The sequence below is a fragment of the Methanococcoides alaskense genome, assembly GCF_027594145.1.
Taxonomy (GTDB): Archaea; Halobacteriota; Methanosarcinia; order Methanosarcinales; family Methanosarcinaceae; genus Methanococcoides; species Methanococcoides alaskense.
This window is the reverse complement of record NZ_JAQFFK010000001.1, coordinates 115,344-173,014: the sequence shown is the minus strand read 5'-3', so window position 1 is coordinate 173,014 and position 57,671 is coordinate 115,344. Positions and strand designations below refer to the sequence as shown.

The window sequence follows — 57,671 nt, the reverse complement described above, 5'->3', positions numbered from 1 at the left end:
GCCGTGACCCAGATGACGCTTCTGGAGCGCGAGTAGAGGTAATTCGCTTACGCTCAATACCTCAATAATAGAACAACAAAAAAACAATTGAACTCAGAGATCACAAAACAAAGCTCTTAATTGCAAAATTCAAAAGAATAGAAGTGTAGTGGGCCCGATGAGAGCCGTGACCCAGATAACGCTTCTGGAGCGCGAGTCGAGGTAATTCGCTTACGCTCAATACCTCAATAATAGAACAACAAAAAAACAATTGAACTCAGAAATCACAAAACAAAGATCTTAATTGCAAAATTCAAAAGAATAGAAGTGTAGTGGGCCCGATGAGATTCGAACTCATGGCCTCACGGTTATCAGCCGTGCGCTCCACCTAGCTAAGCTACGGGCCCAATGCGTATCTTGCACGATGCTGTTCATCGTACGAGCTACACAATACTCATTCTACTACATTAAGATTTCCCCTTAGGCTCGCCTCTCCTCGAAAAAATACATAGAGATGCAGAATAGAGCTACAATTGAAAGCGATAAGTTTATCATAAATCATTGTAATTATGTCACTAATTATCCAATTGTGGGCCGGTAGATCAGGGGAAGATCGCTACCTTGGCATGGTAGAGGCCTCGGGTTCAATTCCCGACCGGTCCACCAACTTCAATTTTTAAAGAACAAACACGCAATCAGCTATTTTGCCTGCGGTTCAACGTGTACATCTGTACCTTTTTCATCTTTGCAAGGTTGACCATTCGATCCATTTCAGCTTTTTCCAGAGGACGGGCTTCCAGATAGCCACTATCGATCGCCTCATTGAAGATCTCATACCCGATCGACGTCCTTGCGAGCACTGTAGTCCAGCCGACCGGAGTTCCCACGCCACCAAATGAAATATCAGTGTTCTCAGCAGCCATATCGGTACAGAACTTACACGAACTGCAACGGTATTGGTCCAATTCTGAAAGATCGTAGCTTTTCATACCTTCAGAAGTACCAAACTCAAAGAGCCCTTTTCTGATCTTCATTGAATGGATATCAGCAAGGTCCAGCCCTTTTGACTCAACGAATTCTTTAATTCCATCGTGCTCAAAACTATCCATACAGAACAGACCAAACTTAAGCACCCTTGCCCTTAAGAAAAGATGAAGAAAACCATATGAACTTGTCTGCATCTTGTGTACCGCGTCTATATTACAGCTTGGGCCAACAAATCCAATGCTCCCCATCTCCTGCTTTATGGCGCTCATCAAAGGCTCCAAGGTCATGCTATGGGTATAGATGCTCCCCGCAGACTCAAGCACTTCAGCAGAGGTCCTGACTATCACAGGCTCAGCCTTCCAGGGCTCATCCTCGGACCTTTTCGTAACGATGGCACAATCCAGCAATCCCTCATCAAGTGCGTATGCCAGCATTGAAGTTACAACGCCGCCATCCTGCCCTTTCAATCCGGGAATAGTGGATCTTGCAGCATAGCCATACCTTATCTTTCCAATGAGGTCCTCCTCCTTGGTGATGGTCCGAGGACATTGATTATAGCAAACCCCACATGCAGTGCATTTACCCACAAGTTTTGGCTTGTTGTCTACAAAAGTAACACATTCACAGGAAGCAACGCATGCACCACACAAAGTGCAGATCCCAGTCTTGATTATCTCCTTGTTCAGTCTGCCAAAGGATATCTTCTCCTGGTCTCCGATAGTGCGCTTGAGGCGTATAACACTTTTTTCAAGCCTGTCGAACTTGCTTTTGCACTTGCCAGAACAGAAATAGTATGTTTTGCCACCATATTCAGTGACATATTCACTATCTTTAGATACTTGGGACTTACAGATGGGATCTATTAGCATTGTTATCATTCCAAACGAATGTGAATAATAGCACTAACAAATCATTCATATTAAAGCTAACTTTAATGAATGTTAATTTTAATTGTTTATAATGATGGAAAATAAAAGGACTAAAAAACCAAGTATTGAGAATCGATAACTAAAACAAAAAAAGAAAGGGACACTTCGACAACATTATCGAAGTGCTACTAAATTGATATTAGACCCCTCGTCTCCTGAAACCGATAAATATGACAGAAACGGCCAATATGACCAATACGCTGCCTAAAATATCAGCACCGGAGAAGGATGTAGACGACGAGGATGAATCACTTGTTGTGGATTCTTTTGTCATTTCATACCCTTCAACGTAGTTGTCTGGTGTGTTTTGCTGAGAAGACTCTGTTGCCTGTTCGGTGGTAGTTCCATACCCTCCATCAACACTGCTTGTGCTAGTGGTATTGACAATCGAAGCAGATGCAGTAGTTCCGCTACTGCTGCTGCGAGTACTGGAAGCTGATGATGAAGTTTCCCTCTGTGTGGCTTCCTGCATCAGTTTGTTGTACTCGTCTATGGTCTCCTGTGAAACAACACCTGGTATGGACATCACGCCCTGTATATAACTATCAAGCAACGGATTACCACAGGTATGGTGACAGCATGTTACACCGTTCTCGACCACAGATTCTGCGTACTCCTTCACCAAGTTCTGAAGTGTCTCATCCGAGGCATCCCAGTAGTCTTTCCTTGCGGTTTCAAGCATGCGAGCAGTCATGGACTGATATTGATATGGGTTGTCATTGAAGAATTCCTCCATACCAAGATCGTACTTGTCGTCGACGTAGATGTCGTATATCTCATTCCAGTCAGAATCCTTCACCAATCCAGGGGTCGTCGCATCCCAGCCCCACATATGCTCGGTGAACTTCATGAACTCCCTAGCACCAGCGTAATCGTATTCCATCATACCCTCTATCCATTTAGGATTGAAATATCTTGCACGCAACTCCGTCCTGAATGCCTCGTTCAGGGTAATGATCTGGGGATTGTCCACATTTTTCAGATCTGCAATATACATCTCCGGATTATCTCCTGTCAATGACCTCACCGCAAGCCCAAGTCCACCAAGGTACTGGTAGAAATCATCGTTATCGATGAGCCCATACAAGTTCGTCGTATCACTGTGTATGGCAGCGTCAACATCCATTAAGTTCATCCTGAAAACGTCTTCATAGTTCTCACCCCATATATCCTGCCCATAGATGTTGGACATGCGTGACATGTAAAGATCTGCAAGTTCATCATCACTGTCCCATGTCTCACTCGCGGTCACCGCTCCCGGAAGCCCTGTACCGTATGAACCCGGTGATTCAGTGAAGATCCTGGACTGTGAGAGCGCCTGTGCTGTAGTGTTGTTGTATCCACTGGCCAGAAGAGCATCTTCCATTATCAGGGAATTGTATCTGACATAGTTCGTTTCATTGGACTCATTGAGTGCTGCCACTGTTCGAACCGCCTTATCGATCAGCTCAAGCTGATACGGGAACGTGTCCCTGTACAGTCCTGAAGGTGTGATGACCACATCTATCCTTGGGTTGGTGTCATTCCTTGGAAGGACTTCAAAGCCTGTTATCCGACCATAACTCCTTGTTGGATTTACTCCAAGAAGCGAATATATCTGAGCTTCCATGAGTCCACGATGACGCATCGTTTCCGTAGACCAGAGAACATAAGCTACCTTGTTTGGATAGGTGTTGTTATGTGTATCATGGTACTGCTGCACCAGCTGGTTTGCAAGGATCGCGCCCATAGTTGTTGTTTCCACATCAGGGAACTTCCTCTGGTCGAAACTGTAGAAGTTCCTGCCTGTTGGCAAAGCATCCGGATTTCGTATAGGATCATTTCCAGACCCAGGTTCAATATATCCTCCATTGAGAGCATACAACGTCTGAGTGATCTCACGGGAGGTATTCCCCAGAGCACTGGAATAATTCAGTGCCAGATTCAGATCTGACGTGATGTTCGCGTCGGTGAGGTTCAGCACATTTAACTGAGCAGTTGAAACGTTCGTGCCATTGAGCAATGTAGCATTCAAAAGCTCGGTTGCATAAGATTCAGCAGTATCAGTCCAATCCTCCTCATCTCCTACATGGGGAATTACATCAACGATATGATCAATGAAAGCGCTGCGAAGCATTGATTTGACCATGGTGACGAGTTTTTCGTCCTGTGGTGCAACACCAAATGTGTGAAGTCCAAGGGGCATGAGCGTACCTTGTAGTTGATGAAGATAATCGTGGAGAGTGTCCGAAGCGAAGTTCGCAAAATCGACCTCTGGCATTGCCCTTAGTTCACCAGCCGTCACATTCAGATCATTTTCCATCGAGAGATTTTCGTAAAGTTGGATAGTACTGTTTCGATAAAGTGCCATCATTGCAGTATCATTGGAACTTGCTGAATCCTCATAACTATGCATCGTATCATGCATAGTAGCCAGTTCACCATATAATTCTGCATCCGTTATTGGAGGGATCATGTGATCTATGATCACTGCATTGCCTCGACGTTTAGCCTGAGTACCTTCCCCTACATTATCCATGATGTATGGATATACTACAGGTGTATCAGCCACCATGATGGATGGATAGTCATACTTCCACAGTCCAACCTCTTTCCCGGGCAACCATTCTTGAGTACCATGAGTACCGAAGTGGATCATAGCATCAGCATCATAGACATTGTTGATCCAGAAGTATGTCGCGAGATACTGATGAGTAGGAGGTAATGATTTATCGTGGTACATTACCGATTCATCTGACAGGTCGCCTCTGGTCGGCTGTGGTATGAAGTTGATATTACCAAGCTGTACGGTAGGGATCACAAACTTATTCTCGTACACCATAATGTTGCCTGGTGCTTCGCCCCATCGTGCTTCGATCTCATCCTGTACGGACTGCGGCAGGGTGTTGTACCATGCGAGATATTCGTCCACTGGAACCAGCGTGACATTACCTGAGTTGACGACCTTCTCAAGTTCACCTGGTGCCCATGAACCAACGTTCCTGCTCTCGATGAATCTATCGATGAACTCACTGCCATTTGGAATAGTGCCATTTCCTACATCATAACCTGCTGTTCGCATCTGCTCAAGCAGTAATGTAAAACTGGATCCAACATCAAGGTAACTGGCACCTATGTTGTTCTTGCCACCCTCATGATTATAGTAAATAATAGTCACTTTCTTGTTAGCATTGCTAACATGACCAAGTTCTGCCCAGGAGATCGCACGGTCACACATCCAGTCTAACTGTTGCATCTGGGGTTCATAGTATTTCTGCTGAGAGATTGGATCTGTAACCCTACCAGCAACCCATATGAAATCAATCAACCCATCGATCTCAGGTTGAGTGACATGGGAAGGAATTGAACTTGGGTCCATACCATGTAAACTTTCATTGAACTGGTCTGGACCTTGGTAATAATCAAGCACACCCTTTATTACAGGAACACCATACCCCTCGAGATACTCAACACCTTTTTCCTGGTCTCCGTAATTGAGACTGAAGCCCTTTAATGAGATGATGGAATCTACCAGTACAGTTCCATTCTGTGTGAAATAGTCAACATCATTGGTGCATACTTTGTATGTTGAGAAAATAACATTATATCCTTTTGATTCCAGATTGTTGATTATTGCATCATCGGTGGTATGAAGAAGGGTTGTTTTCTCGATATTGTAACTTGCGATCACTCCAATAGTTGGTGCAGATGCATTGTACCCATTGCTCACATACCACTCAAGATATTCGGTACTGTTCTCGAATACCCTAGGGAATGCACCAGGGTGATAAATACCATGGTCAGGGATCGATGGTGCGGCTGGAGCCGAGTATTCAACGTACACATCCTCGAGGGTCGCTCCGATACAGCGGACCCAGTTCTCCATATTCGTGTATCCACTGTTATAGAGGTAATCCTTCATTGCGCTATGTGGCGCATTCTCCATATCGATGGTTCCTATTCCATAGACATCGCTCATACCAAAAAGTCCGATCTGTGAGCCACTGGCTTTTGCAGCGAGAAGCTCGTCCTTGAACTCGGGAAGTTCGTTGGCACCTATCATGTAGAGCATGATAACGTCCTGGTCAGAAACATCGCTGAGGTTAGCAGCTTCAGTACCACTCATCACAGTAACATTGAAATTGTCTGTGATCACACTTCTCTCTGACAGGACCTGAGAAAGATAATACCTGCTGGTATCAGAGTTGATAATATAGGTGATCTTTTGTTTGGACTGCAGAATAACAGGTTCTGGAATGGTCTCGTTCGCCCATGCATTGCAGAACTCCTGCCCCATGAACTTGAGCATGGATTCCATGTTGGTGTCACCGCCCTGTATCCAGTACCGTTCGACATCAGTGTAGTCATTTGTATACAGGTCAACGTTTGGCAAGGTGATATTGGATGAAAGGTTATATCCTATCACGCTACAGCCATTGTCTTTGGCGATGGTCAGGTTAGATGTTAAGTTCGCCTGCCAGTCGTTAACAGCACCCTCTGACTGTGATTCGAGGAATATGACCGAATAATTCGAGAAATTGAATCCTGCCGGAACGGTTTCAGTACTGTTGAAGATCGTTACGGTCAGGTTGGATGTGATGTTGGGGTGCGAAGACATAGTTATTAGCGAAGCTTCATTCACATCCGTGCCCAGCACAAACATTACATTCGTTTGGTTCTCATCTGCCGATACCACTGGAGAAAGAGCCAGTAAAATCAAAACACTTAATAGTAATAATTGATGTTTTATATTTTGCATATTATCCACCCGATAATGTGCCTGAAACATCCCGGAAATTTGCTTGGCGGCTTATCGGGATGTTTCAAACTACTAATTTTACCACATTCAATTCACTTCTTAATTCAAATTTTTTCTAATAATGTTCAAATTCGATTTCACATCATAAAGAGCCAATAAAGACCAAAAATGGATCATGAGCCGGTCTCATTACCTGAATCCGGAACATAGACGACCCTTCCATCACCCAGCTGATAAGCAGTACCAAGAGCCTCACCGGTACCACCGCCGATCTGATCGGTCATATTCAGTACTTCTATATTCTGACCTTCCTTGACAATGATCTTCATATCGGGCTGACCCGGATTTTTAACAATGGTTATATCTGCCGTAGGACTTAGAAGCTCAGGAAGCTGGAAAGACATGACAAGAGCTATCATAAGTGCTACTGAGAACACCATGGCAATATCGAATAGATTCGCAACCCCTGTCAGAGGGTTCTGGTCATCTTCCTCATAGAGGATGCCGGGCCTATGATAGCGTTTTCTCCTCATTGGTCACTCCCCATGGAATCCATAAGATAATCTATATCTGCCATATCCTGCCAGTACCACCGCTTTCTGATAAGTGTCAGGACATACCCTACGACACCTGCGAACAGTCCGAGAACTGTTGTTGCAAAAGCGATCATCAGGTTGTTAGCAAGCTGTAGGATATCACCCTGTGCAAGACCAATGAGCGCAGGACCCAGTGGAATTAGGGTGCCCATCAGACCGAGCATTGGAGCAACCGTGGATAGTATCTTGGTCTGCTCCAGACGCTTTGTCATCCTTACCTCATACTCTTCTGAAAGCCAGTCAATAGAGGAGATAGAGTTCTGTTTCAGATATTCACCAGCATCTTTTGCAAATGAGGTTACCAATTGGTTCTGGTCAAGACTGTGCAGTTTTTCTGCCGCATTGTCAAGCGAAGAGGCTTTCACGCTTTCCTGCACACTTCGACCAACTTTTTCAAGTTCCCGTACATTGCGGTGACGTTTTGCATATTCCGAAATGAACTCACCGATCAATCCAAGAGATGCTGCGACTGCTAACAGCAGCAGTATGACCACTGGATATAACAACGCAGCTGATGCAGTGTACATCAGCTGGAACAAAAATGAATCAATAGCCATTTTCAATTACTCCGTATATTATTAAGAACAAATCCCCCGGCAATGAAGACCGCGAATACCACAAAGGGAAGAATATCCATAGGTGGTGCAGTATATTGAGGTATGTTCATCTGTTTAGTTTTGATGTAAGCAGGAACAATAATGGCACCCATTAGATAGTAGATACCAAGTATCATCATGATGTTACCGAGAGTTTCAGGGGTCTTGCCAAGTTTCTTGCAAAGCAGTGATGTTGACACGACAGAAATGAAAAAAACGACACCCACAAGCAACCCTATCAGAGTGCCACTCCTATCGATGTATGATGCCAGCAGCATACAGGATATGAACAATGCTGTCAGGCAAACAGGACAGGGGAGCGAGATAACAAGGAATGTCCGATGGGAAACATCACACCCGCAATTCCATTGTTTCTGCGTATAGATGCCTGCCCCGATCAGTAACAATGCAACCAGGACGTGGAGAGACATACCCATGCTCGTAATAACATCAAGGTTCGACTGGTCCACATATCCTATCAGACTACCCAGAACGATGGACAAAATAAGATAACTGGAAGCCAATAGAAGAATGCTTTTCAGACTACGGTTAGAGAAACCACAACCAATCCCGGTTTTTACACCAAAGAGCAAGATAGCCATTAGGATACCTACGACTGTGAGAATTACCATGTTCATTTAGTACCACCCATTAGGCATGGCGAGCTAAATGCTGAAATGTATTCATTTATGACCACATATATCACCTTTTTTGCTTATAGTTAATATCTAAATTTTGAAGTTATATGCATAATTTAATGCAACCCATCTGAATTGTAACAAGTAAATTTGTTATGACATATAAGGACGTGTATTTAGATTATATATGTAACTATAACTGTGTATATAACACTGCCAAAATAATACACATGTAATCTAATTTGGTAACGATTGCGCAATCGAATTAGAAGTTTTTTAAAAAAAAGAAAAGAGAAAGAATTAAAGAAAGCTATCTGAGAAAAATATCCAGTTACAGCGCTCTTAGAAAGCTCATTCGAAGAATGGCCTTAGGTCATTGATACCCAATGAAACATTGAACTCTTTCAACCTGAAGAACTTCTTTGCCCTCATATCATCAGCCTCAAGTCGAAGATCACTTTCAACAAAACCGGCTTTTTCAAGACGTTTCAAGTGAAGATAGAGAACCTGACGCGAAACGCCCAGTTCTTTGGCAAGCTCATAGATATACCATTCACGCTCAGAAAGCATACACAATAGCTTAAGGCGCAATGGATGGGAAATAGCCTCCCCTATTGACACCACCTGCTGCATTGTCCGTTCCATAATTTGACCGGGTACTGTTTTAGATCTCTTCCAGTTTATCCCTGATCTCCTCTACGGTCTTCTTGATGTCAGCAACATCCTTTTCCATGCTCACAAGCCTTTCATTGCTGTTCTGTGAGCCCACTAACCCTGAGCGGCTAAGGAAAACGATAGCTGCACCTACAACCACAAGTATGAGGATGATCTCCAGAAGGAAACCGAAAACATAGGAATTATTGAAAGTATCGTAATAGTGCATCATGATGATCAGTAAAATGTAACTGTTTTTATATTAGCGTTTACTCCAGCTTCTTCAAGATCTTGCCCAGAGTTTCACGATTGCTCTCAACCTGCTGTTCGATCTTCGAGAGACGGAGATCTTCGTTGTTATTTACACCATCATTATGCATACCATTTCCATTGTTGCAGAACGATGCGGACCCATTCCTGAAGAGAGACATCACGAACCAAATAATAATTGCAAACAGAATTAACATGAATATCATACCAAAACCTCCTATGCCACCATATCCCCCATAAATACCATATCCCATCATATTTCTCAGCTCCATTTTAAAGTACAGATATCGGTAAAGACAAAATGATATCAGCAGGTTTCCTGCCAAAGGTGGTTGTGGTGGTACTGATCAATAAAGGACAGGAAACCCACATAATTCGATTATATAGAAAAATTATTAGTAACGGTACATTCCACCGTTACCCATTCCATACCCTTGCCCATAGCCATTCATCATGCCATAGCCAGGTCCGTAACCATTCATCATACCCTGCCCATAACCATGCATCCTGCCATATCCCCTTGGAGCATAAGTGTAAGACTGGTCGGTAAGATCGACAACATCTCCGGTGAATGTATCGATATAGCTCAGGGCAATAATGCCTTCATCATCGACATACTGTACGACCCACCATCTGCCCATTGCATAGATATTCTCTTCTTTCACATCAGGATATATGTCGGCCTTTGCAATATTCAGTGCATTATCCACACCAGTTACCACTACCTCAGGGTAATCGACGGTCTGACTCTCGCCATAGTAAGTTGCTCCATACCCACCTCCGTAACCAGGACATCCGCCATATCCATAAGCAGCCTGGGCTTCACCTGCTGTGGCAAGCATTCCAGCGCCTACAACAAATAGAGCGCCTATCAAAAGCATTGTTGTTGTTTTACTCATATTTTTCACCTTCATAATATGTATGTAAGGCACATGCCATATATGTAGCCTATATGCTACACATGTATGCGTCAGCATATAAACATGTTGCAGCACAATTATGAAAGCGCCTCAAGATAGCGTTTTTTAAATATTCACAGTAATCAAAACGCTTATCACATATAATAAGATTAGAACTGTTGATTCCAATGAGAAAAGCACTATTATTCCTAATAATTACAGGCATGCTCCTTGTGAGCGGGTGTGCAAGCAACGGGGATCAGGAAAATACCATGGTACAAGAAGGAGATCTAATATCGGTCAATTACATCGGTCAGCTTGAAGACGGAACTATCTTTGATACATCCCTTGAAGATGTCGCAAAGGAAGCAGGACAACACAACCCTGCAAGAGGATACGAACCACTTGAGTTCACGGTCGGTGCAGGACAGATGATCGCCGGGTTCGATGCAGGCGTTGTCGGCATGACGGTCGGTGAAGAAAAGACGGTCACCATCCCAGCAGCAGAGGCCTACGGAGAATACGATGAGGAACTTGTTCAGCCAGTCCCAAGAACCCAGCTTAAAGAAATGGGAATCGAGCCAGAGGTCGGTATGCCACTCTTCACACAGTATGGCCAGGTCACCATTGTTAGAATGGATGATACCAACGTTTATGTTGACTACAACCACCACCTTGCCGGAGAGACACTTACCTTCAAGATCACACTGATCTCCATCGGCCAGGACTGAACATTACCTATGGAAAAAGAAGAGAAAATAATTGCGATCCTGCTGGCGATGGCAATACTATCGCTGGCAGTAGCTTATTTTACATACATCCCCGGAGAATTGAGCGGCAATATTGAACCATTGTCAGACTCAACAACTCTCGGAGAAAAGGTCTTTGTTGAAGGACCTGTCCTCAATAAGAGAATGACCTATTCCGGGGACCATCTTATCCTGGAGATCGAACACGAAGGTGAGATGATCACTGTATTCGTTCCGAACAATAAAGGTGCCAAAGAGATAGGCAAGGAACTGGCAGTCAACGATATGGCACATGTTGCCGGAGTCCTTGACGAGTACGAAGGTGAACTTGAGATCATTGTTAAGGACAAGAAGGATGTTGAAAAGCTCTGAAACTTTCAGAGTTCTTGTTCAATATAGCAACAGTAATAAAGAAAAACAACATCTTAGAGGGCATGAAAGCGTGTATCATGTGTGGCGGGGAAGGCACACGACTTCGCCCCCTTACCTTCGAGAGACCTAAACCAAGCATACCTATTCTGAACAAACCGTCTGTCGTTCATCTGATAGAACACCTTGCAAAAGAAGGTTTCACCGAGATAGTCATTACCATTGGGTACATGGCAGAAAAGATAGAGGAAAGCCTCGGAGACGGCCGTTTGTTCGGAGTTCATATCGAATATGTATATGAAGAAAAGAGACTCGGTACCGCAGGTGGAGTGAAGAATGCGGAAGAGTTCCTTAAAGATGAACCGTTCATGATAGTGGGCGGAGACCACGTAATGGACCTTAGTCTGCGCACGATATACCGCCAGCATGAAATGAACGATGCCATTGTGACCATCGGACTTATGTCCATCGATGACCCTCGTGAATTTGGTATCGCGGACATGGATGTCAATAACAGGATCCACCGCTTTTTGGAGAAACCCGGCCCAGGAGAGATATTCAGTAATCTTGCGAGTACAGGTATCTACATGTGTTCTCCGGAAATATTCGACTGGATACCCAAAGATGAAAAATATGATTTTGCAAAGGACCTGTTCCCTGCATTGATGAGCAAAGGAGAGAAGATCAATGGAATGCTGGTGTGCGGCCACTGGACCGATGTAGGAAGTTCCACAGCATACAGGCAGGCACAGAGATGGATGCTCGAATCCCTCCCAGGAACATCCATTGAAGGGAATTTCAATACAAAGGACGCACGAATACAAGGGCCCCTGAAGATAGGAAACAACGTTATCGTAGGTACGAATTCCGCACTTGTGGGACCTATCGTCATAGGAGAGAACACTACCATCGGAGACAATGTGCTTATCGGACCTTACACTGCGATAGGGTCCAATTGTGTAATTAAGGACAATTGCAGGATATTATCTTCATACATATTCAACGATGTGACCATTGGAAGCAACACAAATGCATCCGGATCCATAATCGACAACGATACCATTGTCGGACAAAATTGTAATCTTGAGAACGGAACTGTTATCGGTCCACGTGTTATAATACGTGATGATGCGACCATTCACTCTGATGTGAAGATATGGCCTGAAGTGAGCATCAAAGCAGGTTCAAGGATCAAGGAGACCATAATAAATCCGGAATTCGACTAAAACTTCGAAGTTACCAAAACCATGAATCGGATCTTCAAGTGGCTATCTGTTTCGCTTGTTATCAGCTTTATATCGATAGTACTTCTGCTGGTATTCACAGTAGATACCACGACCATTGATGCGATCCTGAACATTAAGAAAGAGGCTATTGTTGCTGCAATAGCCCTTCAGTTGTTCTCATACGTGGTATGGGGATTACGAACGAAATTCATGTGCCAGTCGCTGGGACATGACATAAAGACCTTGAAAACGATCGAGATAGCAATATCCAGCCTTCTTGTCGCAGCTGTTACACCCTCTTCTGCCGGTGGAGAAGCATTGAGGATACACCTGCTTTCCAAAAATGCGATCCCCATAGGAAAGGCCACGGCTGTCGTAGTGGGGGAAAGGCTGACGGATGCATTTCTTATCCTTCTTATCGCACCATTTGCCCTTTACACTTTAAGAGGGTTTTTCCCCGAAGATAACTTAGATATGCTATTGATAGCAGGTGAACTGTTCATTTTCATAGTACTGGGAATGCTAATCTATGCAATATGGAAACCGAACAAGACAAGGTCCACAATTCACTTTTTTGTAAACAGGACAAAACGCTTCCATGGCAGGAAGACAGATGAAGCCCTTGCAAATGTTCTGAGAAAGATCGACATAGAGATGGACCATTTCCAATATAGTATAAGGTATTTCACCAAAGAGGGAAGGAAAGGACTCTATTATGGAACTATATGTACCATCGTTTACAGAGGAACACTTTACTCCATACTACCGGTGATACTTGCAGGACTCGGACAGCCCCCGGAGATCTTACTGTCGTTCATGGTACAGATACTTCTTACATGCCTTATGATAATACCTGCAACCCCCGGAGCAAGCGGTGTTGCGGAATTTGGTGCCAGCTCGCTCTTTTCCGTTGTTATCGCGACCCCTTCACTGATAGGGATAACAGTGCTCACATGGAGAGCCCTCACATATTATATGAATATCATTATTGGAGGGTTTATCAGCATTAAGGTACTCAAAGATGCAGATATCATCAACGAATCCATCAAGAAATGAACATATACGGAAATGAACACTGGTGAACTACCACCCATTAAAATGGGTGGCTTCTTGTTTCATTGATTACCTACCGGAATCTCCACGAGCTTGAAATGGAGAAGTCCCTGCCCTACTATGTCTTCGTTCCTATCTCGATTCGGCTTTACGTGTTTCGAGCAAGAACGACACTTTATCCACGACCTTATTCGCCTTGTAGGTGGACATATCATACAGAGGTTGCTTGGTTCTCACAACCAGTGACTAATGTGAGATACAACTACGTACTATATACGAATACTTCTAGACAATATTCAGAAAGTTATTTAAACAAAATAACAGCAATTCATCCACCTGTTTCATCTTACAGTTACACTGCAAGACATCCAGATTGATCTGGATATTTTCGAAGAAATGAAACTCCCATTAAATCTTCGATTTGATGCGAGATTAAAATGGGTGGTATTCTTTCTTATTTAACTATAAATGGACATCTCCGAAAGAAGATTCAGGGATTCACAGATAGGTATTCAAGTATATTTTCCGGAAGAGCCACTTTTTGAACAAGTTCATCCATATTCGCATAAGGCACACCACTTATGACCTTAGATACATCCATAGCATTTAACCCGGGAATTTCCTTGATCACCTTCAAAGGAGTGGAATTTACATCCAGTGGATAAGGTATCGCTTTTACAGAACGCTGCCCATGTCCCACGATGGCAGCATCGACGAATGCACCCAGAGGAAGATCGAGAGGGAATCCCACAAGGAGAGGGTATGAACCGAACTGTCTGCCAAATGTCAGATCATGCTTTGACCTTTCATCATGGATCTCACACATTACATCCTTGAGCACAGTTCCAATCGGCACGATCTTCCTTAACATCGGCAGATCGATCCCCTTTCGGACCTTTTCTTTGTATTTGAGAAACAGTTTTTTGTGCTTGTAAACAAGGTCATCGTTCCCATACACTTTCGTTCCCTGAAATGCCATTACCTGCCTAATATTTATCCTTCTTACAAGAAGCCCGGAATCCAGTACATCCTTAAGGAGATCATAGTTCAACTCGAATGTCTTCTTAGTCTCCCCAGGCAGACCATGAACAAAGTTCAATCCCGGAAGCAGCTCCGGCAAACCACTGCTACCCCTTGCCGAACCAACATCGTTTATCATCTTAATGACATCGAACACATCATCCGGATGTATTTTTAGATCATTCGCACTAACAACGGCAGGGTCCGCACTTTCTATGCCCAATGCTGCTATATCACCAGAGGTATGATATTTCACGATGGTCTTCAATATCTCGAGGCTCTGTTCTGGGTAGGCGACCATGGTTGCAGGGTTCGTGTTATCCATGTGCAGAACTTTCAGTTCAGGTGCAACCTTTCGGATACCACTGTAAAGGCTTTCCAGAACGTCCGGGCTGGGCTGAAGAACATCAGCACCGATATCCTTAGCATGATAACTCAATAGGTCCGGCTGCCTCCCAATACGGAAGTTCCTTGCACCAAGATCATAAAGTGAAGATACCTCAGCAATTACATCTGCCACAGGACGGTGATCGGAATGACCGTAGAATCTTTCAGTGCAGAAGGAACAGTGTACCTTGCGACCACACCCGCGATAGGTCTCCAGTTCACACATAACGTGAGGATAATCGGGATGTTGAGCTATTATAAAAGCACCGAGTTTAGCCCATCTGCCGATCTCATCCACGGTCCTCATCCTGTGAACAACGTCTTCAGGGTCACAGAGTTTGCCATTTTCAAAAAGATCATAGACAAAAGCTTCGATATCGCTTTTTGCAATAATAGTACCCTCAGCATCAATTCCAAGCTCTTTTGCACCTTTGCCACCTTCTTTACTAAAACCAAGACGGATGGGACCACCTATGACCTTGATGCCTGAAGTAAGGGTGCAGAGGTTCTCGATCTCACCAGGAGTTATCGGTGAGGAACGAAGGTATTTGCCGGGAACTGTCATACCGGACAATATGACCACGATATCGGCATTTTTTAAGATATGGACATCATCAGGAGTTGCTTTTCTGATACTGTCGATGGTAAAATAATCAATGTCATGCTCTAAAAAGCCCTTTTCACGCAGGGCTCCGGCTATGTAACGAATATAAGGAGAAATATAGGGCGGGACTCCGAAACATGCCGGCTCATCCACATAACCATCTATTATCACAGCTCTCATGGGATAGTAAAAGGAAGGATGGTTTATAAATGAACCTTTTGATATAATATGTCATAGTATTATTCATATACTTTAATCGTGTAGAATAGTTGGTCATTGCATTTACGAGGTTATCATATGAGAAGTGACAATACAAAGAAAGGAGACGCACGAGCGCCTAACAGATCGCTTTTGAAAGCTATGGGAGTGACGGATTCTGAGATGAAAAAACCGTTCATAGCTGTTGTGAATTCCTGGACAGAGTTCATTCCGGGACATATTCACCTTGACAAAGTAGCAGAAGCTGTAAAGGCCGGTATTCGCAATGCGGGTGGTGTTCCTTTCGAGTTCCATACGATAGGTGTCTGCGATGGGATCGCAATGGGACATGAAGGTATGAAATACTCACTTCCAAGCAGGGAAGCAATAGAAGATACTATTGAGATCATGTTGCAGGGACAGCAGATGGACGGCATGGTCATGGTCACTTCATGTGACAAGATCACCCCGGGACACCTAATGGCTGCCGGAAGAGTTGACATCCCGGCAATTGTTGTGACAGGGGGGCCAATGCTTCCCGGATTTGTTGATGATAAATACACAGATCTTGTTTCCGTTTTCGAAGGAGTTGGCGCTTGCCGGAGCGGTGCGGTCTCATCTGAAAAACTTAAACAGCTTGAAGATCTCTGTTGCTGTGGTGCAGGCTCCTGTGCAGGAATGTTCACTGCAAACACAATGGCATGCATGACAGAAGCTCTCGGACTCAGTCTTCCAGGCTGTGCGACCGCACACGCGATCGATGCGAAAAAGATGCGCATTGCAAAGGAGTCAGGAGAAAGGATCGTTGCAATGATAAACGAGGGACTTACCGCACGTCAGATAGTCACTGATAGGTCATTCGAGAATGCGATAAGAGTGGACCTTGCGGTCGGAGGAAGTACCAACACGACACTTCACCTGCCTGCCATAGCACACGAATTCGGGCTTGAGCTTCCTCTTGAGAAGTTCAATGAACTGAGCAAGACAACTCCTCACCTGATAGGACTTAGACCTGGTGGAGAGAACTTCATGATCGACTTTGAGAGAGCCGGCGGTGTTCATGCAATCCTTAAGAGACTCGCATCAAAGCTCAACCTTGATGAGATGACGGTCACAGGGAAGACCGTTGGCGAGAACATGGAAGAATTCGTAATTGTCAATCCAAAGACTAACGCACGTGTCATCACGACGATCGAAGAACCCCTCCACGAGGAAGGCGGTATTGCGGTACTGAAAGGAAACCTTGCCCCTGATGGAGCTGTGGTCAAACAGTCTGCCGTTGATGAAAAGATGCTCAGGCATACCGGACCTGCAAGGGTCTTCGACAGTGAAGAAGAAGCAATGGAAACCATCCTTAAAGGAGATATCACACCAGGTGACGTTGTGGTCATCAGGTATGAAGGACCAAAAGGAGGACCAGGAATGCGAGAGATGCTCTCCCCGACATCCGCCATAGCGGGAATGGGACTTATCGATTCCGTTGCACTCATTACGGACGGAAGGTTCTCAGGCGGTACAAGAGGTCCATGCATAGGACATATATCCCCTGAAGCTTATGAGGGCGGTCCTATTGGATTGATACAGGAAGGTGATATCATTGAGATAGATATGCCTGAAAGAAGAATTGAGCTCAAAGTTTCGGAAGAGGAACTTGAAAAGAGAAGGGCCTTGTTCAAACCGGTAGAGAAGGAAGCTACTGGATACCTTGCACGCTATCGAAAGATGGTATCTTCAGCAAGCAAAGGTGCTATCAGAGAATAAAGCTGCAATATGCAGCTTAACTTTCTTTTTTAAAATTCAGTATTATTTCCCCTCTTACCTAGATGTCCTTGTGAGATGCACGATCCCATCTTTCACAATATTAGACACCTTTCCTGAAGCCAGAAGCTGGTTTATCTTGGTTTCAAGATCATCATTCGTATATCTTTTTGGAAGAAGGTTCTTGATGACATCCTTCTTTACTTCAGAACCGAATGGCAGGTATGCAAGAATAGAACTTTCCAACCTGTCGGGCACAGGAAGCGGACCCTCAGAAGCAGAGGGAGCCTTAGATACCACTTCTACAGAAGATACACCTAAATTGTTGTTTACCTGAGCCCCGGAAGGTGCGAACATTGATGTTACAGGAACATTTGGTGTTGAAGATGGCAGTGTTTTTGAAGAGATCACACTTTGTTCGACCAAATATGCAAAATTATCCGTTGATGGGACAGATCTTCCCAGCAAGTTTTCCAATGGTGGCTCCAGATCATTTGATGAGCTTTCTGTTTCACGAACCTCATTAGTAAATGGATCCTGCCTGAGAGAAACCAGGGTCTCAAAAGGAGTGGGATCCGGAGAACCAGAAGAAATAGATTCACCTGTGAGGGGAACAGAAGACAAGATGCCCTGTACGAACGTTCCTTCTTTCATAGAAAGACCGTCTTCATCAGGAAGTAATTCCGGCGGTATTTTCAACTCCGGAAATGATAGGGTTGCATAAGGAAGTTTTATTACGAGATCATTTGGAACTGTTGAATTTGACCCGGAAGTTGCCACTATTTGATCAGATACAGGATTGACATAGCCACCAGCCTCAACGGACACAGCTTCAGCAGAAACATCGTCAACAGAAACATCGTCAGCAGAAACACAGTCAACAGAAACATCGTCAGCAGAAACACCGTCAACAGAAGCATCGTCATTAACACTTGATCTTTTCATAAGATTAAAAATGACAATGTTCATATCACTGATCTTATCTTCAAGTTCATCTATGCGGTTTGCCATATCTGCAATAGACTGCTGAAAACATGCCATTTTTTCAATAGACACATACTTTCCATTGTCACCAGGTTCATTCAGAACATCAGGAGACGATATTGCCGGTTCACCCACATCATCCAGGACCGGCATGATGTCCAAACCATCCCCAACCATTACAACTTCAACATCCGCATCATTTGAGCTGCTGTTAGACACCTGAGGTTTGCATTCTGCCCTTTCCAGCTCTTTCTTAAGAAGTGCTGCTACAAAGGAATCCCTATCCTTAACATCGGACAATCCCTTAAATAACTCATCAGATATACTAACCTTAAGTTCTTTCATGCATGACCAACCTGGAAGTTAAGAGGAATATGTATAGAAGCAATACATAAGCATTTCCAAGACCGAATATATCAGACCAGCCTGTTAAGAGGGTGTCTGGAAGCGGTCTGGAAGACCATATCAGATGAAGCTTCAGCTATCATAATATCAGCCATTGCAGCCATTGGGAAGGTGTATGTGGCATTCTCGATAGGACCATAAAGTACAAAATCGCCACCTACCAATTGCTGCATCGTTACCGTTCCGATATCACACATGCGATATACAAGAGGATCGAGCTTCTTCTTTTCCTTGAGCCATCTCCATGAGGAAGGAGCATTATGAATACCTGAACCTACCGGGAATCCCCATTTCTCCTTGGCTGCCATTGTCATACGAAGTGCAATGCCTGCACCATTGCCCATGGGGGTAATGCTCGGATCAATAAGGATATTACTGATACCACAGTCCTCTGCCACTTCGATCAATCCCTTGTCAAGCAGTTTGCCGCCATCCTCAAGAAGGGACATCCTTCCCTCAAGGGAAGAATCCATTGCATTGAACCCAAGAACAATGGAACTGTCAATGTCAGAAAATCGGAGTGCTTCACATTCGGTTTCTGTGATGCTCATATTGATTGAATTGTAGATGGTCTTGTCAGCAAGACCGATATCAGTAACATACTCAGCAGAAGCCATTCTGACCTCCGGTTGCGGAGAATCGATGATGAATGGAGAATCACTCACAGATGAAACAAAGTCAATATATTTCTGCATACTTCCGACAGTGTTGGCAAAGATATGCACTATCGAAGGATTACCAGTCTCATCCGACATCAGGTCCTGCACATTCACAAGGTCCTCAGCAGCGAACCGGTCAAATATCCCAACATCCGCATCCTCTACAATTTTATGCCCTTCGTAGAAGATAGTACCTGCAAGAACTGTCGGTAGCTCACCGGGTTGCCCACCCATTTTCACGCCGGCAATATTCACTATATTCTGTTCCTTCTGGAAACAGAACATGCTGCCACCCACCATATCCGTTGGAACTGTTTTCCTCTTCGTCACAACTTCCACAACAAAAGGATCTTCGCAATATGGACCGTCCTTTGAGCAGTATTCGTCAACGATATTGTATATTTCATCAGTATCAGTAAGACCTATGCGGTCAATTATCGTAACCTGTTTATGGAAACGTTCGATGGCATCCTTTCCGATGTTCTCCACAAAAGGAATAGCACCATCCGAACCAATAATTCGACCATCATCATCAATGCCGTTCTTATGAAGTGAAATAAGCGTCTGTCCGGCAAGGTGACCTTTTGATTCATTGCCACATAGCAGCACATATCTTATATTGGAATTCGAGATAGTATTTATGATGATCTTTTCCGCACCAAGGTTCTCGGTCTTGCAACTACCCCACATAGCAGCTTTATCATACGGTTCCAATGAACTCGCAAGCGTGATAACAGCAATACAGGAATCCTCTTTACCGGATACACAATCCCCTTTTACAACAGGCCAGTCAAAGGCAACAGTTTCTATGTAAACACCCCTTAATTCGATACATTCCTTTCATTCTTCATGTCCACAAGAGCACTGGCAAGCATTATGGCTTTCGTATAGTGGCCGCCCACTCGTGAAGTATCCACGAAGACATGATCATCCATCAATACCGGCGCACCAATACCGTCCCCTCCGCCGAGGAAAACAAGTGTCCTGAATATCAGGTTGCCGGTTATACCATCTGGAGCAAAGATAAAGTTCGCTTCCTTGATAGCATCTTCGATGAGTATTGTATAATGCTTTGCACATATACCGTTTTCCAGAAGCCGGGATGCAAGGAAATCTCCATCTGCAAGGGTACGGTCGATCTTCTCGTGTCTGCCAAGATCTCCCATTCTGCCCCCTGAAAGTATACCCACCACCGGCTCGATATCGAACCTGCGTATATGTTCGACACCAAGACGCACAAGGGTTATCTTGTCCGAAAGGTCATTTCCCTCATCAATACCGACAGGAGCAAGGAAGAACGGGACACCGTCCGCACTTATCAGAAAGGCCATGCGATACAACTTATCGATACCAAGGACATCCTTAAGATGGGAAAGAGTGCCGGAAGCATTAGCAGTGCCTCTTACCGCAGCATCCACTGAACCGGAAGCAAGCAGATCTCCAAGCACTAACTCGGGTTCATGGGTATTGATGATCTCAAGAGAAGTTCCCACAGAATCTATCTCTTTTTTATCCCCTACAAGAATAACTTGAGCATAACCTGAATTTTGAGCATTCTCGATACTGGAGATCATCTTTGCAGAAGGGTTCCGAACTCCTATGGCAACCTTTGCCACATTTGAAATAGCCCTTCTCCTGACAACATCCATAAGACCTTCTGTGCTGCTTTGCCGAGCCACGATACACCTGCCAGAAATGATATTAATTAGAATCAAAAAGAAATGCAAACATTAATTACTTTTCGCTTTTATGTAAGGTATGATCACAGATGGTAGAATCTATCGAATGGGTTGAAAAATACCGACCACAGTCCCTTAAGGACATTGTAGGCAACAAAAAATCTGTTGTAGATATGCGTGAATGGGCACAGTCATGGCTATCAGAAACGCCTGAAAAGAGAGCGGTCATACTGCATGGTCCTGCAGGAGTTGGAAAAACCTCCGCAGCACACGCACTTGCCAGGGACCTCGACTGGGAGATCATCGAACTTAACGCAAGTGACCAGAGAACGGCAGGCGTCATTGAAAGGGTCGCTGGTTCTGCATCAAAGATGAGCTCCCTTACAGGAACCACTGCAAAGAGACTTATCATACTTGATGAGGCCGATAATATCCACGGGAATGCCGACAGAGGAGGAGCCCGGGCTATAGGTGGTATTATAAAGAACACAGACCACCCCATCGTGCTTATTGCCAACGACCTCTATGGACTTACACCTTCCGTACGTTCCCTATGCATCGAGCTCAAGTTCAATTCGGTACAGGGACGTTCCATGATACCGGCACTGAAGAGGATCTGTGTCGAAGAGAAGATAATGTGCGGGGTCGGAGTTCTTGAAAAGCTAGCAGAGAACGCCGGAGGAGACCTGCGAAGTGCCATTAAAGACCTTCAGGCAGTGGCAACAGGAAGAGATGAGATACACATAGAGGATATCGCTACTTCCGAAAGGGATACAAAAGAGTCGATCTTCAAAGTGCTTGGGAAGATATTCAAGAACACAGACCCAAAGACAGCACTGGAAGCTACCTATGGTCTTGATGAGACCCCTGAGAACCTTATCCACTGGATAGATGAGAACCTGCCCTTACAGTATGGAACTGAAGAAGGCACAGAGGAAGACCTCATCACAGGATATGAGCATCTGGCTAAAGCGGACAGATACCTCGGACGTGTAAGAAAACGACAGAGCTACCGCCTCTGGAGATATGCAGGTGCTCTTATGACATGCGGGACCGTTGTTTCAAAGGCCCACGTTGGTAGCGGATTCACAAAGTATCAGCCACCATCGTTCTGGCGAAAGATGGGACAATTAAGGGCAAAACGTGATATGAGAGATAATATCGCTTCAAAGATAGCGGACCATGCCAATAAATCCATGCGATATTCACGCACAGACCTTGCACACCTTTACGGCAGGATGCTGGAAGAAGACGAATATGCAGCAGATGTCACTTTCGATCTTGAGCTGAGCATTGATGAGATGGTCTATCTCACGGGCAAGAAAAAGGTCACAAAGGACATACAGAGGATCCATGACCTCGCACAGGCAAGACGACAGAGCCTTGGACGCGATGAAGGCAAGGCATTCTTTGAGAAGAAGCCCAGAAAACAGACACCTGACAAGAAACAGATGGACCTGACACAGATAATCAACAGTGCACCTCAAGAGAACAAGGTCGAAAAAAAAGAGACCGAGAATGTACCTCCTGTAAAAAAGAGTGCATCAAAGGCTAAACCGCAAAAGACATTGTTCGACTTCTGAAAGATATGCCAGAATAATGAGATCGTCGGGTGAGAAATTTGACAAAGCCTGTTGTCAACTATTTCTAGCCTTTTTCTTTTCATTTCTTCCTTTTTTAGATTGGATCTTACTCAGATAGGTCATTTAATAGCGTGCCTTATATAATAATGAATTGGAAATATAAAAAAAGCAATATATAATTAGTATTTTACACCACTTATAAATATCATGTCTTGCAAAAAGACTTCTGTAAATTATAATTTTGATATTCGTCCATAGCATATTACAAGAATGGAATACTTTCCAGTCATAATGTCGGGGGATCATATGACGTATTTCGAAAATGAACAGCACGGAGTTATCGAGCCATTGCCTTTTATTTTTACTTTACAAACATGAATTGGTGTTTTCATTTTACTTATCAGTTAATTGGAGGGAGAGATGGTGGATTATGAAATTCCTGAGTATCCTTACACAAAGCCTCGCATTGTTGTAAGTAAATGTCTGGAGTTTGAAAATGTGCGCTATGATGGAAGTGTCATACATTGCCAGACAGTTCGTAACATGATGCAATTTGCAGATTTTATTAAAGTTTGTCCGGAAGTGGAAATTGGACTTGGAGTTCCACGTTATCCCATAAGGATAGTACTTGTAGATGGGGAAAAAAGACTTATCCAACCAATAACACTGAGTGATCTAACAGAAAAGATGGATAACTTCACAGACACATTCCTGAAAGAACTGCCTCCAGTTGATGGTTTCATATTTAAATCCGGATCCCCCACCATTGGGATGCGGGATATCAAGATCTACTCCGATAAAGTGAAAGGATTAGTGGTCGATCGTGGTAATGGTTTTTTTGCAGAGAAGATACTTCGTGACTACATCGACTATCCGATGGAAGAAGATGATCGGCTGAAGAACAATATTATAAGGCACCATTTCCTTACAAAACTTTTTGCTTTTGCAGACCTTAGGAAAGTAAAAGAATCGGGTTCAATTGAAAAATTAAAGCAATTCAATCAGTATAATCACTATCTTTTCCGTCTCTACAATCATGATATCTCTTTAAAATTGGATGAGCTGGTTGAAAATAAGAGTTCTTTAAAATTCGATGCGATCTTGAAAGAATACGAAAGAATAATGCCACATATTTTTTCCAGAGAACCGAAGTCGAATGAATTTATAGATGTTGCAAATGAAACATTCTTAAATATAGTCTCTTCCTTGAACATTGTTGAAGAGAAATACCTGACTCAGATCATAAAAAAATATACTGATAATCGATTGACATACGATGCATTACTTGAGATCCTTAAGTTTTATGTTATGCGTTTTAGTGACTCAAAAAAAGAATATTCCAGATTGTTCTTCCCATATCCGGAAGAATTGAAAACGGAATCAGAAACTGAAAGGGATCGGGATTTCTGGGCTAATTTCCCGATTGCATCCGAGCAATCCAAAGTACATTTACACTAAAGGAATTGTCTTGGTCATATTAGCTCATGAGCCTACATTAGAGACTTCTTAGTGAGTGAATTTTAAAGCTAAATATAGTTTTGTTAGAATAGATAGTAAGCTATATATGAAATAGGGACAGAACTTAACATACATAATTTATTTGGTGGTCGGGGGACACAGATGAAAATGCTAAAAAGACGATTAGCTGTGCTTTTAGTAATAAGAGAATCTGTAGAAACTGTCCATGGAAGATCAATTGATTTTGATACCAGAGATGGTTTAAAAGTAAATGATTGATAAATCAAAAGTGGGGAAATGAATATGCTATACATGGAAATCAGTACTTGGGAACCAGAGAAACGTGATCTGATACTTGAACACTTTAAAGAGCTGAAGATGCCTGCAGGAGTAAAGGTCCACGATCAATGGATCGATCTCACGGGATCTCGATATTTTATCCTCTATGAGTGCGATGATGCAGAGGCTTTTGCAAAATTCAACCTTCCATGGTCGGATGTATGCTACATTGAAACTGTCCCTGTAATGAAATCAACCGAGTTCATATCACTAATGAGCAGAAAAAGCTGAGATCGGAAATGGTCAAAAGTAAATAATGCAAAATGCGATCCAGGAAGATATTGAAGCAGTAATGGATAATAAACATCATTAGAACACTAGTGATACCATGAGATCCTCTTGGATCTAATTTTTCATGGTATAATTATTAAATTAAAAGTGGGGTAATTAATATGTTATATATGGAAATCAGTACTTGGGAACCAGAGAGTCGCGATCTCGTACTTGAACACTTTAAAGAAATAAAAATGCCTGCAGGAATAAAGGTCCACAACCAATGGGTCGATCTTACAGGAGGAAGATATTTTATCCTATATGAGTGCGATGATGCAGAGGCTTTGGCAACATTCAACCTCCCATGGTCAGATGTGTGCTACATTGAAACCGTTCCTGTAATGGGATCAACCGATTTCATGTCACTAATGAGCAAAAGGAACTGAATCTCCTGTTTTCAGGGGATTATTTTTATTTCTTTTTCTTCCTTTCCTAAGAATAAGTTAATGGGTCCAACAGGGAATGCTTTTGTTGGATATCCGTAAACAAAATTGCCTTCACTGTCCGAAACAATTGTTTGTGAAGCTTTGATCTTCAATAGAACATTTTCTGCACTTTCAGTTTCTCCATTTATGATTATATCATAGTTTCCTGAAGGAACATTTTTGTCAATGTATATCGCCCGTCCATTTTCAGCTTCTCTGTACTGCTTAAAAGGTATCAGCATTCGGACCGTGAAGGTCATGTTCTTGACCTCATATGCCTCGACCCGGAATTCGTTTGGCACTGAATTTATCGCCACGTCATCGAACCTGTGTTCATACTTATTATCTTTAACAGGAATTGAGATCTCGAAGTTAACATCCAATTTTATACTTTTATCAGGTTTAGTTTTACCTGAGATCATTAGCTCCTCACCTTGCTTTAATTGAATAGCAGATACATCCCACTCAATTATATCCCCATGAGATATTTCGGGAACTGACCTATAAAATAATGAATTTATTTTTTTGATGATCGTAAGGAATAGATTATAATCTTCTTTGATCGTGATGATCCCCCCATGTTCTATACTGATTCCCACAAGTACCTAAGATAATAATTTTGTGGCTTTATGTGCTGATCTTCCTTCAATTTTCAGGAGAAGTAGCTGAAGGATGATAGAAAAATTTAGACAAAGTTGTAATTACTTCTGGTCCCACCAAATTCCCCCATTGGCCTATACAATTATAGTGAACTACCCCTCCCTAATTAACGTGCTTCCAGCACGTTAATTTGAGGAAGGAGCTTCCTACGAGTATTTACGTCATTTCGAGATAATTCCGTTAGGAATAATCCCGATCTGTAAACCTGTTTGTCGCAGATTATCAACTGTTTGTTGATAGCCTGTCCACAAGGCATTATGTTTGAAATATCTCATTAAGATGTTCACTGAACTGTTACAGTCCCTGTCCAGAACATTGCCACAGACACCACATTCGTATGTCCTATCGCTAAGTGACATGTCTTTTAAGGATCCGCATACACAGCACATTTTTGAAGTATATGATTCATCAATTCTTATTATTCTTTTACCCGCTTGTTCAGCTTTATAGGTCAAGAATTGAGCAAATCGTCCCATATGTCCTGAGTTATGGGTACCTCGATGTGTACTTCTATTGTATTTTTTATCACCAGGTTTACTTGATGCCATACTTTTGACATCCAGTTTACCTATGATGATAACACCAGCATCGTTATTTTCAATAATACGTTTGGTAATTTTATGCTGGTTATCTTTCAATTGGTTGGATGATTTATGTTTCATCCTACCCAAATTTCCATGTAATAACTTCCATTTCCTACTGTTCTTCAGACAATGGTCCCGTCTTGACTGGATCTGTTGAACTTTAGGTTCCCAGTATTTATCGGGTCGTCGGTTAATAAGTTCAGTAAAGTTACCGTCTGTATCAACCATGGTCTGTTTAGTCGTACCAATATCAATAGCAAGATATGCATCATTATTGTTGAATGGGATTGATGGTATATCGTATGTAATTGATATGTAAAACTCGTTCTCTTTCTGGCAAACATTGATTTGGTTAATGGTCCCAGCATGCTTGAATATTCTATTATACAATAATTCAGCAGGGAGTTCGAATTTCAGTGGTATTTTTGATGGATGTTTATGTGAAAAATCAATGTATAGTTTATCCTGATTAGTATAATCCAACGTTGGGCTGTGTATCCTGGTATCCATTGATTTAAGTATAATAATATGCCCATTTGAATCGGATATTTCAAATCCCGACTGGTTATAAAGCATCGTTATAAAATAATCCTTACCTTTGAATCCAGGCGGCCTTGCTTTTTTATCACCATTCTTTTTTAGATTGAAGAATGATTTATAATCGTTATCAAGACACTTCAGAACACCTTGCAGGACTTTCGAATACACCCATGTATATTCAGGATAAGTTTGTTTGATATTGGGTAAATCATTTTGCTGTTTAACATAACCAATTTTGGATTTGTTCTTATATGCATCACGTCGTTCAGTTAACCCGAAATTATATATCAGCCTACACTTTTCAGAAAGATCCCATAGAACAGATTCCTGTTCAGGAGTAGGTTGAATCTGAATCGGTAAAGTTAACTGCATATAATATCTCCAAATTTTATAAGTGTTACAAAACTATTTAAGAGTTAGTATCTAATGATGTTTTCATATGGATAGAATCGTGTTCATCCCCCACCTAGCGCCCTCGGCTGCTTGAGGAAGGGGGACTTCCCGCTCAAATGTTAAAATGTATACTATTTAGATTTATTGAGAAGTTGTCATTTTGATAATCTTAGCCTCATTTTATAAAACGTGAGCTACTCCCCCCTTACGGACGGAGCTTCCTGCTTCATCCCTTGAACTATTATCGACAAACGCCACCTTATCCGTTGAAAAGAATATTGGAGTGATAACAGCGACAAAAAAGATTAACAACAAGGTTTTTGACATACGCATAAAACCAGAATATTTATAAGGTCTCATTGGCTACAGAAGCGTGTGAAAACGATTGATGCTTCAGCAATAAAACTAATTATTCTTGAAGGCTTTATCATGTTCTCTGCTGTTGCTGTCATCATAACAGTCTATCTTCAACTGAATCCTTTTGTATATCCCGGACTCCAAACAAAGATCAACTGGTTCTTTGCATTATATATGTTATTTTTAGTATCAGCTTACTATGCTGAGATCATACGGTACTCTATTAGGGGAATAATTGTTCCTGTTAAACATGCTACAGTTTATGACATACCATTTAGTAAAAAAGTGGTAAGATCATTGGAATTATTATATGAACAAGTAAACGTGTCCTACAAGAAGAGTACTGAATTTGAATTAATGAAAATTGGTGCAAATAATGTATTTCAATCAATATTAACAATTTTTTGCATATTGTTGGTTATCAAAGAAATAAATACTAACTTGATAGAATCGACGATGATCATATCTTTGATGAGTATTTTGGTAATATTCGGTGCAGCTACAGTGTTGATAAGTAGATTTGAAAACTCTAATGTTAATTATTAAATCAAGATCATGGCACTCAAACAAAAAAGAAGTGAGTTTAACCGAGCAGAGTTAAAGGTAGCTCTATTGATCGGCATGATCACTGTAATAGGTTTTTTGCTTAGAGTTTATCATCTCGGAGATCAATCATTATGGCTCGATGAAGCGATATCATCTAATGCTGCAGCAGCACTTTTGCAATACGGATCACCTGTATTTCCTTCGGGACAGATATATGGCCGGGCTATTTTAAACACATATCTGATTGCATTATCATACAACATCTTTGGAGTGGGTGAATTTGCAGGAAGACTTCCAAGTGTTATATTTGGCACATTGACAATACCAATTGTATACTTCATAGGTGCGAAACTGGAAAATAGAAATGTTGGAATTCTAGCTTCGATATTCATAGCATTTTCTGTTTGGGAAATAATGTGGTCACGTCAGGCCCGCATGTATCAACAGTTACAGTTCTTCTACTTAGCTTCAATACTATTGATCTACGAGTTCAATAATAATAGAACAACCAGAAATTTCGTTTTGCTCGTAATATGCATATTGGGAGCTATGTCAAGTCACTTATTTGGTTACGTGCTTATTCCCATAGCTTTAATTTACTTCCTGATAGGAAATATTGACATTGCTAAAAGGATACAGATCAAGTCCATAGATATACGACCTGTGATCTTGTCATTGGCTATTTTATTGATACTTATATTCGCCACAGATCTTAGCCGGGTCATATCCGTGGTCTTTAATACAAGATATGATTATTTTGGACCTTATATTTATTTTTTAGAGGACTGGGTCCCTTTATTCTTTTATTTAGCCCCCCTTGGAGCAGTTGTGGCTCTTGAGAAAAGACCAGGTTTGGGAACACTCCTGATATTGTCTTACATGATCCCTTTTTATTTTATCTCATTTCATGTTAAACTTCTTGGATTTAGATATCTATATTTCATATTTCCGATATTAGTTGTATTTACGTCTTTGTTGATCATAAAGTTGACAGAACATAAAAAGGAACAACTTTTACCGAAGTTGCGATCCCCTAATGTGAAGGTTTTAATTAATTCAGCAATCATAATTCTGTTGTTGTCAGCATCAGTAGCTCAATTTCAATTAACTCCAGAGGATAATTACAAATTGGAACCCAGAACCCCACAAGCAGAGTTCAAAGAAGCCTACAATGCTATCAAAATGAACATGGGTCCTGATGATGCAATAATGGCTGGCTGGACACCTCTTGCACAATATTATATTGGCAGATGTGATTACTGGCTGGCATTTTCTATAACCGGGACAGGAATCGACGATTTCCTTATAAATGATACCCAATATGATGTTTATGCTAATGCAACAGTAATTAGGGATGTGCAGGCATTGGAAGATGTAATGGATGCTCACGATCAAGGTTGGATCGTTGTGGATGACATGACACAAAGAGGAATAAGTCCTGAAATGAGATCTTCTCACCACATTTTTTGAGTAATTGATTAGTGCCGCCTGCTTCACTAACGACCTTTAACATAGTGTCAGTATCGTTTATTCGTGTTCCCATCACCGCAGTGAATCCTTTATCATAGAACGGCTGTGGCAACATCACTGCGGAAGGGCCGAGAAGGACTACTTCACGTGCATTTTTCTTCATGGATATAAGCTCATCAGTTGTTCCATTTACAAGTGTACTGGCAGTGATTATGATAACATCCGACCCTGAAAGTACTTCGGAAGCATTATTCTCTGGAACGACAACTATACGTTCATCAATGATATCCTTCTTTTCGATCACTGTAAGCTGGTCTGTTATCTTCAGTATCCGTGCTATCATTGGGCTGAAATGGCCCACCATTCCAATTTTGTCCCCTGGCTTTATCAGGTCAAGCACATCAACATCGGATAATGCATACTTTTCAGGATGAAGGTCGCATATCATAGTTGCCAGTGCATTTACGGTCGCCACTCCAACAACAGCTTTGAGCATGTTGTCAGAGAGTGCCATTTCCATGACCTCTGATGCAGGCCTGCTGGACATATCTCCTGCCTCCGGCAGTGTTGTACAGTGAGATGAGCCTGATTGAGGTTGAGTGGCTGCGATTCCTCCGTAGCCGCCTGTTATCTTCACTCCGCCATAGACAACACCCACCCTTACATCTTCCACATAGATGTCATCCAGTTTTCCTTCGAGTTCCTGCCTGATCTGCTCAAGCAACATTGCCATTAACGAATTATCTTCCATTTTATTACCGCCTGTGTGTTTCTCATCAGAGCCTGTTTATTTTTGTTGTGAGGTCAAAAGGCTTTGCATAATATGGTGCGGTAGTTACAACTATATCAACAACTTCTGCATATTTTGGGATGTCATTGAACTCAATGCCTCCAAGTTCGTCCCATATAGCCGCAAACCTCAATAGATGGGTGATAGCTACTACTTTGATAGAATCCAAATGTTCAACTGAACTATATCAGATGTAGTTTTCATCCCATGTATATAGAATGAACTTTCTTTTTCATTCCATCCTGTTTATATCACCTGAACGTATCCGAAAGAGATTCTATTTGATGTAGTCGTTTTACATTTGACATTGTTCCTCAAAACTTACGAATTTGGTATTAGTTATGGAAAAGGGTTGCATATAAGTGCTTCACATGCATGAGGGAACACGTCCTGGAATAACCAGGATAAATGATACTATGCATGCGTGAACTACTCCACGCTTACGCATGGAGCTTCCTGTTTCATAGCTCGTTCCATCGAACGCAACTCCACAGGCCCTTCCCCTCATTCCGAAGGTGCTTCAAATTCCAATTAAGTTCTGTTTATCAAGTGCAAATTTCTTAATGTTGATAGCGGCATTAATATCTCTATCGTGAATTGAATTGCATTCAGGACATTCCCATTCTCTAACCGCAAGTATCATGTCATTTTTGTAGTGACCACAGACATTACAGATTTTAGTTGATGGTTCGAATTGTCCGATGCGTAGAACGGTCTTTCCACACCATTCTGCCTTATATTCGAGCATGGATACAAAGGAACTCCACGAAGCATCTGCAATATGTTGAGCAAGGTTGTGATTTTTCATCATCCCTTCAACATTCAATGTTTCCAACGCTATAGCTTGGTTCTCGCTTAATAGTTTAGAAGAGAGTTTGTGTTGGAAATCATTTCTCTGGTTTCTGACTTTCTCATGGAGTTTTGATAATGCAAGTTTAGCTTTTGTCCTATTCTTTGAACCTTTTTGTTTCTTGCTCATCCTTCGATGTAGCACATTCAGGCGTTGCATAGAGTTTTTAAGATACTTAGGATTCTCGACTTTTTCACCATTGGAGATAACAGCGAAATCCTTAATCCCCACATCAACGCCAACTGTTGTACTTTCATCGAAAGAGGATTTAACAGGCACTTCTTTACCATCTTCGACAAGAATGCTGATATAGTATTTTCCAGTAGATGTTCTGGAAACCGTAGCAGTCTTTCCGATACCTGTAAATTTACGATGTAAAATAGTCTTGACCAACCCTACCTTTGGAAGAAAAACTTTGTCGTTATCGTAATCTATTTTATAATGTTGTGGTGCAGAAAACGATTGTACAGGGTTCTTTTTCGATTTAAATTTAGGAAATCCAGTCTTTTCCCTGAAAAACTTTGTATAAGCATTTTCAAGATTAAGGGTAGCACCTTGTAGCGATTGAGAATTTACATCCTTCAACCATTCATGTTCTACCTTTAACTCGGTCAACATTTTGTTCAACGTGAACCTTGATGTTGACTTGCCCTCCGTTTGATAAGATTTAATCTTGTTATCCAAAGCCCAGTTATAGATGAACCTGCATGAACCGAAATGTTGGAAAAACATCCCTTCCTGCTCTTTTGTAGGATACATTCTATACTTGAAAGCCTTTAACATACTTGCCCCCATACTACTTAACACTAATTATACTTTAGGTTAAACAACTGTGATCATCATGTTAGTACGCATTCATCCCCTAGCTTACGTAAGGGGTGTTCTGCATATTATGATAAAACGCAACGCATAAGATTACAAAAAGTAAATACTCCACAAATGTAGGTGGAGAGCCATAATATGCCACCGTCTGCTCACTAACCACACCCATTTGCTATTACTCCTTAAAGTATTAAGGTAGTGATACTTTAGTGATAAATATTGCTATTTGCTATTAAAATTTGCAATGTTTTTGAAGCAATACTATATTTTTATTGACTGGATAAAACAACCAATTGATAAGAAAACTTTAACAACAAAACTAAAACAGAGAGAAAAAGCCTCGGGTGTGATTTGAACACACGACCTAGTGATTACAAATCACTCGCTCTGCCGGGCTGAGCCACCGAGGCGCTATTGAAACATACCCATACAATGCATAATAACAGATAAATGTAATGGTTGATTCTAGGGTGGTAGATATACTATGTGGCAAGAAATGGAAAAATTCGGGAAAAAGCTTGTGGACCACGGGCTTGTAGAGTCTAATTTCGGGAACATTAGTGTGCGTGTTGGAAGAAGTATGATAATAACACGGACAGGTGCGGCACTGGATGAGATAGAGGAGAAAAGTGTGGTAGAAGTACCCATCGAAAATACATCAGAGCTTGACGTACTGGCATCTTCAGAGGCATCGGTCCATCGTGCGATCTATCAGGGAACAAATGCAAAAGCGATCGTTCATGCACATTGTCCCTATTCCGTCACACAGACACTCATAGCAGATTCTGATAAGATAATCCCCATTGACAGCGAAGGAAAACTTTTCCTGAAGGAAATACCCATCGTTAAAGGTGGGATCGGTTCTAAGGAAGTGGGAGAAGGAGCTGTTAAAGCGTTTGAAGAACATAGAGGAATGGTGGTCTACAGCCATGGCCCGTTCACAATAGGTGAGACATTATCGGAAGCATACATAATTATGACACAGATCGAACATTCATGCAGAATAAAGTATCTTGTGGACCTTGCCAAAAAATAAATCCATACGAAAAGAACCAAAAAAACTAATAGTCAATATACGGTAATAGACCTCTACTATTATTGAACATACAAGGAACAGCCATGACCATTGATTCATTCAGACCGGCAGCTACAAGGATACTCGACCCGATAGCAAGAAGCGTAGCGAACAAAGGCATATCACCAAACGCTCTCTCAGTGGGTTCACTGGTATGCGCTGCACTTGCGGGCATCTCATTCTATTTTTCTGTGGACAACCCCTTAAGTGCACTCATAGCGATATTATTTGTTGCCCTTAACTCATTCCTTGATGCCCTCGATGGTGCAGTCGCAAGGTACCTTCGCACAGACAGTAAAAAAGGCGATTTCCTTGACCATGTGATCGACAGATATTCCGATGTTTTCATAATATGCGGAATGTTCTTCGGCGGGCATGTCCATTGGCAGATAGGCACCATAGCCATTGTCTGCGTACTTCTGACCAGTTACCTTGGAACCCAGGCACAGGCACTGGGTATCGGCAGGTTCTATGGCGGCATCATGGGTAGAGCTGACAGGCTTGTACTGATACTGATAGCATCCCTTGCCTACTACATTTACAGTGAAGCGATCTTCGGATACACGATCATCGGATGGTCTCTCGTAGTGATAGCCATTGGCAGCCATATTACAGCCATACAGAGAATGGCCAGCATATGGAAGCGCCTCTGAGACAGGACATATTGACCCATCAGATCGTTCTGGAATAGTTTAAAGTAGAGCAAAGACCATCTAAAAATTATGCCGTCCACTGAAGTAAAATATGAATATCTTGAACATACTGCGGATGCAAAGTTCAGAGCCTACGGCAAAACAAAGGAAGATGCTTTTGCAAATGCTGCAGAAGCTATGTTCAATGTGATGATAAATACATCAAAAGTGGACTGCAAGCACAGGGAAGATATCATCGTCAATGCACCGGAGATCGATGAACTGCTTGTTGAGTGGCTCTCAGAACTTCTTTTCCTTTTTGAAGTGGATTTCCTCGCATTCGGAGAGTTCAAGGTTGAAAATATAACAGAAAAGGATGGAGAATTTGAATTATCAGGTCATGCATGCGGTGAAGAGATAGACCTTGAAAGGCATGAGATCGATACAGAGGTCAAGGCAGTGACATACAATGATCTGAGAGTGGAAGAGACCGAGAACGGATCCATGGTCCAGGTCACTGTCGATACATGAAATTAACGAATATTATCGATGATACATTAAGAACAATATCATCAAGGGGTGGGATACATGGAAAGCGGAAATAAAATAACTGATTTGCTCACGAAGATAGATGATAATATCTGGGAGATACCTGAGGACTATTCGCCTGGAATGAACGTTCCGGGAAGGATATATCTATCAGATAAGCTTATCCGGGACCTTGAGCTGGAAACACTTGACCAGGTGGCAAATGTGGCAAAATTGCCAGGGATACAGAAATTCTCCATGGCAATGCCTGATGCCCATCTGGGCTACGGGTTCCCCATCGGAGGCGTTGCAGCCTTTGATGAAGAGGAAGGAGTGATCAGCCCGGGAGGCGTGGGTTTTGATATTAACTGCGGTGTAAGGCTTTTACGGTCCAACCTTACGGTCGAGGAGGTCCGTCCGAAGATGAAAGAACTTACAGAGAGGATGTTCGAGGCAGTGCCGTCGGGTGTAGGGTCAAAAAGCCGTCTGAGAGTTACAGACAGCGAACTTGATGATATATATCTGCATGGCTCGAAGTGGGCAGTGGAGAACGGTTATGGGGAAAAGACCGACCTTGAGCACTGTGAAGGCGGCGGGTGTATCGAAGGCGGAGATGTTGGTCACATAAGCATCAAGGCACGAAAGAGGGGGAGACCACAGGCGGGAACCCTTGGAAGCGGGAATCATTTCCTTGAAGTGCAATATGTTGATAAGATATATGACCAAGAAGCTGCTGATACTTTTGGACTGGAAGAAGGTCAGGTCAGTTTTATGATACATTGCGGTTCACGCGGCACAGGTCATCAGATTTGCACGGACAATATCAAGACGATGTCACAGGCTTCGAAGAAATACGGCATACAGCTTCCAGATAAGCAACTCGCATGTGCTCCGGCGCAGTCCGAGGAAGCACAGAACTACTTTGGGTCAATGATATGTGCCGCCAACTATGCGTGGAACAACCGCCAGATGATCACGCACTGGACAAGGGATGTTATCGCAGACACTTTCAGGTCGGATATTGACGAGCTGGGTTTAGAACTTGTCTATGATGTGGCACACAACGTGGCAAAGCTCGAAGAGCATGAGGTTGACGGCAAAAAGAAGAACGTCTACGTCCACCGTAAAGGTGCTACAAGGGCATTCCCAAGGGGACATAAGGAAGTTCCTTTAAAATATCGCGATGTAGGGCAGCCCGTGCTGATCCCTGGAAGTATGGGCACAGCATCCTATGTACTTCACGGAGGAGATCGATCAATGGACATCTCGTTCGGAAGTGCATGTCATGGTGCCGGCAGGGTGATGAGCCGTTCACATGCTAAAAAGGAGTTCCAAGGAGAGGATATCAAGATGCAACTTGAGAAAAGGGGCATTACGGTCAGATCAGCACATCCGGCAGTCATTGCAGAAGAAGCTCCAGGTGTTTACAAATCCAGTAGCGAAGTGGTCAATGTGGTCCACGAACTGGATATCGCAAGAAAGGTAGCAAAAATGATGCCCATGGGCGTTATTAAAGGCTGATATGTAAAAGTTATGTTAAGGGCATAAGATCGAGATGTAAGGGCGATATGAATATATTGGCCCTTATATCGTATGGCATCAGACTAATTTATCAAAATAAGCAAAGCTTTCAGGTCAATACCACAAAAGAAGATAACAAGAGAGTGAGGAAACGGTTTTTGAGGGGATGAATGGTTTGCTTGATTACAGTCATTTACAACACAAAAGTTTGCAAGCAATCTTCCCGTTTCCTCAATATAAGGATTGATATAATATTATTTAAAGCTGATTGGAATCATTTAAATATAAAATCTGTTATGCCAACAATTAGATTCCGAAACACATTTTCGACCGATACTATTTTTAAGTGCAATACATAATCTTGCGCCTATGGATAAAAATGCGAAAATGCTGAAAAAAGTTCGTGTCATGGCTGACTACCAGTTTGGAAAAGGATGCGGAGAAATTATGTTCCCCGATGACTCAACATTCCAGCTCTCAAGGACAAAACGTATCCGACAGATAATGAGCCAAGGCAAACGTATTGCGACCGTAAGAGCAAGAGATGGAACGTTCACATTGAGCATGGATGCTACAACAGCTATACACAAACACATACCTGCGCCAGGTTCAAGGGTCACTGTCTGTGATGATGCTGTGCCTTTCGTCTCCAAGGGCAAGACCACATTTGCAAAACATGTAACTGCCATAGACCCTGAACTTCGGAGCGGGGATGAGGTCCTTGTTGTCGATGAGAACGATATGGTGATCGCAACAGGACAGTTGGTGTTGTCCCCTGAAGAGATCGAAGCCCTTGATACCGGTGCCGCGGTCGATGTCAGGTGCGGATGCGAACAATGAGCTTTCTCTTGCAAAACAGCAGGCAGACTTCAAGATCTACATAGCAACAGGTTAAATAAGCTGATAGAGCATACATAATCTCAAAATCATCCCCACCGGAGAGTGAAAATATCGCAGAAGAGGGACTCCTGAAGACATTTGTCATTCCTGACAATACAAAAATGGAAGAACGGAACATCGTTCTTGATGGTGATATCGTAGTGGGTAACCATTCCGACATACGCTATGGAATTATCGCCAAAGCTGCCATACTCGGTGAAAGGGTAGAGGTTTCAGGTGACATAGTTGCCAGCTCGGATGTAAGGATAGATATCTGGTCACACATCGGTGGGAACGTCAAGACAAAAGAGAACGCTTACATCGGTGAGTTCGTCACCATTGATGGAAGGCTCGTTGTAAAAGGCGACCTTGACATTGGAAATGATGTGAAGATCAGCAGCGGTTTCGAAGCAAAGGGCTGGATCGTTGTAAGGAACCCGATCCCTGTTATAGCATACCTGTTCCTTTATCTGACAGAACTTTTACGCATGGGCAAGGATGAAGAGGTCGAAAAGGCGCTTGATGAGCTTTTCGATGAAGAAGTAGAGACCATAGGAAATCTCGCCATGATCGTCCCGAACGGTTCTAAGATATCCATCGATTCCATCAGAGTACCAGCCACAGCATCCATAGGCAACAATTGTCGCCTTGTCGGCAATATCCGTGCTTCCACACTCGAGATGGGAAATGATACTACGCTTTATGGAAGTATCCGCACCCTTAATACAGTGGACCTCGGGGAAGATAATATCATACACGGGAACATTGTATCCAGAGGTGATGTATACATCAACAAGGGAACACATGTTCTTGGTGAGATAAATGCCAATTCCATAAAGATACACGAAAGTGCACGTGTTGACGGTGTCATGAGAGCACCCGGAGGAATTATCTTCATAAGGGAAGAAGATGAGATCCTCAATGAAAATGAACTTATGACGCTTGATATTTGACCATTACTAACTATTTAGAGGCTTTTTATGACCAAAGAGACAACTCTATCAAAAGATTACAATTCAATCGTTGAGAAAGATTCAAAGTATGTAATGCAGACATACACTCGCCAACCATTAGCACTTGAAAGCGGACAGGGTTCAATAGTCCGTGATATTGAGGGCAGGGAATACATCGACTGTGTCGCCGGCATCGCTGTGAACAATGTTGGACACTGCCATCCGAAAGTGGTCGAAGCCATTAGCAAACAGGCAGGCAAGCTCATACACACGTCCAATATCTATTACACAGAAGTCCAGGCGAACTTTGCCGAAGAACTTGTGAACATTTCAGGCATGGGGCGTGCATTTTTCTGCAATTCCGGAACCGAAGCCGTGGAAGCTGCAATGAAACTGGCAAGAGTAGCCACCGGCAAGAAGGAATTCATCGCTGCTGAGAACTCCTTCCATGGGAGGACCATGGGTTCACTGACAGTCACATACAAATCTATTTACAGGACACCTTTCGAACCACTAATACAGGGAGAGAGATTCGTACCCTACAACGATGCACAGGCCATAAGGGATACAATTACTGAAGATACCGCTGCCGTCATCGTAGAGCCCATACAGGGAGAAGGTGGCATAAATGTGCCTTCAGATGAATACCTGAGTGAAGTTCGCGAGATATGTGATGAGAACGAGATGCTCCTGATATTCGATGAAGTGCAGACAGGTTTTGGAAGGACAGGTAAATGGTTCTGCAAGGATCATTCAAAGGTCGAACCGGACATCATGACCATGGCGAAGGCCATAGGTGGCGGATTCCCAATGGGCGCCATTGTGGCACGCGATGGAATTTCATTTGAAAAGAGCCAGCATGCTGCAACTTTCGGCGGAGGACCCCTTGCTTGTGCCGCAGCTCTGGCATCCATCGATGCGATAAGGGATGAGAAGCTGGTGGAACGCTCGGCAGAGATGGGACAATACTTCATGAACGAGCTGAATTCCCTTGATAACGACAGCATTATCGAAGTTCGTGGACGCGGTCTTATGATAGGTGTCGAAATTAACAGGGCTTGTGCAGACATCGTAGACCTTGCAAGGGACAATGGCATTCTTTTGAACTGCACTTCCGAGAAGGTCATACGCATCGCACCTCCACTCATAATAACAAAGGAACAGATAGACAAGGTGGTCGAGATCATTGCCCAGATATGAACTGATAAAGGATGAGATAGGATCCATTGCCAAATATGTTCCCGGTAAGTCCATCGAGGATATAGTGAAGACCTACGGACTTGAGCCATCCTCGGTCATCAAGCTCGGGTCGAACGAGAATCCCCTCGGACCTTCACCAAAAGCTGTCGAAGCACTCATAGAGAATGCACAGGGGATCAGTATCTACCCCTCAGCAGATGCACGCGAACTTGTGGATGCGATATCTGAGTATACAGATATACCTGCAGCCAATATTGTTGCATCCGGTCCCGGGATGGATGGATTGCTGGACGGAATGGCAAGGCTTGTCATAACTAACGGTGACGAAGTAGTGATCACTACCCCGACCTTCTCCTACTATGAGATAGCTGCACGTGCCAACGGTGCAACTACGGTATATGTCCAGCGTGAAAAAGACTTTTCGATCAATGTGGATAAATTACTGGCGGCCCTCACCCCGAACACGAAGATGATCTTCCTGTGTTCCCCGAACAACCCTACAGGAAATGTCATTCCTGAAGAAGACATACTGAAGATCGCAACAGCTACCGATGCACTTGTTTTCGTGGATGAGGCATATGTGGAATTTGCCGAGAAGAATGTTGCACATCTTGTGACCCAACATGATAACATCATTGTGGGCAGGACATTTTCAAAGGCATTCGGTCTTGCAGGTATAAGAATGGGATACGGCATCATGCCGGAGTGGCTCAGAGAAGAGTACATGAAGATAGCAACCCCCTTCAATGTCAGTACGGCTGCAATGGCCGCAGGAATAGCTGCCCTCTCAGATACCGAACATCTAAATAAAAGTATCGAACTTGCAGTTAAAGGAAAGAAGTTCCTTCAGGAAAAATTGCCTTTCAAGGTCTACGATACACAGGCTAACTTCGTACTTGTCGATGTAGCACCACACAAAGCACGCGATGTTACTAACGAATTGCTCAAAAAGGGAATCATTGTACGTGACTGCACATCCTTTGCACATGCAGGCCTATCACTCATACGTGTGACAATTGGAACACAAGAACAGAATGAGAAGGTCGTAAAAGCCTTCTCCGACATCTGACCGCTACTCCAGGCGGTCAGTCTATTTTATCAATTTTCATCAAAGGATAGTCAAGTTCCTTGTTGAACTCCATTGAAACATGCACCTTTGCTGAGCCGTATCTTGCATCGATCTGAACATTGAGCATACGCCCTTCAAGCTCGCAGTAACCGAACTCATCGTTGAGCTTTGAGCCTAGAACATCCCGATCAATGCTCACAGTAATGTTCTCCACACACGGCTGCACTGAAATGCTCTGTGCAATAGCTGCCTCAAGGCTTTCCACAGTACGAAGGTTCACCGGAGAACCTGTGAACTGATGATATAAAGCTCCAAGCTTGATACCCGCTTCAAAAAGCACGTTATCTCTGTCAGTAATTGTATCTTCGACCATTATATCTACCATGTTCCTGATGCAACGACATTGACCTTCATATATATAGCCAATTTGGTAGAAGGACCGAAGATCATCCTTTTTTCAGAATTATCCAGAAAACACATCCATCCCCACAGGGATTGTCCTCAACTCCAAAACTGCCACCATGAATATCGATTATCTTCTTTACGATTGCAAGACCAAGACCAGTTCCTTTTGTAGAGGTCTTGTTGGCACGCTTGAACCTTTCGAAAACGAATTCTTTATCCTCATCGGGAATACCTTCACCAAAATCAATGAACTGCACTTTCCATTCATCACCTACATCAAAAATATCAACATAGACAGTACTGCCTTCGGGGCTGTATTTTATAGAATTTGAAAAAAGGTTTGCGAACACTTCCTCGATCATTATATTGGCCTTTGCAGGATAATTGCCACTGAAAAGGGATACGACCTTCATACCCTTATTCTCGAACATAGGCCCAAAGTTCGTCTTTGCGATGTTGACCATAAAACCAAGATCAATTACATTGAAATCGATCTCTTCATCTGAATCAAGTCTTGAAAGTTTTGCAGCCATCCCGATCATATCGATAAGCTTCTGATTGCTCATTTCCACTTTTTTGAGCATATCCAGCATATAGGGATCCTCTTCTTTTTGTATAAGAACATTCAGAAAACCTTTGACTAACCCGGCTGGATTCAACAGATCATGCCGCAAGATATCTGAGAACAGGTCCTTTAGCTCATTAGAATGTTCCAGATCCTCCGCATACTTCTTAAGTTCAGATTCCGCTTTTTTGTTTATAGTTATATCACGACAATTACAGATATGGCCTTGAATTGACCCCTCTTTGAAAACCGGGAACAGATTGTATTCAATGACACGACCATCTTTGAGATATAACAAGCCACTATCTTTTTCTTTTCGGCTTGAGAAGTTACGTATCTTTGGGGCCACATTATCAGCATTCTCAAGCTGTGGAAAAACAAATTCCGCAAATATATCCAAGTAGTCCATATCGACCCCTATATTTTCAGGAATGTTCCACATACACCGGAACTGAGAATTCATCAACTTGCCCTTATTATCCATATCAAAAAAAGCAATACCATCCCCCGACGATTCAAGAACATTTTCAAGTAGAAGTTCATTATCCCCCATCATACCTTCAACCCGATCATGCTCTAATATTTCTGCTTCAAGCTGCTCATTGACACGAGACAGTCCTTGAGCCCTTTCTTTCAATTTGTTATTCAATTTCAAACTATAGGATCCCAATTTCTGCTCAACTAATTCTGCTGACAATACCCATTACCCCCACCATTTAACTGAAAACGTTTCCCACAAACAATGTCCAGTAATTGAGTACGTGCAGACAGTTATATAAACTTACGCATGCAAATAAATATTTACATTGGAGGATATAAAAAACTTAGTGAGACCGGCATTTGAGCCCAACCTCATTGTCAATAACTTCCGCCATCATTTCCAGCTCATCGAATATCCTCTCAGAATCCTTTCTCATCTCACATACCGCTGCTTTGAGACTACCGCCACGCAGGTACAATGATCTTTTTTTCCTGTAGACAAGACCGGCATCGATAAGGTTTCGAAGATGATGATTGACACGTGATAATTTAATGCCAAGGGTTGTTGCAAGGACCTCCGAAGTTACCCCGTCCTCTTCGGAAATATTTGTAAGCATGCTAAGTACTATTTTTTTGGAAATATCCTCAGTGTCCCGACCTGATGAAAGACCAAAGCTGTCACAGAACCAGTGGATATCATTTAAAAGGTCCTTTTCCACGGGTTTTTCAATATTGATAAGGATTATCTGTCGTGACATCAATAATCAATTAAATTCAAATAATATAAACTTTATTGATTTTATCGATATCATGCATATAAAATAGATAAGAATTGCATTTATATGCAAAATGTTTAAATGTGATATACACTAAATGAAATTGTGTGACATAAGTTGATGATCAAATAATAACAGATCATTTGAATATCTGAGATAGATACGTGGAACAGGGGGAAATGTTTCCGTTGCAGAGATACAATTAGATGTCAAAAAGGACTGAAAGTCGAATACCATTGTATCACCATATATAAGGAGGTAAAAATGGACCTTAACCGTTTTACGCAGAAAGCACAGGACGCCATACAGAAATCGTTCTCCATTGCTGCAAGGTATTATAACCAGCAGACAGAATGCGAACATCTGTTACTTGCATTAGTGGAACAGGATGGCGGGCTTGTGCCTACCCTTCTTGACAGGATGGGAGCTGACAACCAGTCGATCGTAAAGGAACTGGAAGATCATTTGTCAGAACTGCCGCAAGTATCCGGATCTGGAAGCGGACAGACTTACGTGAGCCAGGCATACAGCAGAGTACTCGATACGGCTGAAAAAGAAGCAGGTTCAATGAATGATGAATACATCAGCGTGGAACACATGCTCATCGCACTCCTGAAAGAAAAAGGGAGCACAAGTTACCGAATACTCGAAGAAGCAGGCATCGCAATGGATGCCACATTAGAAGCAATAAAGGAACTAAGGGGGAATCGGCGCATTACCAGCGAAAATCCGGAAGACACTATGGAACCGCTCAAGAAATACGGAATTGATATCACCGAACTTGCAGCTCAAGGAAGACTTGACCCGGTGATAGGTAGGGAACAGGAGATCAGACATACCATAGAGATCCTTTCACGCCGCAGGAAGAACAATCCCGTGCTCATAGGAGAAGCAGGTGTTGGCAAGACAGCTATTGTAGAAGGACTTGCTCTGCGTATTGCAAAACATGATATTCCTGATGACATGAAGGATAAGAAGATCATAGCACTGGATATGGGTGCACTCATCGCAGGGGCGAAGTTCAGAGGAGAGTTCGAGGAACGCCTTAAAGCTGTCTTAAAAGAAGTTGCTGACTCCCAGGGACAGATCATTTTATTCATTGACGAGATACATACCATCGTAGGAGCAGGAGCTACCGAAGGTGCAATGGATGCAGGGAACTTGCTGAAGCCGATGCTTGCAAGAGGCGAACTGCATTGCATAGGTGCCACCACGCTTGATGAATACCGCAAGTATATAGAAAAGGACGCAGCCCTTGAAAGAAGATTCCTGCCGGTCCTTGTGGACCAGCCTGATGTCGAGAATACCATATCCATCCTCAGAGGGCTGAAAGAAAGATACGAGGTCCACCACGGAGTAAGGATCAAGGATACTGCACTCGTGGCTGCTGCGGTCCTCAGTAACCGCTATATTTCGGACAGGTTCCTGCCAGACAAGGCCATCGATCTTGTTGATGAAGCCGCCGCAAAGGTCAGAACGGCCATTGATAGTAAACCATCCGAGCTTGATGAGGCAGATCGTAAGATATTGCAGCTCGAGATCGAAAGAGAAGCCCTGAAAAAAGAGAAGGATGCGGTTTCAAAGGAAAGAGTAGCTGACCTTGAAAAGGAACTTGCGGACATTCGTGCTGAATCCGATGCCATGCGTGCGAAGTGGCAGAGTGAGAAGGACACCATTGCAAACCTGGGATCACTGAAACAGCAGATAGAGGACATTAAGACACAACTTGAACTTGCTGAGAACAGCGGTGATTTCGAGCTGGCCTCAAAGCTGAAATACGGCACACTAACCCCCCTGGAACATCAGTATAAAGAAGAGGAATCAAAGTTGCAGGAGCAACAGGATGACATGCTCCTCAAGGAAGAGGTTTGGGAAGAGGATATTGCACAGGTAGTAAGCCAATGGACCAACATTCCCATAACAAGGTTGATGGAAGGGGAACGTGAGAAGCTTACACATCTGGAAGATAAACTTCATGAGAGAATTGTAGGCCAGAACGAAACAGTGACAGCGGTTTCCGATGCGATCATACGCGCTTATGCAGGCATCAAGGACCCGAAAAGACCTATCGGAAGTTTCATATTCCTTGGACCTACGGGGGTTGGCAAGACCGAACTCGCAAAGGCACTTGCTGCGGAAATGTTCAATGATGAGAACAATATGATACGCATCGATATGTCGGAATACATGGAAAAGCATACCGTCGCACGCCTTATCGGAGCGCCTCCGGGATATATAGGTCATGAAGAAGGAGGACAGCTCACAGAAGCGGTTCGCAGACGACCTTATGCAGTCGTCCTCTTCGATGAGATAGAAAAGGCACACCCTGATGTGTTCAATGTCATGCTCCAGATACTCGATGATGGAAGACTGACCGATTCGCGTGGAAGAACAGTGGATTTCAAGAATACGCTGATCATCATGACATCTAATATCTGTGTTGACCGCACCATCTCGAAACTGGAAGAAGGTGAAGATTACGCAGAAATGCAGGAGATGGCGCAGAATGAACTTTCCAAATATTTTAGACCGGAATTCATCAATCGTATCGACGAACTGGCCATTTTCCGACCACTGACAAGGGAACAGCTTGTGAGCATTGTTGACATTAAGGTCGCTGACCTCATACAGAGGCTTAAAGAGAAGAGAATGGAGCTTGAAATATCAGAGAAGGCGAAACATTACCTTGGTGAAGCTGGCTATAGTGAAGCCTTTGGGGCGCGACCCCTCAATCGCGTCATTCAGAACCAGGTAGAAACAGCAGTTGCAAAGTTGATCGTTGAAGGAAAGGCCCTTGAAGGTTCTACCATAGACGTGGATGCTGATGACCGGGGTATCGTGGTCAGTGTGAGAACAGCGACAGCAGAGCAATGATCAATGAAGGGACACTTCCCTTCACTTTTTCCATTCATTGCTCATTCATCATAATACTGCCTCGGGATCTTCATTATAGGGGATTCTAAATAGAGAAGCAATAATAAGAACATTAATGTAGCACAGATGGAAAGATATTCCGGCAGGACGAAATAGGACAATATTGGAAGCATGAAGACAATTGCCATAATGGCCATTGCTTTGGGATGCCGAAGTTTGGGATAAGGATGTTCACTTATCATAAGATACGACAGCAGAAGCATTATTGTAACGATCCCATACAATATTATGTATTTGTCCCCCATTAACAGGTAAGAGGCAAGAACAGCAGCTGCAGCAGTTATTGGAAGCCCTTCAAAATCAGGGATAGCCTTGTTCTTTGTGTTGAATCTCGCAAGTCTGAGAACACCACAGATAACATAGATACAGGTAACAGCTCCCACAAGAGAAGGCTGGAGATGACCATATATCAAAAAAATGACAACTGCCGGTGCCGTACCAAAAGAGATAGCGTCTGCAAGGGAATCAAGATTTTCACCTATTGCACTTGACCCCATTCTGCGGGCCAGAAAGCCATCCGCACCATCGGCAATGGCTGCTAAAAGAATAAAGATGAAAGCGATATCAGCTTTTCCAGAAAATGCACTGAAAATTGAAAGCATACCGAACATGGCATTGCCAAGGGTCACAACATCCGGGATCTTAAGTAGTTTTATAAAAGTCATTTCCGTACCTTGAAGACTTTTTCTTTTGCGATTACCGTTTCGCCTGCATACACACGGTCTCCGACCTTACAGGTAATATCAAGATCTTCTGGAATGGTCACATCGACACGGGAGCCAAAACGGATCATCCCTATCTTCTCACCATTGACAAGCTCATCCCCTACATTGACATAGGAAACTATCCTGCGAACCATTACACCGGCTATCTGAGTAACATTCACATCACCATGGCTGCTCTTTATCACTGTGACGGTGCGTTCGTTCCGTTCAGAATCCTTATAAAAAGCAGGCAAATAGCCACCTTTTTTGTGAGTTATGCTCTTTACGACACCAGAGATAGGTGCACGGTTCACATGCACATTATGGACATTCATGAATACACATACTCTTTGCCCACTGACATCAATAACTTTGCCATCGGCTGCTGAGAACATACAATGGTCACAGATCTTGGTAGTCCTGTCAGGGTCCCGGAAGAACCAGATGACAAAGACAGTAAGGAAGAGAAAGAGATAGAACAGATACCATATAAGATCAATTCCCGTCAAGAACGCTGCGGTCAGGAAAATACCTGTTAGGATAACTACAGTAACTACCCATGAAAGAGAATCTTTAGCTAACATTTCCGGTTCCCTTAGATCTTACGTACGAACGACCTTAACTGTTCTGTAGTCATTTCCCACAGACCATCGATCAGGTCAAGCAGTTCAGGCAATATTCGCATTACCACATAGGCTATGATAAAAAGTGCGACCCCTGATCCGAACTTGGCAATAATGTGATGAGCAACTTCAAAACTTTCAGGACCGAACCACTGTTCACCATATGCGACTATCACAAAGGTATTTCTGATAAGGTTCAATGTGTATATCACTGGAACTGATACCATGAAAGCCTGGAAGAGCTTCCTTTTCGGAGCATTTATAGAGACTATAAGACCCGTGAACAAAGCAATGCTCTCAATGGCAGTACAGGCAAGTATGATATTAACAGCATATCCGTTATAGACCACACCATTACCACTTGTGACCACATCATGCCCCAGCGTCTGGAGCATCCATACCGTATTGCCAGTAACTGTGGAGATTATCCACTGATTGAGCGAAGGTATGTTCGCAAAAGAGAAATAGAAAAGAGAACCAAGAGCAGTTGCACTTGTAGCCATTAGCACAATATTGAGATGGCCTTTTTCTTCAGGAACTGAGGAACTACTGTAACCACGGACCATGTTCTGTGCCATGAACAGGCAGAAAAGAGCAATGGCTATAGTAAGTATTACATTGAAATAATCGTTTATCGCGATATAATGCAATGGCTGATAAGCCCAATGTAGTGAAAAGAACACCCACCCTGAACCACCAATCAGAAACTTTATCCTTTTTGTTGGAGGCAGGATAGCAGATGCCACCATTAATGCGACGGCGATCCAAAGTACGCTTTCTATCATAATAAAGTATCTTTATAACAGGTATCATATATAGTATCTTGCTAAATGTATAAGGTTATGTAAAAAATGCCAGTTCCAAAAACACCCCTATTGACTGTTGATGCCGTAATCATCTTAAATGGTAAGATTGTACTCGTAAAACGGAGCAATTATCCGTTCAAAAACGAATTTGCACTACCTGGTGGCTTTGTAGAGGTAGGCGAGACAACTGAAGCTGCGGCAATCAGGGAATCTTTTGAAGAAACCGGATTATCTATCGATCTTGTTAAATTGATCGGAGTATATTCAGACCCTTCACGCGATCCTCGTGGGCACACTGTGTCCGTATGCTATCTCGCGACAGGTCATGGAAATCCGGAAGCGAACACAGATGCAGCAGATGTAGTTTTGTTCGATCCCGAAAAACTGCCAGAACTGGCTTTCGACCACCGAAAAATGATAGACGATGCAGGAGATGTTATTAATGGAATTCTGTCCAAAATGTAAAAGTATGATGCACCCGATCGAAGGGACGCTTAAATGTCGAAAATGTGGATATGAGAAAACGAAGGATGTCGCTCCAGAACTTTTGAGCACATCATCAAGAGAGGAAAGAGAGGTCACTGTCCTTGAAGGTGATACTGATATAGGACTGCCTACAACGGTCGCAAGATGCGAAGAATGTGGAAACAATACTGCATACTGGTGGCTAAGACAGTTAAGATCTGCCGATGAGTCGGAAACACGATTTTTCAAATGTATCAAATGTGGCTTCACATGGCGTGAGTACGACTAATATATATGTTTACTAAAAAGGCAGTGAAAACATATATATGGGAAATGATATAAGCAAGTTGAAATTGAGATTATTTGGTGGAGAAACAACATGTTCAAGGCGACAATTGATGCATATCTTCTAAAGGATTCGATCGAAACGCTTTCTGTGCTCGTGGACGAAGCAAGGTTCAGGATTTCACCAGAAGGAGTTATTGTAAGGGCGGTCGACCCTGCAAACGTTGCGATGGTAAGTTTTGACCTTACCCCAGAGGCATTCGATGACTTTGAAGCAAACGACTGTGAGTTGGGATTGGACCTTTCGAGGATCAATGACATACTAGGAGTTGCAGACAGGGACGATAAGGTCCAGATGGAACTCGACGAGGAATCAAAGAAACTGAAGATCCAGATAGGCGGTTTTTCATACACAGTTTCACTGCTTGACCCATCCACCATACGTGCAGAACCAAGAATTCCACAGCTTGAACTGCCAGCAGAGATAGTCCTTAACGGAAAGGACCTGCAAAAAGCTGTTAAAGCCGCTGAGAAGATAAGTGACCATATGTTACTTGGTGTTGAGGGAGAATCCTTCTTCATGGAAGCAGAGGGTGACACCGACCGTGTAAAGCTCACCATGACACGTGACCAGCTTATTGACATCAAGCCGTCTGAAGTGCGTTCACTGTTCTCACTTGACTATCTGTCAGACATAATTAAACCCGCTTCAAAATCCAACGAGATCTCACTTCATTTAGGCAACGATTTCCCTATAAAGATTAATTTCAGCATTGCCAACGGAAACGGCAGCATTGGATATCTGCTGGCACCAAGAATTGAATCAGACTAAAATGGATAACAGACATCTCGCCTTATACCCCTTTGTTTCCGAGGCATCCGAATATGTCGGAAGTCTCGGATTTTCACCGGATAGGCTACTATCCTCACGTGCACTGGAATCCGCACGCATAAGAGGAAAGGAACGTGTGATACAAGCACTTGAAGGCGAGATCGAAAAACCATCCCCCTCCAGTTCAGAAGAAGGAAAGATACTTACTGAACTGTTGTCCTACCCTTTTTCAAGGATACTGGTCTCGTGCATAGATGATCCTTTTTTGACCCGAAAATATGCACTTGCCGAAGCCAAGGCTGCATACCATTTATTGAAAACACAACAACCGGAGTTCCTACAGGACCTGGCCACTGATTTCAAGATCAATGCGGAGATCTACGAGAATCCAGAAACCCATGACATATTTTTCGACCTGCATTTTACGGATTATATCAAACTTGCAAGTCCTTTGAAGGACCTTAACTGGAAACTGGTAAACCGGAAGATGAAGAAGGGTTACGTAAAGATAAGCAAGGAAGAGCTTGCCCGCCTGCTTCAGGAGGCCATACGCCTGCGGATACAGAACTCACTCCCAGTAACCGTTCCAAAAGAGATATGTGAAGCCTGCATCCCGCATACGGATACGATCAGTGAAGAACTGGAAAAGAAGAAGACCGAATTCGGAGTAGGAGAGTTCCAGAAGGTCGAGAGTGACCTGTTCCCACCATGCATCACGCAAGCCATCGCAAATGTACGTGCCGGAGTGAACCTTGCCCATTCGATGAGATTTGCAATGACCTCGTTCTTAATAAACATCGGGATGTCCGTTGACGAAGTGGTAGCAATGTTCAACATCTCCCCGGACTTTGATGAGGAAAAAACACGCTACCAGATAGAACACATCGCCGGAACTTCATCGGGGACAACATATAAACCACCATCCTGCAACACGATGAGAACCTACGGCAACTGTTATGCTCCAGATGAGATATGCAAAGGGGTAAAACATCCTTTAGGATATTATAGCAGGAGGACGTGGTTCAAGAACAGAATGCAAAAAAATAACGAAAAAGGGAATGAAGAGAAAAAGGAAGAAGAAACACCCCTTAGATCATGATTTATCTCTTTTTGTACTGGCGACATTGTTCGACAAAACTGTCCACAGGGAACGAGACAGGGTGCGCATGCATATAACTTGCAAGGGAATTATGCTCCGTGATACCATCCTTTCCGTTCATGATGCCTTTACCACGGGACATTTCGTAAGCAAGCCGTGAATCACTATCGCATTCCGTCAGAGAATAATGGAATTCATGGCCTCTGACAGGTCCTTTTATGAACTTGCCTTTTGCGATACCCTCAGTGTATCCAAGTGCCTGAAGCCTCTTTGTCTGTACGGTCTCTGCAGGGAAAAGGTCTGCCATCTTGTACACGACATCCTCTATCTCATAGGAACTGCACAGATACTGCAAGCCGCCACATTCACCATAGATAGGCATACAATCTGCAGAAAGGTCTTTGAGCTTCTTTGTCGTGCTTGACCGCTCAAGTTCTGCGATATGAAGTTCCGGATAACCTCCACCGAAATACAGGCCATCCACTTCAGGAAGTTCACCATCCAAAGGACTGAAGAACTCAATGTTTGCACCACATTTGCGGAACATATCGAACATTTCTTCATAATAGAAACAGAACGCACTGTCCCTAGCAACACCTATGCTGACCTCAGACATGTTTCCGATGCACCTTTCATCTTCAACCTCAGGCTTAGTGGGTTCACGGGCAAGTGATAGGATCGTGTCGATATCGACATTTTCCTCAATGAAGCTAGCAAGCAGATCCACATCATAATCCTGCTCAGATGCCATATGCAGACCAAGATGCCTTGAAGGGACCTTCACATCATTGTTCCTCGGAACAGTACCCAGGATCGGAATACCCAGAAGAGCATCCTTGATCAGCTTTGCATGGCGTGGACTTCCCACCCTGTTAAGAATAACACCCGCAATCTCAACGTCCTTATCGAATTCGGTGAAACCTTTCACAATAGCAGCGGCACTTCTGGACATACCATGTACGTTCACTACCAGTATGACAGGTATACCAAGTGACTTTGCAACATGTGCCGAACTGGCGATCTCCGTTGAATCCATACCATCATAAAGCCCCATAACCCCTTCTATGACAGAGACATCAGCATCTTTGTAACTGTTATCCACAGTTCTGCGGACACCATCCACACCCATCATGAAAGTGTCAAGGTTCCTTGAGGACACCCCGCAGATAGCTGTATGATGAGTGGGGTCTATATAATCCGGACCAACCTTGTAAGGCTGTACTTTCAGGTTCCTTTTGGTAAGAGCCGCCATAATTCCCATAGCGACAGTCGTCTTACCGACACCGCTATGTGTTCCTGCAATTAGGACCGATCGTTTCATAGAACTAATTGAGTTGGTTTTATATATATCGATTACCATCTGTTTCACAACTTAAGAATCATTTTGTGTACACGACCATGAATCCATCCAGCAATAGTTTGACAGACAGGTTCGGACGTACTGTTACAAGTCTTCGGATCTCAATTACGAACCGCTGCAACCTTGATTGCATCTATTGCCACAGCGAAGGTGATGAAGGAAGCAGGAAAGAAATGTCTGCAAAGACAATTTCTACCATTGTCAGCACTGCGGCAAAGTTCGGCGTCAACAAAGTCAAGTTCTCCGGAGGGGAACCCCTTGTCAGGAAAGATTTCGAGGACATACTTCGACAACTTCCGAAACTTAAGGATGTTTCAGTTACAACGAACGGAGTATTTCTCAAAGAGCGCGCATTCAGTCTGAAAGAAGCCGGACTGGACCGTGTCAATGTCAGTCTTGATACCCTCGATCCTGAAAAATATGCATACATCACTCACGGAAGCCCCGAAACCCTGCTGAAGGTCCTTGAAGGGATAGATGCTGCCATAAGTGCCGGACTTACACCGGTCAAACTGAACATGGTACTTCTCAAAGGCATCAATGAAGATGAGATAGATGACATGCTGAAATTTGTCCGAAGTAAAAAAGACGACCTGATATTACAGATAATCCAAGTGATGGATTTCAGGGATGGGGCGCAATACAATCTTGATGCGGACAAAATAGAGAAAAAACTTGAACAGCATGCAAACAATATTACCATGCGTAACATGCACCACCGTAAGAAATACGTCATCGATGGTGCAGAGGTCGAGTTCGTAAGACCGATCGAGAATACGGAATTCTGCGCCAACTGCAACAGACTCAGGATAACCGCAGATGGAAAGCTCAAACCTTGCCTGCTGGTCAACAATAACCTCATAGACATCTCAGAAGCAGAACCGGATGAACTGCCGGAACTACTACGCAGATCTGTGGATCGCAGAGTCCCGTTCTACAGGGACATGAAAGGAAAAACAATAATAGGAGAGTGAAAAATGGAAGTAGAACTTACAGTTGATGGAAAGAACATAGAGATCAACCATTTCGTTACCGAGATACTCGCAGCCATGACCGGCTCTTCTGTGGAGACACTCCATGGTGTTGAAGAAGACTGGAAAGAGATGACGATCAAACTTAAAAGATAAGAGAAAAAAGACGGCCCTCTAGAGCGAGCTTGAACGAATAGGGGAATTGCAGGTCCATTCATTTATTCAACATCTTTTCATTCATTTATTCATTTATTCACTTAACCAATCAAGACCATTCACATATTAACTCAAATTATTACACTGCTTTTGACACTTTTAGCATAGTATTGAGTAGAACAAAGATTTTATTCTGACCTTAGCTTAATTTTTCCACATAACCAAGGATAAAGATTGCTCCTCAATTATGACATAGGGGATTTCCCAAAATATAGTCACATGTTTATCTTATTCGTCAATCGTTAGGATATATCCAAAAACTATATACTGGAGTACCCTGTTTACGATATCGTTCAGACATATTATATGAGAATTATATATTTACAGATAAATATCCCGGACTAAAATACCACAGACTTGATCCAATGAGAACAGAACAGAAAGTTAAGAAATATTTTGAAGAATCATTTTCGAGCGACCTGAAAGCAGGCCTTATCACTGCAGTTGTGGCACTCCCACTTGCCATCGCTTTTGCAATCGCTTCCGGAGTAGAGCCGGTAATGGGGCTTTACACTGCCATTATTGCAGGAATGCTTATATCCACTTTTGGCGGTTCCCGTTATTCAGTATCCGGACCAACCGGTGCCATGACCGTTATTGTATTATCAACTGTCAATGGCCATGGTGTTGAAGGATTATTGTTAGCAGGGTTCTTAGCAGGTGTTTTCCAGATACTATTCGGCATATTCAGACTGGGCAAAGTTGTAAAATACATCCCATTGCCGGTCATATCCGGATTTACAAGCGGTATCGGCATAATAATATTGATCGGGCAGCTATCCAATGTGTTCGGACTGGTATTGCCTGCACGTGAACATGTTTGGGAAACCATTTATGATGTTTTCACAGGCATTGACATGATGAATATTTTGGCATTGAGCATGTTTGCAGGCACCATAATACTCATGCTACTGCTGCCAAAGGTATTGTCCAACATAAGATATCTGAAGAACGTTCCTGCCTCCATTATAACTTTGGTACTTTCAGTGATCCTCACATATCGTTTCGACCTTGAGATACCCATCGTTGGAGAGATCCCAAGTACGATCCCCCAGATCCACATGCTGGACATGAACATAGGACTCATGTATGCGGTCCTTCCGGCAGCATTTACGATAGCTCTTCTCGGAACCATAGAATCCCTTCTTTGTGCCGTGGTCTGTGATGCGATGACGAACACCAAGCACAACAGCAACAAGGAACTGATAGGACAGGGAATTGCAAACGTCATCCTTCCGTTCTTTGCAGGCATCCCCGCAACAGCAGCGATCGCAAGAAGTGCGGTCAATATAAGAGAAGGCGCCAAGACCCGCATGTCAGGAGTCATTCATGCATTGGTGCTCTTTGGAATATTGATATTCTTCGGACCCATCGCACAGTACATTCCAAAAGCATATCTTGCAGGTATACTAGTACTTGTCTCGATCAAAATGGTCAATGTAGATGAGATAAGGACCACGATGAATATCAGCAAGATGGATACGTTCGTCCTATTGACTACACTTGCATTGACGGTGCTAACTGACCTTGTATTTGCCATTCAGGCAGGCATGTTCCTTTCGATAATACTGCTGTTCATACGTCTGACCAACATAATCGAGGTCCAGTCAATGGAGAGCTACGACCCTTCCGAAGGAATAAATGCCACTATACTTGCAGACCCTTACCTAAAGGATAATGTAGCGGTATATACGATAAATGGTCCATTCTTCTTTGGTGCAATGGCCGTATTCGAGAACAAGGTCGATGAACACATACATATGAGCAAGCCTCATATAATAATAAGAATGCGTTATGTTCCTTTTATCGATACCACAGGTATAGAGAGGTTGAAAAGCTTCATCATTACCAGAAAAGGAACAGGTGAAAAAGTATATTTGACAACAGTGCAACCAGAGGTCATGCGTTCGATCAGCTCTGACGCGGTCCTGAACAAGTTGATACAGGACAAGGATGTCACGATCTTCAAAAGCACACAGGAAGCCCTTGGATATTTACAGAAGAGGGATGGAAATAGATGAAACCATCCCATACCTGCATTCAATATAGAGATCAATTCATCAGAGAAAGTATCTCTGATGAATTGAGTATTCAGACGTATATATTGAACATCTGACCGCAAGGTCACATCAGATGTTCAATTTCAGAAAGCTCGATGGGAGACGTTGCATCCAGTGATATAGGTGTCACTGAGATGTGACCTTTTTCTATGGCATGAACATCAGTGCCTTCTTCGGCTGTGTGTATAAGGTCACCTGCTATCCAGTAATATGGCCGTCCCCTTGGATCGCGGCGTTCCTCCACATCCGTCTGGAAGAACTTGCGAGCAAGCCTTGTTATTTCAACTTCAGTGTCCTTTTCCACAAAATGAGGGATGTTTATGTTCAAAAGATCGACATTCTCAGGCAGACCATTCTTAAGGACCTTTTTTGCAACACCGTTCACGAATTTGACACCAACATCGAAGTCATGCTGGAAATCCCGGAGATCATCGAATTTCAGCCCCTCTTCAGTCACCTGCAAAGAGGCAGCAATGGCAGGGACACCATAACTTGCACCTTCCAGTGCGGCTCCGATGGTCCCGGAGGTAGTAATGGTGTCTGTGCTGATGTTCTCGCCGATATTGAAACCGGAAAGGATCAGGTCGGGCAATCCTTTCATGATCGTAAAGATGCCGAGAATAACAGAATCAGTAGGAGTACCACCGATCGCATGTACCTCAATACCGTCAATGGTAGTACGGGTTATACGCAGTGGTTCGAATATGGATATAGAACGACCCACACCACTTTGCTGCTGAGCTGGAGCTGAGACGGTGACATCACCGAGGTCGGACACACTGCGATAAGCTGCCCTTATACCGGCAGCATATACGCCATCATCATTGGTAAGAAGGATTCGTTTTGACATTGTACATTCTTTGTTCTTTGGAGTATTATAGTTAATGGAACAAGAATAGAAAAAAGAAGAAGTATGAATTTAAAAATAATAGGGAAAGAATTGTTGCAAGCAAATGCACATTATGCTCAACGTGGCATATTCATTTCCGGCCTTATCCTATTGTAATTTGTATTGAAAGAGTTATCAATAGAGCCAACGAACTGCCCACCATTTATCTCCAGTTCATTTTCATTGATACCCTCAGGCACCTCAGGATCATCGATAATTGGGTCACATATATAGACCTGGAGATCACCCGCAGCATCCATAAAGACAGATGGACGGACACCAGTATTGTTGTATTCTTCCACTACGCCTCTGAAAACCAATGACATGTATTTTACTGCTTGCATCATGAACACCATCTATTCATATCTAATTTAGAAATTTCATGAACATACACATAATAGGCATGTCCATAGAATGAGGGGTATTGCTGATAAGTATGTACACATGTGGACACGTCTATGAGAAGGAATAACAAATATCACCATCATGCGCCATTGATAAGAAATATACATATGTAAAGTTTTGAAGATAAACTGCTAAAATGAGAAATGTATTTAAACCATTGAAGGATACGGATAGAACGCGTTTCACTAATTATTTAATTTACACATTATGATCACGGAATAACGACTACAGTTGGAATCATTATGCTTGAAGATGAATATCAAATCGATTTTTTCTCTGATAACGGTTTTGTTAGAAAACAGTGCCCCAAATGTGGTAGTTTCTTTTGGACACGAGACATGGAAAGGTCTACCTGTGGAGATGCACCATGCGACCCTTATTCATTTATCGGAAACCCCGTGTTCGAAAAAGAGTTAGAGCTCCCAGATATGCGGGAATTCTACCTGAACTTTTTTGAAGAGCAGGGCCATACCCGGATAGAAAGATACCCGGTCATCGCCAGATGGAGAGATGATATCTACCTGACAATTGCGTCAATTGCTGATTTCCAGCCATTTGTCACATCAGGCCAGGTTCCCCCACCCGCGAATCCGCTGACGATATCCCAGCCATGCATAAGGCTTTCAGACCTTGATGCAGTGGGAAGGAGTGGAAGACACCTCACCACTTTCGAGATGATGGCACACCATGCATTCAACACGAAGAACGAGGAAATATACTGGAAGGAGCACACCCTTGAGCTGTGTGACGGACTTCTCAATGCCCTTGGCGCGGACCCACTGGCAGTCACCTATAAAGAGGAACCATGGGCAGGCGGTGGAAATGCAGGAGCATGTGTTGAAGTGCTCATTGGAGGACTTGAGGTCGCAACCCTTGTGTTCATGAACCTCAAGAAGGACAAAAATGGAGATATCGACATCAAAGGTGACATGTATTCCAAGATGGACAATTACATAGTGGACACGGGATACGGACTTGAAAGGTTGGTCTGGGCTTCAAAGGGATCACCTACAATTTATGATGCTATTTTCCCCAGTATTGTGAACGAACTGATGGGACTTGCAGGTATCGAACACAAGCTAGAGGACAATGAATATTCACTTATCCTTTCACAGAATGCGCGCCTCGCAGGACTTATGGACGTAAGCGAGAAGGCAAACCTATTGGAATTGAGAAAACAGGTAGCAGCAAGCATTGGCATCACTGCAGACAAGCTCAGCTCCATCATGGAGCCCGTTGAGAGCGCCTATGCCATAACTGACCACACAAGATGCCTTACATTCATGCTTGGTGACGGTATCATACCATCCAACGTGAAAGCCGGATATCTGGCAAGACTTGTCATACGCAGAACCCTCAGGATGATGAAGGACCTTGACATAAATATCCCGATTTCTGAGATAGTACAGATGCATATCAACAACCTGCCGGAATATTCCGAATTCCGGGAAAGGTTCGATGTTATCAAGGAC

54 protein-coding genes, 3 tRNA genes and 2 pseudogenes (1 of these 59 only partly in view) are annotated in these 57,671 nt (G+C 43.1%); 29 read left to right on the top strand and 30 right to left on the bottom strand.

Features of this window, described 5'->3' with window-relative positions; translation table 11 throughout:
- Window positions 1–312: 312 nt before the first annotated feature.
- Window positions 313–386 (bottom strand) — tRNA-Ile (locus PBV53_RS00880).
- A 184-nt stretch (window positions 387–570) separates the two neighbouring features.
- Here PBV53_RS00880 and PBV53_RS00875 point away from each other — a divergent pair.
- Window positions 571–645 (top strand) — tRNA-Ala (locus tag PBV53_RS00875).
- Window positions 646–674: 29 nt separating this feature from the next.
- On the opposite strand, the gene PBV53_RS00870 is transcribed toward PBV53_RS00875, so the two are convergent.
- The 9 genes from PBV53_RS00870 to PBV53_RS00830 all read right to left on the bottom strand — a co-directional run bounded on the left by PBV53_RS00870 (window position 675) and on the right by PBV53_RS00830 (window position 10,286).
- A complete protein-coding gene (locus PBV53_RS00870; RefSeq protein WP_270095750.1) occupies window positions 675–1,835 on the bottom strand; it encodes a Coenzyme F420 hydrogenase/dehydrogenase, beta subunit C-terminal domain in 1,161 nt (386 codons plus the stop codon).
- A gap of 199 nt (window positions 1,836–2,034) precedes the next feature.
- On the bottom strand, window positions 2,035–6,633 hold the full coding sequence (locus PBV53_RS00865; RefSeq protein WP_270095313.1) for a cobaltochelatase subunit CobN: 4,599 nt from the start codon (window positions 6,631–6,633) through the stop codon (window positions 2,035–2,037).
- A 173-nt stretch (window positions 6,634–6,806) separates the two neighbouring features.
- On the bottom strand, window positions 6,807–7,166 hold the full coding sequence (locus PBV53_RS00860) for a DUF2149 domain-containing protein (RefSeq protein ID WP_270095312.1): 360 nt from the start codon (window positions 7,164–7,166) through the stop codon (window positions 6,807–6,809).
- Window positions 7,163–7,786 carry a MotA/TolQ/ExbB proton channel family protein gene (locus PBV53_RS00855; protein ID WP_011500255.1) on the bottom strand — a complete coding sequence of 208 codons (624 nt, stop codon included), beginning with the start codon at window positions 7,784–7,786 and terminating at the stop codon, window positions 7,163–7,165. Before PBV53_RS00855 ends, PBV53_RS00860 begins: the two co-directional genes overlap by 4 nt.
- A 2-nt stretch (window positions 7,787–7,788) precedes the next feature.
- On the bottom strand, window positions 7,789–8,463 hold the full coding sequence (locus PBV53_RS00850) for a DUF2162 domain-containing protein (protein WP_270095311.1): 675 nt from the start codon (window positions 8,461–8,463) through the stop codon (window positions 7,789–7,791).
- A gap of 351 nt (window positions 8,464–8,814) precedes the next feature.
- Window positions 8,815–9,108, bottom strand: a complete 294-nt coding sequence (locus PBV53_RS00845; protein ID WP_270095310.1) for an ArsR/SmtB family transcription factor — start codon at window positions 9,106–9,108, stop codon at window positions 8,815–8,817.
- 19 nt (window positions 9,109–9,127) lie between these two features.
- Window positions 9,128–9,349 carry a hypothetical protein gene (locus PBV53_RS00840; protein ID WP_270095309.1) on the bottom strand — a complete coding sequence of 74 codons (222 nt, stop codon included), beginning with the start codon at window positions 9,347–9,349 and terminating at the stop codon, window positions 9,128–9,130.
- Between the two features lie 37 nt (window positions 9,350–9,386).
- Window positions 9,387–9,659 carry a hypothetical protein gene (locus tag PBV53_RS00835; protein WP_270095308.1) on the bottom strand — a complete coding sequence of 91 codons (273 nt, stop codon included), beginning with the start codon at window positions 9,657–9,659 and terminating at the stop codon, window positions 9,387–9,389.
- 123 nt (window positions 9,660–9,782) lie between these two features.
- Window positions 9,783–10,286, bottom strand: a complete 504-nt coding sequence (locus PBV53_RS00830) for a hypothetical protein (RefSeq protein WP_270095307.1) — start codon at window positions 10,284–10,286, stop codon at window positions 9,783–9,785.
- A gap of 188 nt (window positions 10,287–10,474) precedes the next feature.
- On the opposite strand from PBV53_RS00830, the gene PBV53_RS00825 reads away from it, so the two are divergent.
- The 4 genes from PBV53_RS00825 to PBV53_RS00810 all read left to right on the top strand — a co-directional run bounded on the left by PBV53_RS00825 (window position 10,475) and on the right by PBV53_RS00810 (window position 13,686).
- Window positions 10,475–11,017 (top strand): FKBP-type peptidyl-prolyl cis-trans isomerase, encoded by a 543-nt coding sequence (locus tag PBV53_RS00825; protein ID WP_270095306.1) that lies wholly within the window; start codon window positions 10,475–10,477, stop codon window positions 11,015–11,017.
- Between the two features lie 9 nt (window positions 11,018–11,026).
- The gene (locus PBV53_RS00820) at window positions 11,027–11,407 is read left to right on the top strand and encodes a nucleotide-binding protein (protein WP_270095305.1); all 381 of its coding nucleotides are present in this window, start codon (window positions 11,027–11,029) and stop codon (window positions 11,405–11,407) included.
- Window positions 11,408–11,469: 62 nt separating this feature from the next.
- Window positions 11,470–12,630 (top strand): nucleotidyltransferase family protein, encoded by a 1,161-nt coding sequence (locus PBV53_RS00815; protein ID WP_270095304.1) that lies wholly within the window; start codon window positions 11,470–11,472, stop codon window positions 12,628–12,630.
- A 21-nt stretch (window positions 12,631–12,651) separates the two neighbouring features.
- Window positions 12,652–13,686, top strand: coding sequence for a lysylphosphatidylglycerol synthase transmembrane domain-containing protein (locus PBV53_RS00810; protein ID WP_270095303.1), 1,035 nt, complete (start codon window positions 12,652–12,654; stop codon window positions 13,684–13,686).
- A 487-nt stretch (window positions 13,687–14,173) separates the two neighbouring features.
- Here PBV53_RS00810 and PBV53_RS00805 read toward each other — a convergent pair whose 3' ends face one another.
- Complete coding sequence (locus PBV53_RS00805; protein ID WP_270095302.1) at window positions 14,174–15,874, bottom strand: radical SAM protein; 1,701 nt, start codon at window positions 15,872–15,874, stop codon at window positions 14,174–14,176.
- A 117-nt stretch (window positions 15,875–15,991) separates the two neighbouring features.
- Here PBV53_RS00805 and ilvD point away from each other — a divergent pair, with 117 nt between their 5' ends.
- On the top strand, window positions 15,992–17,653 hold the full coding sequence (gene ilvD, locus PBV53_RS00800) for a dihydroxy-acid dehydratase (protein WP_270095301.1): 1,662 nt from the start codon (window positions 15,992–15,994) through the stop codon (window positions 17,651–17,653).
- A gap of 54 nt (window positions 17,654–17,707) precedes the next feature.
- Here ilvD and PBV53_RS00795 read toward each other — a convergent pair whose 3' ends face one another.
- The 4 genes and pseudogenes from PBV53_RS00795 to mtxX form a co-directional block, all read right to left on the bottom strand.
- Window positions 17,708–18,979 carry a hypothetical protein gene (locus PBV53_RS00795; RefSeq protein ID WP_270095300.1) on the bottom strand — a complete coding sequence of 424 codons (1,272 nt, stop codon included), beginning with the start codon at window positions 18,977–18,979 and terminating at the stop codon, window positions 17,708–17,710.
- Between the two features lie 71 nt (window positions 18,980–19,050).
- Window positions 19,051–19,983: a tetrahydromethanopterin S-methyltransferase subunit H gene (gene mtrH, locus PBV53_RS00790; RefSeq protein ID WP_270095749.1), complete on the bottom strand. Its 933-nt coding sequence runs from the start codon at window positions 19,981–19,983 to the stop codon at window positions 19,051–19,053.
- 87 nt (window positions 19,984–20,070) lie between these two features.
- A pseudogene (locus PBV53_RS00785) lies at window positions 20,071–20,439 on the bottom strand (methyltransferase); the annotation flags it as partial.
- Between the two features lie 80 nt (window positions 20,440–20,519).
- Window positions 20,520–21,347 (bottom strand): methanogenesis marker protein Mmp4/MtxX, encoded by an 828-nt coding sequence (mtxX, locus tag PBV53_RS00780; protein WP_270095748.1) that lies wholly within the window; start codon window positions 21,345–21,347, stop codon window positions 20,520–20,522.
- A gap of 119 nt (window positions 21,348–21,466) precedes the next feature.
- Between mtxX and PBV53_RS00775 the strand changes: the two genes are divergently transcribed.
- The 4 genes from PBV53_RS00775 to PBV53_RS00760 all read left to right on the top strand — a co-directional run bounded on the left by PBV53_RS00775 (window position 21,467) and on the right by PBV53_RS00760 (window position 25,416).
- The gene (locus PBV53_RS00775; RefSeq protein WP_270095299.1) at window positions 21,467–22,960 is read left to right on the top strand and encodes a replication factor C large subunit; all 1,494 of its coding nucleotides are present in this window, start codon (window positions 21,467–21,469) and stop codon (window positions 22,958–22,960) included.
- A 420-nt stretch (window positions 22,961–23,380) separates the two neighbouring features.
- Entirely contained in the window at window positions 23,381–24,418 is a 1,038-nt protein-coding gene (locus tag PBV53_RS00770) for a YbgA family protein (protein WP_270095298.1), read from the top strand.
- Between the two features lie 303 nt (window positions 24,419–24,721).
- Window positions 24,722–24,988 carry a DUF3303 domain-containing protein gene (locus tag PBV53_RS00765; RefSeq protein ID WP_270095297.1) on the top strand — a complete coding sequence of 89 codons (267 nt, stop codon included), beginning with the start codon at window positions 24,722–24,724 and terminating at the stop codon, window positions 24,986–24,988.
- A 161-nt stretch (window positions 24,989–25,149) separates the two neighbouring features.
- Window positions 25,150–25,416, top strand: a complete 267-nt coding sequence (locus PBV53_RS00760; protein ID WP_270095296.1) for a DUF3303 domain-containing protein — start codon at window positions 25,150–25,152, stop codon at window positions 25,414–25,416.
- Window positions 25,417–25,427: 11 nt separating this feature from the next.
- On the opposite strand, the gene PBV53_RS00755 is transcribed toward PBV53_RS00760, so the two are convergent.
- Both PBV53_RS00755 and PBV53_RS00750 read right to left on the bottom strand, forming a co-directional pair.
- A complete protein-coding gene (locus PBV53_RS00755) occupies window positions 25,428–26,054 on the bottom strand; it encodes a hypothetical protein (RefSeq protein ID WP_270095295.1) in 627 nt (208 codons plus the stop codon).
- Between the two features lie 222 nt (window positions 26,055–26,276).
- Window positions 26,277–27,611, bottom strand: coding sequence for an RNA-guided endonuclease InsQ/TnpB family protein (locus tag PBV53_RS00750; protein ID WP_270095294.1), 1,335 nt, complete (start codon window positions 27,609–27,611; stop codon window positions 26,277–26,279).
- Window positions 27,612–28,007: 396 nt separating this feature from the next.
- Here PBV53_RS00750 and PBV53_RS00745 point away from each other — a divergent pair, with 396 nt between their 5' ends.
- Both PBV53_RS00745 and PBV53_RS09580 read left to right on the top strand, forming a co-directional pair.
- Window positions 28,008–28,535, top strand: a complete 528-nt coding sequence (locus PBV53_RS00745; RefSeq protein ID WP_270095293.1) for a hypothetical protein — start codon at window positions 28,008–28,010, stop codon at window positions 28,533–28,535.
- 9 nt (window positions 28,536–28,544) lie between these two features.
- Window positions 28,545–29,165 (top strand): annotated as a pseudogene (locus tag PBV53_RS09580) (glycosyltransferase family 39 protein); the annotation flags it as partial.
- Between the two features lie 718 nt (window positions 29,166–29,883).
- Here the strand turns inward: PBV53_RS09580 and PBV53_RS00735 are convergent.
- The 4 genes from PBV53_RS00735 to PBV53_RS00720 all read right to left on the bottom strand — a co-directional run bounded on the left by PBV53_RS00735 (window position 29,884) and on the right by PBV53_RS00720 (window position 32,877).
- Window positions 29,884–30,756 carry a Rossmann-like domain-containing protein gene (locus PBV53_RS00735; RefSeq protein ID WP_333482260.1) on the bottom strand — a complete coding sequence of 291 codons (873 nt, stop codon included), beginning with the start codon at window positions 30,754–30,756 and terminating at the stop codon, window positions 29,884–29,886.
- A gap of 25 nt (window positions 30,757–30,781) precedes the next feature.
- A complete protein-coding gene (locus PBV53_RS00730) occupies window positions 30,782–30,964 on the bottom strand; it encodes a hypothetical protein (RefSeq protein WP_270095291.1) in 183 nt (60 codons plus the stop codon).
- 351 nt (window positions 30,965–31,315) lie between these two features.
- Window positions 31,316–32,428: an IS200/IS605 family element RNA-guided endonuclease TnpB gene (gene tnpB / locus PBV53_RS00725; RefSeq protein WP_270095290.1), complete on the bottom strand. Its 1,113-nt coding sequence runs from the start codon at window positions 32,426–32,428 to the stop codon at window positions 31,316–31,318.
- A gap of 375 nt (window positions 32,429–32,803) precedes the next feature.
- Window positions 32,804–32,877, bottom strand: a tRNA-Thr gene (locus tag PBV53_RS00720).
- Between the two features lie 74 nt (window positions 32,878–32,951).
- Here PBV53_RS00720 and PBV53_RS00715 point away from each other — a divergent pair.
- From PBV53_RS00715 to hisC, 8 genes are all read left to right on the top strand, one after another.
- Complete coding sequence (locus tag PBV53_RS00715; protein ID WP_270095289.1) at window positions 32,952–33,503, top strand: aldolase; 552 nt, start codon at window positions 32,952–32,954, stop codon at window positions 33,501–33,503.
- Between the two features lie 83 nt (window positions 33,504–33,586).
- Complete coding sequence (gene pgsA / locus PBV53_RS00710; protein ID WP_270095288.1) at window positions 33,587–34,195, top strand: archaetidylinositol phosphate synthase; 609 nt, start codon at window positions 33,587–33,589, stop codon at window positions 34,193–34,195.
- A 69-nt stretch (window positions 34,196–34,264) separates the two neighbouring features.
- Window positions 34,265–34,705 (top strand): archease, encoded by a 441-nt coding sequence (locus tag PBV53_RS00705; RefSeq protein WP_270095287.1) that lies wholly within the window; start codon window positions 34,265–34,267, stop codon window positions 34,703–34,705.
- Between the two features lie 57 nt (window positions 34,706–34,762).
- Complete coding sequence (locus tag PBV53_RS00700; RefSeq protein WP_270095286.1) at window positions 34,763–36,223, top strand: RtcB family protein; 1,461 nt, start codon at window positions 34,763–34,765, stop codon at window positions 36,221–36,223.
- 369 nt (window positions 36,224–36,592) lie between these two features.
- Entirely contained in the window at window positions 36,593–37,063 is a 471-nt protein-coding gene (locus PBV53_RS00695; RefSeq protein WP_270095285.1) for a PUA domain-containing protein, read from the top strand.
- A 161-nt stretch (window positions 37,064–37,224) separates the two neighbouring features.
- Complete coding sequence (locus PBV53_RS00690; RefSeq protein WP_270095284.1) at window positions 37,225–38,055, top strand: polymer-forming cytoskeletal protein; 831 nt, start codon at window positions 37,225–37,227, stop codon at window positions 38,053–38,055.
- A 27-nt stretch (window positions 38,056–38,082) separates the two neighbouring features.
- Window positions 38,083–39,255: an acetylornithine transaminase gene (locus tag PBV53_RS00685; RefSeq protein ID WP_270095283.1), complete on the top strand. Its 1,173-nt coding sequence runs from the start codon at window positions 38,083–38,085 to the stop codon at window positions 39,253–39,255.
- Window positions 39,242–40,324: a histidinol-phosphate transaminase gene (hisC, locus tag PBV53_RS00680; RefSeq protein WP_270095282.1), complete on the top strand. Its 1,083-nt coding sequence runs from the start codon at window positions 39,242–39,244 to the stop codon at window positions 40,322–40,324. The genes PBV53_RS00685 and hisC overlap by 14 nt, the downstream gene beginning before the upstream one ends.
- 16 nt (window positions 40,325–40,340) lie before the next feature.
- Here hisC and PBV53_RS00675 read toward each other — a convergent pair whose 3' ends face one another.
- From PBV53_RS00675 to PBV53_RS00665, 3 genes are all read right to left on the bottom strand, one after another.
- Complete coding sequence (locus PBV53_RS00675) at window positions 40,341–40,709, bottom strand: dihydroneopterin aldolase family protein (protein ID WP_270095281.1); 369 nt, start codon at window positions 40,707–40,709, stop codon at window positions 40,341–40,343.
- Window positions 40,710–40,770: 61 nt separating this feature from the next.
- Window positions 40,771–41,991, bottom strand: coding sequence for a sensor histidine kinase (locus PBV53_RS00670; RefSeq protein WP_270095280.1), 1,221 nt, complete (start codon window positions 41,989–41,991; stop codon window positions 40,771–40,773).
- A 127-nt stretch (window positions 41,992–42,118) separates the two neighbouring features.
- Window positions 42,119–42,532 (bottom strand): winged helix-turn-helix domain-containing protein, encoded by a 414-nt coding sequence (locus PBV53_RS00665; protein WP_270095279.1) that lies wholly within the window; start codon window positions 42,530–42,532, stop codon window positions 42,119–42,121.
- Window positions 42,533–42,814: 282 nt separating this feature from the next.
- On the opposite strand from PBV53_RS00665, the gene clpB reads away from it, so the two are divergent.
- Entirely contained in the window at window positions 42,815–45,424 is a 2,610-nt protein-coding gene (clpB, locus tag PBV53_RS00660; protein WP_270095278.1) for an ATP-dependent chaperone ClpB, read from the top strand.
- 41 nt (window positions 45,425–45,465) lie between these two features.
- Here the strand turns inward: clpB and PBV53_RS00655 are convergent, their stop codons facing one another.
- Genes PBV53_RS00655 through artA form a run of 3 tightly spaced genes read right to left on the bottom strand, consistent with a single transcriptional unit; the run spans window position 45,466 to window position 47,596 of the window.
- Window positions 45,466–46,149, bottom strand: coding sequence for an archaetidylserine synthase (locus PBV53_RS00655; protein WP_270095277.1), 684 nt, complete (start codon window positions 46,147–46,149; stop codon window positions 45,466–45,468).
- On the bottom strand, window positions 46,146–46,772 hold the full coding sequence (locus PBV53_RS00650) for a phosphatidylserine decarboxylase (RefSeq protein ID WP_270095276.1): 627 nt from the start codon (window positions 46,770–46,772) through the stop codon (window positions 46,146–46,148). The genes PBV53_RS00655 and PBV53_RS00650 overlap by 4 nt, the downstream gene beginning before the upstream one ends.
- Window positions 46,773–46,783: 11 nt before the next feature.
- The gene (artA, locus tag PBV53_RS00645) at window positions 46,784–47,596 is read right to left on the bottom strand and encodes an archaeosortase A (protein WP_270095275.1); all 813 of its coding nucleotides are present in this window, start codon (window positions 47,594–47,596) and stop codon (window positions 46,784–46,786) included.
- Between the two features lie 66 nt (window positions 47,597–47,662).
- Here artA and PBV53_RS00640 point away from each other — a divergent pair, with 66 nt between their 5' ends.
- The 4 genes from PBV53_RS00640 to priL all read left to right on the top strand — a co-directional run bounded on the left by PBV53_RS00640 (window position 47,663) and on the right by priL (window position 50,298).
- Window positions 47,663–48,082 (top strand): NUDIX domain-containing protein, encoded by a 420-nt coding sequence (locus PBV53_RS00640; protein WP_270095274.1) that lies wholly within the window; start codon window positions 47,663–47,665, stop codon window positions 48,080–48,082.
- Entirely contained in the window at window positions 48,060–48,371 is a 312-nt protein-coding gene (locus tag PBV53_RS00635; protein ID WP_270095273.1) for a transcription factor S, read from the top strand. Before PBV53_RS00640 ends, PBV53_RS00635 begins: the two co-directional genes overlap by 23 nt.
- A gap of 90 nt (window positions 48,372–48,461) precedes the next feature.
- Window positions 48,462–49,199 (top strand): DNA polymerase sliding clamp, encoded by a 738-nt coding sequence (locus PBV53_RS00630; protein ID WP_270095272.1) that lies wholly within the window; start codon window positions 48,462–48,464, stop codon window positions 49,197–49,199.
- A 1-nt stretch (window position 49,200) separates the two neighbouring features.
- On the top strand, window positions 49,201–50,298 hold the full coding sequence (gene priL, locus PBV53_RS00625; protein ID WP_270095271.1) for a DNA primase regulatory subunit PriL: 1,098 nt from the start codon (window positions 49,201–49,203) through the stop codon (window positions 50,296–50,298).
- A gap of 1 nt (window position 50,299) precedes the next feature.
- Here priL and PBV53_RS00620 read toward each other — a convergent pair whose 3' ends face one another.
- Window positions 50,300–51,619: a cobyrinic acid a,c-diamide synthase CobB gene (locus PBV53_RS00620; RefSeq protein WP_270095270.1), complete on the bottom strand. Its 1,320-nt coding sequence runs from the start codon at window positions 51,617–51,619 to the stop codon at window positions 50,300–50,302.
- 77 nt (window positions 51,620–51,696) lie between these two features.
- On the opposite strand from PBV53_RS00620, the gene moaA reads away from it, so the two are divergent.
- From moaA to PBV53_RS00605, 3 genes are all read left to right on the top strand, one after another.
- On the top strand, window positions 51,697–52,632 hold the full coding sequence (gene moaA / locus PBV53_RS00615; protein ID WP_270095269.1) for a GTP 3',8-cyclase MoaA: 936 nt from the start codon (window positions 51,697–51,699) through the stop codon (window positions 52,630–52,632).
- A 3-nt stretch (window positions 52,633–52,635) separates the two neighbouring features.
- A complete protein-coding gene (locus PBV53_RS00610; RefSeq protein WP_270095268.1) occupies window positions 52,636–52,785 on the top strand; it encodes a hypothetical protein in 150 nt (49 codons plus the stop codon).
- 425 nt (window positions 52,786–53,210) lie between these two features.
- Window positions 53,211–54,866, top strand: coding sequence for a SulP family inorganic anion transporter (locus PBV53_RS00605; RefSeq protein ID WP_270095267.1), 1,656 nt, complete (start codon window positions 53,211–53,213; stop codon window positions 54,864–54,866).
- A gap of 103 nt (window positions 54,867–54,969) precedes the next feature.
- Here the strand turns inward: PBV53_RS00605 and surE are convergent, their stop codons facing one another.
- Window positions 54,970–55,755: a 5'/3'-nucleotidase SurE gene (gene surE, locus PBV53_RS00600; protein ID WP_270095266.1), complete on the bottom strand. Its 786-nt coding sequence runs from the start codon at window positions 55,753–55,755 to the stop codon at window positions 54,970–54,972.
- 116 nt (window positions 55,756–55,871) lie between these two features.
- Window positions 55,872–56,141, bottom strand: coding sequence for a hypothetical protein (locus PBV53_RS00595; protein ID WP_270095265.1), 270 nt, complete (start codon window positions 56,139–56,141; stop codon window positions 55,872–55,874).
- Window positions 56,142–56,441: 300 nt separating this feature from the next.
- On the opposite strand from PBV53_RS00595, the gene alaS reads away from it, so the two are divergent.
- A protein-coding gene (gene alaS, locus PBV53_RS00590; RefSeq protein ID WP_270095264.1) for an alanine--tRNA ligase crosses the window boundary here: on the top strand, window positions 56,442–57,671 show its 5' portion. The gene runs 1,542 nt beyond the window's last position; 1,230 of the gene's 2,772 nt are visible here — the first part of the coding sequence; the start codon lies at window positions 56,442–56,444; its stop codon lies off the right edge, out of view.

What these genes read in the sequence shown, in the direction of transcription:
- PBV53_RS00870 (WP_270095750.1), bottom strand. Translation starts at nt 1,835, where the DNA reads ATGCTAATAGATCCCATCTGTAAGTCCCAAGTATCTAAAGATAGTGAA.
- PBV53_RS00865 (WP_270095313.1), bottom strand. Translation starts at nt 6,633, where the DNA reads ATGCAAAATATAAAACATCAATTATTACTATTAAGTGTTTTGATTTTA.
- PBV53_RS00860 (WP_270095312.1), bottom strand. Translation starts at nt 7,166, where the DNA reads ATGAGGAGAAAACGCTATCATAGGCCCGGCATCCTCTATGAGGAAGAT.
- PBV53_RS00855 (WP_011500255.1), bottom strand. Translation starts at nt 7,786, where the DNA reads ATGGCTATTGATTCATTTTTGTTCCAGCTGATGTACACTGCATCAGCT.
- PBV53_RS00850 (WP_270095311.1), bottom strand. Translation starts at nt 8,463, where the DNA reads ATGAACATGGTAATTCTCACAGTCGTAGGTATCCTAATGGCTATCTTG.
- PBV53_RS00845 (WP_270095310.1), bottom strand. Translation starts at nt 9,108, where the DNA reads ATGGAACGGACAATGCAGCAGGTGGTGTCAATAGGGGAGGCTATTTCC.
- PBV53_RS00840 (WP_270095309.1), bottom strand. Translation starts at nt 9,349, where the DNA reads ATGATGCACTATTACGATACTTTCAATAATTCCTATGTTTTCGGTTTC.
- PBV53_RS00835 (WP_270095308.1), bottom strand. Translation starts at nt 9,659, where the DNA reads ATGGAGCTGAGAAATATGATGGGATATGGTATTTATGGGGGATATGGT.
- PBV53_RS00830 (WP_270095307.1), bottom strand. Translation starts at nt 10,286, where the DNA reads ATGAGTAAAACAACAACAATGCTTTTGATAGGCGCTCTATTTGTTGTA.
- PBV53_RS00825 (WP_270095306.1), top strand. Translation starts at nt 10,475, where the DNA reads ATGAGAAAAGCACTATTATTCCTAATAATTACAGGCATGCTCCTTGTG.
- PBV53_RS00820 (WP_270095305.1), top strand. Translation starts at nt 11,027, where the DNA reads ATGGAAAAAGAAGAGAAAATAATTGCGATCCTGCTGGCGATGGCAATA.
- PBV53_RS00815 (WP_270095304.1), top strand. Translation starts at nt 11,470, where the DNA reads ATGAAAGCGTGTATCATGTGTGGCGGGGAAGGCACACGACTTCGCCCC.
- PBV53_RS00810 (WP_270095303.1), top strand. Translation starts at nt 12,652, where the DNA reads ATGAATCGGATCTTCAAGTGGCTATCTGTTTCGCTTGTTATCAGCTTT.
- PBV53_RS00805 (WP_270095302.1), bottom strand. Translation starts at nt 15,874, where the DNA reads ATGAGAGCTGTGATAATAGATGGTTATGTGGATGAGCCGGCATGTTTC.
- ilvD (WP_270095301.1), top strand. Translation starts at nt 15,992, where the DNA reads ATGAGAAGTGACAATACAAAGAAAGGAGACGCACGAGCGCCTAACAGA.
- PBV53_RS00795 (WP_270095300.1), bottom strand. Translation starts at nt 18,979, where the DNA reads ATGAAAGAACTTAAGGTTAGTATATCTGATGAGTTATTTAAGGGATTG.
- mtrH (WP_270095749.1), bottom strand. Translation starts at nt 19,983, where the DNA reads ATGTTCTGTTTCCAGAAGGAACAGAATATAGTGAATATTGCCGGCGTG.
- mtxX (WP_270095748.1), bottom strand. Translation starts at nt 21,347, where the DNA reads ATGGATGTTGTCAGGAGAAGGGCTATTTCAAATGTGGCAAAGGTTGCC.
- PBV53_RS00775 (WP_270095299.1), top strand. Translation starts at nt 21,467, where the DNA reads ATGGTAGAATCTATCGAATGGGTTGAAAAATACCGACCACAGTCCCTT.
- PBV53_RS00770 (WP_270095298.1), top strand. Translation starts at nt 23,381, where the DNA reads ATGGTGGATTATGAAATTCCTGAGTATCCTTACACAAAGCCTCGCATT.
- PBV53_RS00765 (WP_270095297.1), top strand. Translation starts at nt 24,722, where the DNA reads ATGCTATACATGGAAATCAGTACTTGGGAACCAGAGAAACGTGATCTG.
- PBV53_RS00760 (WP_270095296.1), top strand. Translation starts at nt 25,150, where the DNA reads ATGTTATATATGGAAATCAGTACTTGGGAACCAGAGAGTCGCGATCTC.
- PBV53_RS00750 (WP_270095294.1), bottom strand. Translation starts at nt 27,611, where the DNA reads ATGCAGTTAACTTTACCGATTCAGATTCAACCTACTCCTGAACAGGAA.
- PBV53_RS00735 (WP_333482260.1), bottom strand. Translation starts at nt 30,756, where the DNA reads ATGGAAGATAATTCGTTAATGGCAATGTTGCTTGAGCAGATCAGGCAG.
- tnpB (WP_270095290.1), bottom strand. Translation starts at nt 32,428, where the DNA reads ATGTTAAAGGCTTTCAAGTATAGAATGTATCCTACAAAAGAGCAGGAA.
- PBV53_RS00715 (WP_270095289.1), top strand. Translation starts at nt 32,952, where the DNA reads ATGTGGCAAGAAATGGAAAAATTCGGGAAAAAGCTTGTGGACCACGGG.
- pgsA (WP_270095288.1), top strand. Translation starts at nt 33,587, where the DNA reads ATGACCATTGATTCATTCAGACCGGCAGCTACAAGGATACTCGACCCG.
- PBV53_RS00705 (WP_270095287.1), top strand. Translation starts at nt 34,265, where the DNA reads ATGCCGTCCACTGAAGTAAAATATGAATATCTTGAACATACTGCGGAT.
- PBV53_RS00700 (WP_270095286.1), top strand. Translation starts at nt 34,763, where the DNA reads ATGGAAAGCGGAAATAAAATAACTGATTTGCTCACGAAGATAGATGAT.
- PBV53_RS00695 (WP_270095285.1), top strand. Translation starts at nt 36,593, where the DNA reads ATGGATAAAAATGCGAAAATGCTGAAAAAAGTTCGTGTCATGGCTGAC.
- PBV53_RS00690 (WP_270095284.1), top strand. Translation starts at nt 37,225, where the DNA reads ATGGAAGAACGGAACATCGTTCTTGATGGTGATATCGTAGTGGGTAAC.
- PBV53_RS00685 (WP_270095283.1), top strand. Translation starts at nt 38,083, where the DNA reads ATGACCAAAGAGACAACTCTATCAAAAGATTACAATTCAATCGTTGAG.
- PBV53_RS00675 (WP_270095281.1), bottom strand. Translation starts at nt 40,709, where the DNA reads ATGGTAGATATAATGGTCGAAGATACAATTACTGACAGAGATAACGTG.
- PBV53_RS00665 (WP_270095279.1), bottom strand. Translation starts at nt 42,532, where the DNA reads ATGTCACGACAGATAATCCTTATCAATATTGAAAAACCCGTGGAAAAG.
- clpB (WP_270095278.1), top strand. Translation starts at nt 42,815, where the DNA reads ATGGACCTTAACCGTTTTACGCAGAAAGCACAGGACGCCATACAGAAA.
- PBV53_RS00655 (WP_270095277.1), bottom strand. Translation starts at nt 46,149, where the DNA reads ATGACTTTTATAAAACTACTTAAGATCCCGGATGTTGTGACCCTTGGC.
- PBV53_RS00650 (WP_270095276.1), bottom strand. Translation starts at nt 46,772, where the DNA reads ATGTTAGCTAAAGATTCTCTTTCATGGGTAGTTACTGTAGTTATCCTA.
- artA (WP_270095275.1), bottom strand. Translation starts at nt 47,596, where the DNA reads ATGATAGAAAGCGTACTTTGGATCGCCGTCGCATTAATGGTGGCATCT.
- PBV53_RS00640 (WP_270095274.1), top strand. Translation starts at nt 47,663, where the DNA reads ATGCCAGTTCCAAAAACACCCCTATTGACTGTTGATGCCGTAATCATC.
- PBV53_RS00635 (WP_270095273.1), top strand. Translation starts at nt 48,060, where the DNA reads ATGGAATTCTGTCCAAAATGTAAAAGTATGATGCACCCGATCGAAGGG.
- PBV53_RS00630 (WP_270095272.1), top strand. Translation starts at nt 48,462, where the DNA reads ATGTTCAAGGCGACAATTGATGCATATCTTCTAAAGGATTCGATCGAA.
- priL (WP_270095271.1), top strand. Translation starts at nt 49,201, where the DNA reads ATGGATAACAGACATCTCGCCTTATACCCCTTTGTTTCCGAGGCATCC.
- PBV53_RS00620 (WP_270095270.1), bottom strand. Translation starts at nt 51,619, where the DNA reads ATGAAACGATCGGTCCTAATTGCAGGAACACATAGCGGTGTCGGTAAG.
- moaA (WP_270095269.1), top strand. Translation starts at nt 51,697, where the DNA reads ATGAATCCATCCAGCAATAGTTTGACAGACAGGTTCGGACGTACTGTT.
- PBV53_RS00610 (WP_270095268.1), top strand. Translation starts at nt 52,636, where the DNA reads ATGGAAGTAGAACTTACAGTTGATGGAAAGAACATAGAGATCAACCAT.
- PBV53_RS00605 (WP_270095267.1), top strand. Translation starts at nt 53,211, where the DNA reads ATGAGAACAGAACAGAAAGTTAAGAAATATTTTGAAGAATCATTTTCG.
- surE (WP_270095266.1), bottom strand. Translation starts at nt 55,755, where the DNA reads ATGTCAAAACGAATCCTTCTTACCAATGATGATGGCGTATATGCTGCC.
- PBV53_RS00595 (WP_270095265.1), bottom strand. Translation starts at nt 56,141, where the DNA reads ATGATGCAAGCAGTAAAATACATGTCATTGGTTTTCAGAGGCGTAGTG.